Below are 55,698 nucleotides of genomic sequence, written 5' to 3'. Positions count from 1 at the left end.
CATCGGCTTCGGCGGTGGTGCTGGTCGAGGGCACTTCGCAGCAAACCGCCTTCGCCAACTTGGGCGCGGCCCTTAGCGAGCCGGACACCGCCCTGCGACTATTCGGCAAGCCGGAAGTCAATGGCCAGCGGCGCATGGGCGTGGCCCTGGCACGCGATGAGTCGATCGAAGCGGCCCGCGCCAAGGCCACCCGCGCGGCGCAGGCGGTTAAGGTCGAACTTTAAACGGCGCGGCTGCGAGCGTTAAGAAAAAAAGCACAGCCAGGCCGCTGTGCTTTTTTCTTGCAACCAAGGGCGGCTTTAGCCTATCGCCGCCAGGTTTTCATCCTTTGTTTCACGTAGGCACAGCACCGCCAGCAGGCTTAGCAGCGCCGCGGCGCTGACGTAACCGCCGACATAGCTGAGGCCGCCCATGGCCACCAGTTTCTGCGCGAAAAACGGTGCGGCCGAGGCACCCACGATACCGCCGAGGTTGTAAGCCGCCGAGGCCCCGGTGTAGCGCACGCGGGTCGGAAACAGTTCCGGCAACAGCGCCCCCATGGGGGCGAAGGTCGCCCCCATCAAAAACAGCTCGACGCACAGGAACAACGTAACGCCGACGCTTGAGCCTTGGCTGAGCAGCGGCTGCATGGCAAAACCTGAAAGCAATGCCAGCACCCCGCTGGTCACCAGCACCGGCTTGCGCCCATAGCGGTCGCTGAGCCAAGCGGAGACCGGCGTTGCCAGCGCCATGAACAACACTGCGAAGCACAGCATGCCGAGGAACCCTTCACGGCTATACCCCAGGGTAGAAACCCCGTAGCTCAGCGAGAACACCGTAGAGATATAGAACAAGGCGTAGCACACCACCATGGCCGCGGCGCCCAGCACCACCGGTAGGCTATGGCGCGCGAGCAACTCCACCACGGGCACCCTGGCTTTGTCGTCGCGGGCCATTGCCTGGGCGAATACCGGGGTTTCGGCCAGCTTCAAGCGTACATACAGGCCCAACACCACCAGCACGGCACTGAGCAGGAAGGGCAAGCGCCAGCCCCAGGCGCGAAATTGCTCATCCGACAAGCCCAGCGCCAGGCTCAAGAACAAGCCATTGGCCGCCAAAAAACCGATAGACGGGCCCAACTGCGGGAACATGCCGTACCAGGCGCGTTGGCCCGGTGGGGCGTTTTCGGTGGCCAGCAGCGCCGCGCCGCCCCATTCGCCGCCCAGCCCCAGGCCTTGGCCGAACCGCAGCACGCACAGCAGCACGGGTGCCCACAAGCCAATACTGGCATGCCCGGGCAACACCCCGATCAGCGTCGTGCACACCCCCATCAGCAGAAGCGACGCGACCAGCGTCGACTTACGGCCGATGCGGTCACCGAAATGGCCAAATAGGGCCGAGCCGATGGGCCGGGCGACGAAAGCGATACCAAAGGTGATGAACGCGGAGAGCATTTGCGCGGTGGCAGAGCCTTGGGGAAAGAACACCGGGCCAATCACCAGCGCGGCGGCGGTGGCGTATACATAAAAATCATAGAACTCGATCGCGGTGCCGATAAAACTGGCAGTCGCGATGCGGGCGGCCGAATTGGCAGGCTTGGCCTCGGCAATTGAGGCGTGCAGCGCTTGAGCGGTCATAGGGTGTTCCTGCAAGTCTGTGCGAATTGTTATTGGTCACAGCGTTGAACAGCAGGCCCCCGTGTGGGGCAAAGGCAGGCAGGCCCTGGATCGGGGCCTGCGCGCAAGGTGTTCCGGGCTGGCTGGCCGGGGGGTACGGGTGCGGGTAGCACCGGGCCCGGCGGGGCTGGGTAAGCGCGGGGATTATAGGAACGTGTTGCTAAAGATGTAAACGCGCCCGGCTGTGTTCAGGCGGGACGAGCATCGCCGCCACCGCCGCGGTAAGCCGGCCGGGGCTCGGGCCGCCATGCCCGCGCCGGGCGTTTATAGCGCCAACGGCACCGGCGCTTGCACCCAGATCAGTACCTTGGCCACACGGTTATCTTCGGTTTCGAGGATCTCCAAGCGGTAACGACCAAGCTTAAGGCACACGCTGCTCTCCGGGAGGCTTTCCAGTGCCTCGGTGATCAGGCCGTTAAGGGTACGCGGGCCGTCGCTGGGCAGGTGCCAGCTCAGCGCCTTGTTCAGCTCACGTATGGGGGCGGCGCCATCGATCACATAACGGCCATCGGCTTGCGGGTGGATATGCGGGTGGGCGGCTGCGCCCTGCTGTTCGAATTCCCCGACGATTTCCTCAAGAATGTCTTCCAGGGTGATCAGCCCTAGGACTTCGCCGTATTCGTCGACCACCATGCCCAGCCGGCGCTGTTCCTTATGGAAGTTCAGCAGTTGCATTTGCAGTGGGGTACCCTCGGGCACGAAATACGCATCGTAGCAGGCCGCCAGCAGGGCGTTTTCGGTCAGCCGCCGTTCCGGCAACAAGTGGCTGATCTGCCGCGTGTTGAGCACTTTTTCGACTTGGTTGATATCGCCCCGGTACAAGGGCAGGCGGGTGTGCCGGCTGGCGATCAATTGGTCCATGATCCGCTCCAAAGGCTCGTCCAGGTTAACCCCATCCACTTCGTTGCGCGGCACCAGGATGTCGTTGACGGTCATGCGATCGAGTGCATGAATGCCGGAAATCACTGAGCCACGTGCCTGCCGGGCTTCTTCTGAAATGTCGGGTTCCGACGGCTCGCCGGGCTCATCGGTAGCCGCCTGCGCCGTGTGCGTGGGCCCCGTGAAGGCCCGCAGGGTCAGGCGCACCAGGGCGCTGAACAGGCAGGCCAACGGGTACACCAACCGCAGGGGCAGGCGTAACAGGGCATTGGCCATGGAAATGAACGCTTGAGGGAATCGCCGGCCGAGTGCGCGCGCCAGGTATTCGGCCAGCACCAGTTGCACGGCGGCCACGGCCAAGCCGCCGGCCCAGGCGCCCTGTGGCCCCCACTGCGCGGCCGCCAGATACAGCCCAAGGCCGACCGCCACGGTGCGGCACAGGGTGTTGCACAGCACCAGGCTCGACACCGCAAATCGCGGTGCCAGCGGCAGCGGTTCGCCTGGGCGGGGCGCACGGGTGCGGCGCGGCAAATGATGGCGGGCGTGGTCGACGGCAGTGAACAGTGCCGACCAGAAGATTGCCAGGGCCAGTAGGCCGAGCGCGGAGCCCAGCGGCAAAGCAGTCATGGGGGCGCCTTCAGATATGCAGGATGTATTCGCGAACCAGCTTGCTGCCGAAGTATGCCAGCATCAGCAGGCAAAAACCGGCCAAGGTCCAGCGGATCGCCATGTGCCCACGCCAACCGAGGCGGTGGCGCCCCCATAGCAGCACCCCGAACACGACCCAAGCCACGCATGAAAGCAGCGTTTTATGCACCAGGTGTTGGGCGAACATGTTATCGAGAAACAGCCAGCCCGAGATCAGTGATGCCGAAAGCAGGATCCAGCCGGCCCAGAGAAAGCCGAACAGCAGGCTTTCCATGGTCTGCAGCGGCGGGAAAGCACGGATCAGCCCGGCGGGGTGCTTGTGCTTGAGCTGGTGGTTCTGCACCAGCAGCAGCAAGGCCTGCATCACCGCGATGGTGAACAGCCCATAGGCCAGGATCGACAGCAGGATATGCGCGAGTATCCCTGGCTCCTCGTCGATCTGCGGCACGGTGCCAGGCGGCGCGAACTGAGCGACCAGCACGGTGACGACACCCAACGGATAGAGCAGCACCAGCAGCACTTCCACCGGCAGGTTGGCGCAGGCCAGCAGCGTCAAGGCGATCACTGCCGCGGCGATCAGGCTTGCGGCGGTGAAAAAATCAAGGTTTAGCCCATGGGCGGTGAACAATTGGCTACCGAGGGCCGCCGCATGGGCGATGACTGCCGCCACACCCAGGCCACAGAGTAGGCGTTTGTCGACGCGGGCCCCGCGCGAAAGGCGCAGGCCCTGGATGAGCGTTGCCACCGCATAGAGCAGGGCGGCGACAAGGCTGGGGTACAGGCTGGTGGGCAAGGGGAGCATAGGTCCTGACGAGCGGCCATTAAAGGCGGGAGTGTGGCATATAAAGCCGATGCCACGAAAGACTGCATGCGGGGCCCCGTAACAGTACGTTATACTCGCGGCCATTTTCCGCTATCGGCTCGAAGCATTTGTGCAAGGCTGCCGGCCCTGCCGCGCCGCCTGCAAAGGATCCCGCATGTTTGAGAATCTTTCCGAGCGTCTGTCGCAGACGCTACGCCACGTTACCGGCAAGGCCAAGCTCAGCGAAGAGAACATAAAAGACACCCTGCGCGAAGTGCGCATGGCGCTGCTGGAAGCCGATGTCGCGCTGCCGGTGGTCAAGGATTTCGTCAACGCCATCAAGGAGCGGGCGGTCGGCACCGAAGTCTCGCGCAGCCTCACGCCCGGGCAGGCGTTCGTCAAGATCGTCCAGGCCGAGCTCGAATCGGTCATGGGCGCGGCCAACGAAGACCTTGCCCTGAATGTCGCACCGCCGGCGGTGGTGCTGATGGCAGGCTTGCAAGGGGCGGGTAAGACCACCACTGCCGCCAAGCTGGCGCGCTTTCTCAAAGAGCGCAAGAAAAAGAGCGTGATGCTGGTGTCGGCCGACGTTTACCGCCCGGCCGCCATCAAGCAGCTCGAAACCCTGGCCGGCGATGTGGGTGCGGTGTTCTTCCCCTCCGACATCTCGCAGCAGCCGGTGGCCATCGCGGAAGCTGCGATCCGCGAAGCCAAGCTCAAGTTCATCGATGTGGTCATCGTCGATACTGCCGGCCGCCTGCACATCGACGCTGCCATGATGGCCGAAATCCAGGCGCTGCATGCCGCGGTCAAACCCGTCGAGACACTGTTCGTGGTCGATGCCATGACCGGCCAGGATGCTGCCAATACCGCCAAGGCGTTTGGCGATGCATTGCCCTTGACCGGCGTGGTGTTGACCAAGGTCGACGGCGATGCCCGTGGCGGTGCGGCACTGTCGGTGCGGCACATCACCGGCAAGCCGATCAAGTTCATCGGTATGGGCGAGAAGAGCGAAGCGCTCGAGCCGTTCCACCCCGACCGCATCGCCTCGCGTATTCTCGGCATGGGCGACATGCTCAGCCTGATCGAGCAGGCCGAGCAGAAGATCGACAAAGACAAAGCCGAAAAACTCGCCAAGAAACTCAAAAAGGGCAAGGGCTTCGACCTCGAAGATTTTCGCGACCAACTGGTGCAAATGAAGAGCATGGGCGGCCTCGGCGGGCTCATGGACAAACTGCCCAGCATTGGTGGCGTGAACCTCTCGCAAATGGGCAACGCCCAGAATGCGGCGGAGAAACAGTTCAAACAGATGGAAGCGATCATCAATTCCATGACCCCGGCCGAGCGCCGCGACCCTGAGGTGATCAGCGGTTCGCGCAAGCGCCGTATCGCGCTGGGCTCCGGCACGCAGGTGCAGGATGTGGGGCGGGTGATCAAGCAGCACAAGCAAATGCAGAAGATGATGAAGAAATTTTCTACCAAGGGCGGCATGAGCAAGATGATGCGCGGCCTGGGTGGCATGCTGCCTGGCGGCGGCATGCCGAGGCTCTGAAACTCACCCACGGGTTTCGGCGGCCGACGGGGCGGTTCCCGGCCGGGTGCCGGCCCGTCGGCCATTTGGAAAAAGGCAATTGCAAAAGTCCGTGTATTCCCTGAGAATATGCGGCCTTTCGGGCACCCCTGTGCCCGCTGTGCCTTTAATTTGCAGCACCGACAACAGGAACGATGTTCACATGGTAACCATTCGTCTTGCACGTGGCGGCTCTAAAAAGCGCCCGTTCTACCACCTGACCGTGACCGACAGCCGCAATGCGCGCGACGGTCGCTTCAACGAACGTGTTGGCTTCTTCAACCCGGTCGCTACCGGTGGCGAAATTCGCCTGTCCGTCAACCAGGAGCGCGTAAGCTACTGGCTGGCCAATGGCGCCCAGCCGTCTGAGCGTGTTGCTCAGCTGCTGAAGGACGCTGCCAAGGCAACCGCCTGAGCAGTATGAACGCAACGCCAGCCCCTGCGGATGATCTGATCGTCATCGGCAAGATCGTTTCGGTACACGGCGTTCGTGGTGAGGTTAAGGTCTACTCCTTTACCGACCCGATTGACAACCTGCTGCACTACCCGCACTGGACGCTCAGGCATGAAGGTGACGTGAAACAGGTGGTTTTGATGCAGGGCCGTTTGCAGAACAAGGTCCTGGTCGCGAAGTTGAATGGTCTCGATGACCGCGAGCAAGCCCGCCTTCTCGCCGGTTACGAAATCTGCATCGCGCGCAGCCTGCTCCCGGCATTGACCCACGGCGATTACTACTGGTATCAGCTCGAAGGTCTGAAGGTCATCAACAGCCCCGGCGAATTGCTCGGGAAAGTCGATCACCTGCTGGAAACCGGTGCGAATGATGTAATGGTGGTCAAGCCCTGCGCGGGCAGCCTGGATGATCGCGAGCGGTTGTTGCCCTATACGGACGGCTGCGTGCTCGACATCGACTTGGCAGCCGGCGAAATGCGGGTGGAGTGGGATGCAGGCTTCTAGGCAATGGCTAACATGCGCGTAGAGGTCATCACACTGTTCCCTGAGATGTTCTCGGCCATCACCGAGCACGGCATTACCAGCCGCGCGGTCAAGCAGGGTTTGTTGCAACTGACCTGCTGGAACCCGCGAAGCTACACCACAGACCGGCACCACACCGTGGACGACCGGCCCTTTGGCGGTGGCCCCGGCATGGTGATGAAGGTCAAGCCCTTGGAAGATGCACTGGCCCAGGCCAGGCAGGCAGCCGGGGAAGCGGCGAAGGTGATCTACCTGTCCCCGCAAGGTCGCCCGCTCACGCAGGCGGCTGTGAAGGAACTGGCGAACGGGCAATCATTGATTCTCATCGCCGGGCGTTACGAAGGCATCGACGAGCGGTTCATTCAAGCGCATGTCGATGAAGAGTGGTCGATTGGCGATTATGTGCTGTCTGGCGGTGAGCTAGCGGCGATGGTTCTGGTCGATGCGGTTACCCGGTTGCTGCCCGGAGCTTTAGGGCATGCAGGCTCGGCGGAAGAAGATTCCTTCACCGACGGCTTGCTTGATTGCCCGCATTACACCCGGCCTGAGGTGTATGCGGAACGCCGTGTACCCGACGTGTTGCTTAGCGGCAACCATGCACATATCCGGCGTTGGCGTTTGATGCAGTCCCTTGGGCGGACGCACGAACGGCGGCCCGATCTTCTGGAAAGTCGCTCACTTTCTGGAGAAGAGCAGAAGCTGCTGGCGGAATATCTCCGCGAGCGGGACGATAGTTAACGTATCGATGGTAAACCTGGCGGTTTGCCTTAGGAGCACAGCATGACCAACAAAATCATTCTGCAACTCGAAGCCGAGCAGATGACCAAGGAAATCCCTCCTTTTGCCCCGGGCGACACCGTTGTCGTTCAGGTCAAGGTGAAAGAAGGCGAGCGTAGCCGCTTGCAGGCCTTCGAGGGTGTCGTTATCGGTAAGCGTAACCGTGGCGTCAATAGCGCATTCACCGTGCGCAAGATCTCCAATGGCGTGGGCGTAGAGCGTACCTTCCAAACGTACAGCCCAGCCATCGACAGCCTGGCCGTGAAACGTCGTGGTGACGTGCGCAAAGCCAAGCTGTACTACTTGCGTGACCTGTCTGGTAAAGCCGCGCGCATCAAGGAAAAACTGTCTTGATGGCGGCGCTACCGCGCTAAAAAAGCGGCCTTCGGGCTGCTTTTTTTTTGTTCAGCATTTAGCCAAAGCGTTCCCTGGCCCTTGCCAGCAGAACATTGAGCGTGGCGCCGTACCAGCGGCGCGGCTCAGCGCGTGTTGCGGCGCCGTTAACCATCGATTTATCGCGACCCCATGCATCTGCTGCTAGCCATGGCTCTCGCCTGAAGGTGGAGGTAGAGACGTTTGTCGTAAGGGTGTATAGACGCACTGGCTGGAACTCTATTAAAAAATTTTAATTTTGCCACTATTGACGAGTAACTCCGCTTTACTATTTCCACAGTTTTCTAAATTCCTGCAATACTTGCCGCTCGATTGAGCGGTTGTGGATTTTTCTCGCTGTGTTTTAATTGCTTTGGGCGCCCACCTGAAACTAAGTAATGCGAGGTGGATTTATGGATGAATTTAAAGTTTTAACAGAGCCTGGAGTATCTATACTTCCTGCAATGACTAAAATGACTGCGGGGCAATTTCTACAATCACCTTCGAAGCAATGTAAGCTAATGATGCAGCCTGATTGCAATCTTGTGCTTTTGGATGGCGTGACGGAAATATGGGTTGCCAATAGTAATCAGGCCTACAGTACGCATTATAGATTCAAGAAAAGATCGGGGCAGCCAGAGGCAACCATGGCTTACTATTTTAGAGTCAATCAGCCCTGCATGAAACAGGCCTGGGGTACTATCGGTTATTCGTCACTAGGGAATGATTATAACGCTGCAAAGCATAGAGCTTATCTGTCATTGCAAGATGATGGAAATATCGTGGTAATTGATAGGCAGCCACTATGGGCGCATAATAAGTCCCTTTGGACGTTTTCCTCGATACCCGTTGGTCAATTGTTCGATAGCGGTTTCCAAATGCGTCCTGGTCAGAGCTTTACTTCAGGTGGCGCGAGGCTCGAGTTTCGTGAGGGTGGGAACCTGATAGCCTTGAATTCCGCTGGCAGCGTTACCTGGTCCACGGAAACCGCTGGGAGGGGCGTAGATCGTGCAGTCATGCAGGATGATGGGAACTTTGTGGTTTACGCCGCCGATACCTCTGTATGGTCCACTAACGCTGCAGGACACATCGGGGCGTTTGCCCAGCTTCCTGTTGCGGAATATAAGGCGGTGTGGGCTAGGTTTGGCGTCGCACAAAAGAAGCGCCGGAAAAATAAGTTGTTCGGCCCGTTTGATATTCCGGTCCTGAAGGTCGTTGACTTTGTCAAAGGGCAGTAATGGTGGATGTTGGGGTTTGCACTGAGGGTAGTGCAAACTCCTATAAGACTAATCTATCGTCCGGCTTCCAAATTTTATCTGGTTGTATATGCTGTAGGGTAGTAGTGCCGTGTCAGCGGCTAGGGAAAGCCCAATGTCAAAGACTGTTAAATGTAAGCCTAGGTCAGGTCTTTTGGGGTTGTCATTGTCTGCATTTAGCATGCAAAAATTGTAGGTGATGCCACCATACATATAGGGTGTTGTGGTGCAATGGCTGTTTCGGGTTCTCATATCTTGCCTGAGATCATTCTGATCTTGAAGCGACCGGATCGTTCCGCAGCCGTTAAGTAAAAATATCGCGAAAATGAATACGTTTTTTTTTATTTTCATCATGGGGTCCTGTTTTTTATAAATTTTAGAGTCATCCTCTAGATCTGTATATTTATAAGTTTTTTCAGGGTTTTTCTTTATCTACTCACGGCTCTGCGCCCCCATCGCGCAGCTTAAGTGGTTACGTGATTAGCCTCTCAAGCTTCCCAGTATTGCCAAGAGAATCGGGTCGGTAGCGAAAGGGCGGATACCCGGCTAGCGATAGGCACCAGGCACCAGGCACCGGCGCTCAGTGTCCCATGCCTGCCTCAAAAGCCTGGTTTTTCGAGGAAGCTACCGCTAGGCTGGCCACCACTCTTCTACCCTATCGTTCCCATGCCCGCCCTCGACCACCCCCTGATCGACCAATTTCTCGACGCCCTCTGGTTGGAAAAAGGCCTGTCGGACAACAGCCGCAGCGCTTACCGCAGCGACTTGGCGCTGTTCAACGGTTGGTTGGCCGAGCGCAACGTTCTGCTGCCACAGGCTGGCCGTGAGGCGATTCTCGACCATCTGGCCTGGCGCCTAGAGCACGCCTACCAACCGCGTTCAACCGCGCGGTTCTTGTCGGGCGTGCGGGGGTTCTACCGTTACCTGCTGCGCGAGCAGCTGATTGCCGTAGACCCGACACTGCTGGTGGAGATGCCGCGCTTGGGTAAACCGTTGCCCAAGTCGTTGTCCGAGGCCGATGTTGAGGCGCTTTTGAGCGCGCCAGACACCGCCACCGCGCTGGGCATGCGCGACCGGGCAATGCTTGAGGTGCTGTACGCCTGCGGCTTGCGCGTGTCGGAGCTGGTGGGGCTGCGGCTGGATGAGATCAACCTGCGCCAGGGCGTGCTGCGGGTGATGGGCAAGGGCAATAAGGAACGCCTGGTGCCGATGGGGGAGGAGGCGATCACCTGGCTGGAGCGCTTTTTGCGCCAAGACCGTAGCGAACTGCTCGGCGGCCGCCCCAGCGATGTGGTGTTTCCCAGCCTGCGTGGCGAGCAGATGACCCGGCAAACCTTCTGGCACCGAATCAAGCACCATGCGGTGGTGGCCGGGATCGACAAAAGCCTGTCGCCGCACACCCTGCGCCATGCGTTCGCCACCCATTTGCTCAACCATGGCGCCGACCTGCGATCGGTGCAGATGCTGCTGGGGCACAGCGATTTGTCCACCACCCAGATCTACACCCACGTGGCCCGCGCTCGCCTGCAGGAGCTGCATGCGCGTCATCACCCGCGTGGTTGAGGCAGTCGGCTGGCAAGCCCTTATGTGGTAGGCTTGCACGGTTCGAATGCCCGGGGCCCTGCTGTGCCCGTAACCGGGCGATCTGCCCGCTGCTTTACGGAGTTCCCATGCGCGTGACCCGACTATTCGCCGCTGCCGCCCTGGCGCTGGCCAGCACCCTGGTACAGGCCGACGACGCCGAGCAGGCGATACGCAAAACCCTGACCAGCCTGCAACTGGATGTACCCGTCGACAGCATCGCCAGCAGCCCTTTGAATGGCCTGTACGAAGTTCGCCTGCAGGGCGGCCGGGTGCTGTACGCCAGTGCCGACGGCCAATACGTGATGCAGGGGTATCTTTACCAGCTCAAGGACGGCAAACCGGTGAACCTCACCGAGCAAACCGAGCGGGCGGGCGTCGCCAAGTTGATCGACGCCATTCCGCAGGCCGAGATGGTGGTGTTCCCGGCCAAGGGTGATGCCAAGTCGCACATCACCGTATTCACCGACACCACCTGCCCCTATTGCCAGAAGCTCCACGCCGAAGTGCCCAAGCTCAATGCCATGGGCATCGAAGTGCGCTACCTGGCGTTCCCGCGCCAAGGCCTGAACTCGCCCGGCGACCAGCAGTTGCAGGCGGTGTGGTGCTCCAAAGACCGCCCCGTGTCGCTGTCGAAGATGATCGAGGGCAAGAGTGTGGACGCGCCCCAATGCGATAACCCGGTGAGCAAGCAATTCGCCCTGGGCCAGCAGATTGGCGTGAACGGCACCCCGGCGATCATCCTGGAAAACGGCCAGATGGTCCCGGGTTACCAGCCGGCGGCGCAGGTGGCGAAGCTCGCCCTGGACGCCAAGGGCTAAACGATTCAAGCGCGCCGCCCGAGGGGGCGGTGGTATTCGCGGCCGGCATAGCAGCCGGCCGTTTCATGGGGAGTTCAGAGTGAAACCGGTCAAAGTAGGCATCTGTGGGTTGGGTACCGTCGGGGGCGGCACCTTCAATGTACTCAAGCGCAACGCCGAGGAGATTGCCCGCCGTGCCGGGCGCGGTATTGAGGTGGCCCAAGTCGCCTTGCGTTCGCCAAACCCGCAGTGCGAGATTACCGGTACCCCTACCACCGCCGACGTGTTCGAGGTGGCCAGCAACCCCGACATCGACATTGTCATAGAGCTGATCGGTGGCTACACCATCGCCCGCGAGCTGGTGCTCAAGGCCATCGACAACGGCAAGCACGTGGTCACCGCCAACAAGGCGCTGATCGCCGTGCACGGTAATGAAATCTTCGCTCGCGCCCGCGAGAAGGGCGTGATCGTCGCCTTCGAGGCGGCGGTGGCCGGCGGTATCCCGGTGATCAAGGCCATTCGCGAAGGCTTGTCGGCCAACCGTATCAATTGGGTGGCGGGCATCATCAACGGCACGGGCAACTTCATCCTCACCGAGATGCGCGAGAAGGGCCGCACCTTCCCCGACGTGCTGACCGAGGCGCAGGCGCTGGGCTATGCCGAAGCAGACCCCACCTTCGATGTCGAAGGTATCGATGCCGCGCACAAGCTGACTATCCTGGCCTCCATCGCCTTTGGCATACCCCTGCAATTCGACAAGGCCTACACCGAAGGCATCACCCAACTGACCACGGCCGACGTGAACTACGCCGAAGCCCTGGGCTATCGGATCAAGCACCTGGGTGTGGCGCGCTGCACCGAGGCCGGTATCGAGCTTCGCGTGCATCCTACGCTGATCCCGGCCGATCGCCTGATCGCCAACGTCAACGGCGTGATGAACGCGGTCATGGTCAACGGCGATGCGGTAGGCTCCACGTTGTACTACGGCGCCGGTGCCGGCATGGAGCCGACTGCCTCGGCGGTGGTCGCCGACCTGGTCGACGTGGTTCGCGCGATGACCAGCGACCCGGAAAACCGCGTGCCGCACCTGGCGTTCCAGCCTGATTCGTTGTCGGCGCACCCGATCCTGCCCATCGACGCATGCGAGAGCGCTTATTACCTGCGCATCCAGGCCAAAGATCACCCAGGGGTATTGGCCCAGGTGGCGACCATTCTTTCCGAGCGCGGCATCAACATCGAATCGATCATGCAGAAGGAAGCCGAGGAACACGACGGCCTGGTGCCGATGATCCTGCTCACCCACCGGGTGGTCGAGAAGCGCATCGACGATGCTATCGCCGCGCTGGAGGCCCTCGAAGGCGTGGCTGGCAAGGTCGTTCGGATTCGTGTCGAACATTTGGGTTAACACAAAGGTTGGGCTTTTCAACTTGCAGCTTGAGGCTGGTAGCTTGTGGCGGGCGCCGCGGCTCTAGCCCACGAAGGATTTAAACATGCGCTACATCAGTACCCGCGGCAAAGCCCCGGCCCTGAATTTCGAAGACGTGCTGCTCACCGGCCTTGCCAGCGACGGCGGCCTTTACGTGCCGGAAAACCTGCCGCACTTCACCGTGGAAGAGATCGCCTCATGGGCCGGCCTGCCGTACCACGAGCTGGCGTTCCGGGTAATGCGCCCATTTGTGAGCGGCAGCATCCCGGATGCCGATTTCAAACGCATACTGGCGCAAACCTACGCCACCTTTGCCCACCCAGCGGTGGCGCCGCTGCGCCAGCTAGAGGGCAACGAATGGGTGATGGAACTGTTCCATGGCCCCACCCTTGCGTTCAAAGACTTTGCCCTGCAACTGCTCGGGCGCCTGCTCGATTATGTGCTGGCCAAGCGCAACGAACGCGTGGTGATCATCGGTGCCACCAGTGGCGATACCGGTTCGGCGGCGATCGAGGGCTGCCGGCGTTGTGAAAACGTGGATATCTTCATCCTGCACCCGCACCAGCGGGTGTCGGAAGTGCAGCGCCGGCAAATGACGACGATCTTCGGCGAGAACATTCACAACATTGCCATCGAAGGCAACTTCGACGACTGCCAGGAAATGGTCAAGGCCAGCTTCGCCGACCAGGGTTTCCTAAAGGGTACCCGGCTGGTGGCGGTCAACTCGATCAACTGGGCACGGATCATGGCCCAGATCGTTTACTATTTCCATGCGGCGCTGCAACTGGGCGGCCCGGCCCGTTCGGTGGCGTTCTCGGTGCCCACCGGCAACTTCGGCGACATCTTCGCCGGCTATCTGGCGCGCAACATGGGCCTGCCGATCAGCCAGTTGGTGGTGGCCACCAACCGCAACGACATCCTGCACCGCTTCATGAGCGGTAACCAGTATGTGAAAGGCACACTGCACCCGACCCTGTCGCCGTCGATGGACATAATGGTGTCGTCGAACTTCGAGCGCTTGCTGTTCGACCTGCACGGTCGCAATGGCGAGGCTATCGCGCAGTTGATGGCGAGCTTCAAGCTCGGCGGCGGTTTCAGCGTTGAGCCAGACCGGTGGACCGAGGCTCGCACGCTATTCGACTCACTGGCGGTGGACGATGAGCAGACCTGCCAGGCCATCGCCGAGGTGTTCGCTGCCACCGGCGAAGTGCTCGACCCGCATACCGCGATTGGCGTCAAGGCCGCCCGTGAATGCCGGCGCAGCCTGGATACGCCGATGGTGGTGCTGGGTACTGCGCACCCGGTGAAATTCCCCGACGCGGTCGAACAGGCCGGCGTGGGCAAGGCCCTGGCCCTGCCGGCCCACCTCGAAGACCTGTTCCAGCGGCCGGAGCGTTGCACCGTGCTGCCGAACGACCTGGCTGCGGTGCAGGCGTTCGTGGCTGAGCACGGCAACCGCGGCAAGCCGCTTTAACGCTTGCGTTAAGGGTATCGGACTTTTCCCTGGGTATTTTCGGAAAAGTCCTATACCGCTGCTTTTGGCAAACCTCTAATGTGCCCGGCGTCTCGATGCCCACCGTTGGAGGTGTGCCATGCATTCGCTCGATGTTCTCGTTGTCGATCGCCAACCTGGCCAATTGCTTTCGTTGCACCAGGCGCTCAATGCCTGCGGGGTGTTCAAGGTGCGCGTGGCCGATACGGCCGGCCGTATCCGCGAAGCGTTACGCCAGCCCCGGCCGCTGGACATCGCCCTGCTCGACAGCCGCCTCGACCTTCCCCTGCTCGATGAACTGAGTGCCCGCCAACCGCGCTGCGCGCTGGTGCTGCGTGGAGAAGGGCCTGTCAGCGCGCTAGAACTACAAGCCCGCCAAGATGGCCTGTGGGTGCTGGGCCATTTGCCCTGGAACGCCCCCGTTCACCGGTTGCACGCGCTGCTGGGGCATTACCGCCAGTTGGCCCGGCCAGGCTGTGTGGCCTGACCCCTCGGGCTCCAACGTTTCACCTATGCCGAAAGGCCGCTTATCTCACCGGTGCCGTAGAACTTTTGCGCAAGCGCAACGGTCATTGGTAGGCAGTGATTCGTTTAATGGATAACGAGGGTGATCAATGGAAAACATCAGCCAAATGCTTACCGAAGCCCTGGCCCCTTATAGCGTCAGCCTGGTGCCTTCGGATCGCAGAGATCATGTGCTGCTTGCTGTCACCGACTCGTTGGGTTCTACCGTGCTTGCACGTGAATTTCATCTGATCCAACTCGCCGACACCCGTTCGCTGACCGACGTTGTCGATGGGTTGCACCGCGACCTGCTGATCGCTGAAGGGCGCCTGGAACCGTCGGTTATCGCAGCCCTACGCGGCGCTTCGGCCGCCAGTGCGATGCTCGCCGGGCTTCGCTGATACCCGCCGGAACCTTCTTCGGGCCGTGGGTTCGAAACCATTACGGACAGGAAACGGCATTGTGCTCCGGTGCCGTGTGCCTGCCCCGCAGGTCCCGAAGGTCGGGACACTGGTTAACCCCGTATGGCTTCCCCTCCGTGCGGGGTTTCTTTTGCCCGCCCGGTCAACCACCGGCATCGCTGCCAGCGGCCCGGTCTTCCACGGCGAAAAAACGCTTGGCGTCTTGCAGGTAGCCCTGGCGCATGCCCTCGTCGAGCCAGCGGGCATATAACGGCGGCAAGGTATTCTGGCGCAGGGGCCTGAGTTGGGCATTGATGGCCTGGACCGCCGTCGCGCCCTCGGGTGTTTTCGAGCAACCGATATGGGTGAACTTATAGTGGCTATCGCCCAGGACCGGCAAGAATCGCAGGGTGTTCAGGGCAATGCCCTGTTGCTGGGCGAGGTAGCGCACTTCTGTCCAATAGCCGAGAAACGCTTGCACGCGCCCCAAGTGTTCCATTTGCATGAGGTTGCTGGTGGCATCGTTGCCGTAATGCGGCACCAACGCCTGCGCTGGCGCCTGGGCCAGCATGGGGTCGATGACCTGGCCATAGCTGCGCCCAGGTACAATGCCTACCTGCATCGCCGACTTATCCAGCAGTGCCGGTAAGTTCACCGCGCCATTGACCATATAGGGCTGCAACAGCGGCAGGTCTTGCACCCTCACGATCAGGCCATTGCTCAATGTGGCGAACGCCCGTAGCGAGAACGTCACAAAGCGTGCGCGTTCGCCGCTCCATAGCAGCGTAGGGTCGCAATACAGCCCACGTTCCTTGAGCATCTGGGTGCTGCGCGCGCGGTTCACGCGCAAAAATATGTGGTGGTACTGCGGCATTTGCAGCGTCAGTTGCGCGAGCATTTGGTCTACCGCACCCTGGCCTTTTTGCGGGCCCTCGAAAATGGTCAGCGGTGGGAACTCCCGCATCAGCCAGGTTAAGGTTGGCTGTGCCTGGGCTGCCTGCCAGGGCAGCAGGGCAAGCACCAAGGCGCCGAGTGTGCCTAACAACCAAGAATTCATTGCATATAGTCGCCAGCTCCGATCATAGGCGGCCTAGAGTGGCCAATCATAAGCACCGGCAGGCACGCCTAAAGCCCACCTTGTACCACAGCGCCCCCGGTGCGACGCAAGCCGGCGCTTGCGGTAGACTGTGCGCCCCGTTCCAGCGACCAGAAGCGAACCATGGCCCAGCCGTCTACCCCGTATAAGTTCGAACTCAACCTGACCGACACCGACCGTGGGGTGTACCAAAGCCTGCGCACGACCATTGCCCGCCACCCGTCCGAAACCGAAGAACGCATGGCCGTGCGCCTGTTGGCTTATGCCTTGTGGTACAACGAGCAACTGGCCTTCGGCCGCGGGTTATCGGACGTAGACGAACCGGCGTTATGGGAAAAAAGCCTGGACGACCGTGTACTGCATTGGATCGAAGTGGGCCAACCCGACCTCGACCGCCTGACCTGGTGCTCGCGCCGTGCCGAGCGCACCAGCCTGTTGGCCTATGGCAGCTTGCGTGTATGGCAGGGCAAGGTAGCAGACGCCGCGCGCCACTTGAAAAACCTGCACATTGCCGCCGTGCCGCAAGAGGTATTGGCCGTATTGGCCAGCCACATGCCCCGAACCATCCAGTGGGATGTGATGATCAGCGATGGCGCGGTGTTCGTCACCGATGATCGTGGCCAGCACGAAGTTCAGCTGCAATGGTTGCTAGGTGAGCGTGGCTAAGGCATGGTGGCGCGTGTTTTCAATGCTGCTGACCATCGCCCATGCGTATCGAACCGCGCCCCACGCCTGCTCAATTGCCGTTTCTCGGTGACCTACCGCCCTTGCTGACCCGCTTGTATGCCGCGCGCGGCGTGACCTGCCAGCAAGACCTCGACAAACGCCTGGCGCGCTTGCTGCCCTACCAGCAACTCAAGGGCATCGATGCGGCCGTCGATTTGTTGGTGCAGGCTCTGGCCCAGGGCCAACGCATGTTGATCGTCGGCGACTTCGACGCCGATGGCGCCACCGCCAGCGCGGTGGCGGTGTTGGGCTTGCGCTTGCTCGGTGCCGCCCATGTCGATTACCTGGTGCCCAGCCGGTTCAAGTTCGGCTACGGCTTGACCCCGGAAATCGTCGAAGTGGCGGTGCAGCGCCAGCCACAGTTGTTGATCACCGTCGACAATGGCATTGCCAGCGTTGAAGGCGTGGCGGCGGCCAAAGCCGCTGGGCTGAAGGTACTGGTCACCGACCACCACCTGCCAGGCGAGGTGCTGCCGGCGGCCGATGCGATCGTGAACCCCAACCAGCCCGGTTGCACCTTCCCCAGCAAGGCTTTGGCCGGCGTAGGGGTGATCTTTTACGTGTTGATGGCCCTGCGTGCGCGCCTGCGCGACATGGGCCGGTTCAGCCAGGCCGCGCAGCCGAACATCGGCGAATTGCTCGACCTGGTAGCCTTGGGCAGCGTGGCCGACGTGGTGCCATTGGACGCCAATAACCGCATCCTGGTGCACCAGGGTTTGGAGCGCATCCGCGCCGGCCGTGCCCGCCCAGGCATCAAGGCGTTGCTCGACGTGGCGCGGCGCGATGCCGCGCGCATCAGCGCTACGGACCTTGGGTTCATTCTTGGCCCACGCCTCAATGCCGCCGGCCGGCTCGATGACATGAGCCTGGGCATCGAGTGCCTGCTTTGCGAAGACCCGGCCTTGGCGCGCGACATCGCTGCCGAACTCGACGGCCTGAACCAAGACCGCAAATCGATCGAACAGAGCATGCAGCGTGAAGCGCTGGCACAGCTTAAGGATTTGCCTGAGCATGGCCTGCCGTTCGGCCTGTGCCTGTTCGACCCCGAATGGCACCAAGGGGTGATCGGCATCTTGGCCTCACGGTTGAAGGAGCGCTATCACCGGCCTACCATCGCCTTTGCCGATGCCGGTGAGGGCACGCTCAAAGGCTCGGCCCGGTCGGTGCCGGGCCTGCACATCCGTGATGCGCTCAGCGCGGTAGCCGCCCGCCACCCTGGTTTGATAAGCAAGTACGGCGGCCACGCAATGGCCGCCGGCCTGACCTTGCCACAGGCGAACCTGGGCACCTTCCAGGCGGCCTTCGACGAAGAAGTGCGCCGGCACTTGGCGGCCGACGACCTGGCCGGGCGCTTATACAGTGACGGCGTGTTGGCGGTAGAAGAGTTTCACCTGGAAATGGCACGCGCACTGCGCCATGCCGGCCCTTGGGGCCAGCACTTTCCCGAGCCGATGTTCCACGGGGTGTTCCAGTTGGTTGACCAGCGCCTGGTCGGCGAGCGGCACCTTAAGGTCGCGCTCAAAAGCGAATGCGGGCGGGCGCGGCTCGACGGCATTTGCTTTGGCGTGGACCTCGCTATCTGGCCCAACGCCTCGGTGAAATGGGTAGACCTGGCCTATAAGCTCGACCTGAACGAATTCCGTGGCGTGGAAAGCGTGCAGTTGCTGATCGCGCACATTCAACCGCGCTGAAGGGGCGCTTTTGTGGTCTAGGCTTAGACGATGCTGTTTAACCTGCTACGAGGTGTCCCATGAGCTTGCTGCTAGAACCCTATACGTTGCGCCAACTGACACTTCGCAACCGCATTGTCGTTTCGCCGATGTGCCAGTATTCATGCGCCGACGGTTTCGCCAACGATTGGCACCTGGTGCACTTGGGCAGCCGCGCCGTGGGTGGGGCCGGGTTGGTGTTCAGCGAAGCCACCGCGGTGACGGCCGACGGGCGGATCACCGCTGAAGACCTGGGGCTATGGAAAGACGAGCAGATCGCCCCGTTACAACGCATCACCCGCTTCATCATTTCGCAGGGCGCGGTCCCGGCGATCCAATTGGCCCATGCCGGGCGCAAGGCCAGCACGTACCGGCCATGGCTGGGCAAGGTGGGTAGCTTGCCAGCACAAGAGGGTGGCTGGACACCCGTAGGCCCGTCGAAGATCGCCTTCGACCCTAAGCACACCACGCCCACGGAACTGACCGACGAACAGATCATGCTGGTGATCCAGGCGTTCGTCGATGCCGCCAAGCGTGCCCTGGCCGCTAATTTCAAGGTGGTCGAAGTGCACGCGGCCCACGGTTACCTACTGCATCAGTTTTTATCACCGCTGAGCAACCAGCGCAGTGACCGCTACGGTGGCAGCTTCGAGAACCGGACTCTGCTGGTGCGCCAAGTCACCAAGGCCGTACGGGACATATGGCCGCAGGAACTGCCGGTGTTCGTGCGGGTGTCGGCCACCGATTGGGTGGAAGACGGCTGGAACCCCGACGAAACGGTGGAGCTGGCGCGCCAACTGCGCGAGTTGGGCGCCGACCTGATCGACGTGTCGTCTGGCGGCACCGCGGCCAGTGCGGAAATACCCACCGGCCCAGGTTACCAGACACGTTTTGCCGAGCGCGTGCGCAAAGAAGCAGACATCGCCACCGGCACGGTGGGGATGATCACCGACCCGGCGCAGGCCGAGCACATTTTGCGCACCGGCCAGGCCGACTTGATTTTCCTGGCACGCGAACTGCTGCGCGACCCCTACTGGCCACTGCACGCCGACGACGAACTGGGTGGGCGCAAGGCAACCTGGCCGGCCCAATATCAGCGTGCCACCCACCGCGACCAGCCGGTTCATGAGTCGAACTTGAGGGATTAGTGGGTGCCTGCGGCGCTGCGAGCAACCTGTCGGTTCGCTTGCAGCGTGCCGCTTGGCAGGGCCTTAGCCCTTATTCATATACATATTTGCGCTTGCCTGGCGCTGGCGGGAAATACTGGTACAACCAGGTTTCCGACAGCGTGCGCGCCCCGGTGCGGATGAACCCCCGCAGGTTCACCGGCTCCACGCTATCGTTGGTGGGGTACCAGTCGAACAGTACGCGCACGCCCTTGATGTTCGGCAGTTGGATGATCTGGAAGTCCTGCACTTTGCCGTTGCTGGCGGTGATTACCGGCTCGATATCCGGGATCGTGGTCAGGTTGCCAGCCACCGCTTGTGTGGGCAGGTGCTCGATGCCGCCGCCGGCGAAGTCCACGGCAAAACGCCGCGCCCAAACCTCTGGATAATGCTCCCCCGGTGCCCACCCCTCACGGAAGCCGCCCATGCCGGTGCGGGTGGCGTGCACCCGCGCCAGCGGCGTGCTCACCGGGGGCAGTGGCGCCCAATAAAGCTTGTAGCCGAAGCCCAGGGTATCGCCGGCCTTGATCGGTTGCTTGGGCGTCCAGAACACCACGATGTTGTCCAGCGTCTCGCCGGTGGTGGGCATTTCCATCATGTCGACCGAGCCTTCACCCCAGGCGGTGGTGGGCTCCACCCACAAACTGGGGCGCTTGTCGTACTGGTCGATGGTGTCTTCGTAGGTTTCGAAGGCCCGGTCGGTCTGCACCAAGCCGAAGCCCTTGGGGTCTTTGTCTTCGAAGGCATTGAACTGGATGCGCAGCGGGTTGTTCAGTGGCCGGCACACCCATTCGCCGTTGCCACGCCACATCGCCAAGCGATCGGAATCGTGGATTTGCGGGTGGAGGGTGTCGCACATGCGCCGCTCGTTAGTGCCGCAACTGAACATGCTGGTCATCGGTGTGATGCCCAGTTGCTTGATCGCCGTGCGCGCATACACTTGCATCTGCACGTCCATGACCACTTGTTCGGCCTGGCAGTCGATGTCGAAGCGGTAGGCACCGGTGACGCTGGGCGATTCGAGCAGGGCATAGACTACGCAACGCGAACCGTTCGGGGTGCTGGGCGCTTCGAACCAGAAGCGGGTGAAGTCGGGGAACTCTTCCGGGCCGCCGGCATAGGTGTTGACCGCCAAGCCCCGCGCGGACAGCCCGTATTGGCGGTTCTTGTCGATGGCGCGGAAGTAGCTGGCGCCGACGAACGAAACGATGTCGTTACGGGCCAGTTCAGGCGCCTTGAACAGGCGAAAGCCTGCAAAGCCAAGGTCGGCCTTGCCCTTGAGTTGGGCTTCGTCCACGCCGCTGTCGCGATAGTTGAACAGTTCCGGGCGGAAGTGGATCTCGCGCGCCTGCTTACTTTTGCTATCGACGCTGTACATGCGCACGGGGGTTTTAAAGCCCATGCCTACATGGAAGAACTGCACGTCGATCTGCCGGCCCTTGTTCTCGTTCCAAAGCGAGTGCTCGGCATCGTAGCGAATAGCATTGAAATTCAAAGGCTCAAGGTTGGCCAACGTAGGTGGCAGCACTTGCTTGCGGTCGATATAGGCTTTGCCAGCGAGGTCTTTGGCAAGTTTTTTCAGCGTATCGAAATCAAAGAATTCGATGTCGCCATCGGCGGGCTCGGCGGCCAGCGCCTGGGCGGTGAAGAACGATGTGGAGGACAGACCGGTATAGGCCGCCAGGGCCATGGACGCTTTGAGCAGACTCCTGCGATGCATAGAGAAACCTGTTCCTGAAGGGTAGTAATCCCGGTTGCTTCCAGCAGCCAGAGGATTGTGCGAAGGTGCCCAGGCAAACCATCGACCGGGCGCAAAAGACCTTTACAGAGAGTTCACATGGCCTAATCGGTTCGCACAATACCCAAGAAAAATCACCGATGCATGCACAATGGTGGCAGTACGGCCGGTTTCCCGGCCTCTGTTGCGCGGTTCTTTTGTTTCAATGTTTGAACATGACATGGCGCACGCAGGTGTAATCCTCCAAGCCATAGATAGACATATCTTTGCCATAGCCAGAGTGCTTTTGCCCGCCATGCGGCATTTCGCTGACCAGCATGAAGTGCGTGTTCACCCAGGTGCAGCCGTATTGCAAACGTGCGCTGAGGCGGTGGGCACGGCCTACGTCGGCGGTCCATAAAGACGATGCCAAGCCGTAGTCGGAATCGTTGGCCCATTCGAGCACTTGGTCTTCGTCACTGAACGCGGTCACCGTCACCACCGGGCCGAAAATCTCACGGCGTACCGCTTCGTCGTCTTGCCGCACATCGGCCAACACCGTGGGCTCGAAGAAAAACCCGCCGCCGGCGATGGCCTTGCCGCCCGTGACCAGGCGGATGTGCGGTTGCGCCAGCGCACGTTCGACGAACGCCGCCACCCGGTCGCGGTGGGCAGCACTGACCAGTGGCCCCAGCTCGGTGCTGTCGTCGCCCTGCGGGCCATGCTTGAGGGTGGCCACGGCCGCGCCGAGCTTTTCCACGAAGCGCTCGTAAATCGCCTGGTGCGCGTAGATCCGGCACGCGGCGGTGCAGTCTTGGCCAGCGTTGTAGTAGCCGAACGTGCGAATGCCCTCTACTGCCGCGTCGATGTCGGCGTCGTCGAAGATGATCACCGGCGCTTTGCCGCCCAGCTCCATGTGCAGGCGCTTCACTTGCCCGGCGGTGCCGGCGATGATGCCGCTGCCGGTGGCGATGGAGCCCGTGAGCGAGACCATGCGGACCTTGGGGTGTTGCACCAGCGGCGTGCCCACCGTGGCGCCGCGGCCGAACACCAGGTTCAGTACCCCGGGCGGGAAAATGCCCTGGGCCAACTCGCCCAGGCGCAGGGCGGTCAGCGGGGTCAGCTCCGACGGCTTGAGCACCACGGTATTGCCGGCGGCCAAGGCTGGGGCGACCTTCCAGGCGAGCATCATCAGCGGGTAGTTCCACGGCGCGATAGACGCCACCACACCGACCGGATCGCGGCGAATCATCGAGGTATGCCCCGGCAGGTACTCACCGGCGGCCGAACCGCCCAGGCAGCGTGCGGCGCCGGCAAAAAAGCGGAACACGTCGGCGATCGCCGGCAATTCATCGTTCAGCGCCGCTTGTAAAGGCTTGCCGCAGTTGTCCGATTCGAGCTTGGCCAGCTCGGGGGCATGGGCATCTAGGGTGTCGGCCAGCTTGAGCAACGCCAGCGCGCGGTCTTTCGGGGCGGTTTGCGCCCAGCCTGGGAACGCGCTGTGCGCCGCACGCACGGCGGCATCTACCTGGGCTTCGCTGGCTTCGGCGATATCTACCAGGGTGTTACCGCTGGCCGGGTCCAACACGGCCTGCGAAGCGCCTTCGCCGGCCACCAGTTGGCCGTTGATCAGCATCGAGGTTTGCATGAAAAGGCTCCTTTACCGGGGGGTTATTTGTCGCTGCCGGCTACGCTGTCGCCGTCACGGGTGAGGTACCAGGCGCCCAGGATGGGCAGCATGGTTGCCAGCATCACCAGCAGCGCGACCACGTTGGTCACCGGCACATCGCGTGGCCGGCTGAGCTGGTTAAGCAACCAAATCGGCAGCGTTCGCTCATGCCCGGCGGTGAAGGTGGTCACGATGATTTCATCGAACGACAGCGCGAAGGCCAGCATGCCACCGGCCAGCAACGCCGAGCCGAGGTTGGGCAACATGATATAGCGGAAGGTTTGCCAACCGTCGGCGCCCAGGTCCAGCGAGGCTTCTATCTGGCTATGGGCGGTGCGGCGCAGGCGCCCGACCACGTTGTTGTAAACGATGACCACGCAAAAGGTGGCGTGGCCGATCACGATGGTGACCAACCCAGGCGCAATGCCCAGCGCCTTGAACGCCGAGAGCAAGGCTAGGCCGGTAACGATGCCGGGCAGGGCGATAGGCAGAATCAACAGCAGCGAAATTGCGCTTTTACCAAAAAACGTGCGGCGGTACAGGGCTAGCGATGCCAAGCTGCCCAGCACCAGCGCGATCAGCGTCGCCAGGGCGGCCACCTGCAGCGACAGCTTCACCGCCTCCAGCACGTCGGCACGGCCCAGGGCGATGCCCAGCCATTTGAGGGTAAACCCCCGTGGCGGGAAGCTGAAGGCGGCGTCTTCAGTGTTGAATGCATACACCACGATCAACAAGATCGGCGCATGCAGGAAAGCAAGGCCGCCCCAGGCCAACAGGCGCAAAGGCATGCCCGCGCGTTCAGAGTGCATCGAAGGCCCCCAGGCGTTTGACGATGGCAAGGTAAGCGGCGATCAACACGATCGGCACCAGGGTGAAGGCGGCGGCCATTGGTAGGTTGCCGATGGCCCCCTGCTGGGCGTAAACCATGCTGCCGATGAAATAACCGGGCGGGCCCACCAATTGGGGCACGATGAAGTCGCCCAGGGTCAGCGAGAAGGTAAAGATCGAACCGGCGGCGATACCTGGCACCGCCAGCGGCAATACTACGTGAACGAACGTCTGCCGCGGTGTGGCACCCAGGTCGGCCGAGGCTTGCAACAGCGACGGCGGCAAGCGTTCCAGCGCTGCCTGAATCGGCAGGATCATGAACGGCAGCCAAATGTACACGAACACCAAAAAACGCCCCAGGTGCGAGGTAGACAGCGTGCTGCCACCCAGCCAGGGCAGGCCCAGCAACCACAGCAACGCCGGTTCCAGGCCCAGGTGCGCGAGGAACCACTGCAGCACCCCGCCCTTGGCCAGCAGCAAGGTCCAGGAATAGGCCTTGACGATGTAGCTGGCCCACATCGGCAGCATCACGGCGATGTAGAAAAATGCTTTCATCCGCCCCCGCGTGTAGCGAGCCATGTACCAGGCGATGGGGAAGGCGAGCAAGGCGCTGGCGATCGACACGGCCACGGCCATGGCCAGGGTGCGCAGAATGATGTCGAGGTTCGCGGCATTGAACAGCGCCACCAGGTTGGCCAGGGTCAGCTCGGGCGTGACCGCCATGCTGAAGTCGTCGAAGGTATACAGCCCCTGCCACAACAAATTGGCCAGCGAACCCAGGTATACCGCGCCGAACCAGGCCAATGGCGGCAACAGCAGCAGCGCCAGGTACAGGCCCGGGCGCCGGTACAACAGGTTGGCCAGGCGCCGCCGCGGGCCCGGTGCGGTGCCGCCGGTGCGGTGTTCCAGGGCGAGGTTCATGGCAGCACCTGGGCGTCGTGTAAATAGGTCATCGCCGCCCGTGGCCAGCGCGCGGTAATCCGCTGGCCCGGCTGCCAGGCAGGGGCCTGGCCCTGCCGGTGGTCGTTGGCCTGGCTCACGGTCAACGGCTGGCCGTTGTCCAGGCGCAGCTCGATACGGGTGGCGCTGCCCTGGAACTGTACGTCGTGCACGAACGCACTCACCTGTACCTCGTCACTGGCCGCCTCACCCTGGGCGAAGCGGATGTGTTCGGGGCGGATCGAAAACGCCCGCGGCTGCCCGCACAGGCGCTGGGCCAACTCGCCGCGCAGCACATTGGAGGTGCCGACGAATTCGGCCACGAAGGCCGTTTGCGGTTTTAGGTAAAGCTCCCGCGGGCTGGCCACCTGCTCGATGCGCCCGTGGTTGAACACCGCCACCCGATCAGACATCGACAACGCTTCGGTTTGGTCGTGGGTCACGAATACGAATGTGATGCCCAATTGGCGTTGCAGCTTCTTCAGCTCGCTTTGCATCTGCTCGCGCAGTTTCAAGTCCAGCGCGCCCAAGGGTTCGTCGAGCAGCAGCACCCGCGGCCGGTTCACCAAGGCCCTGGCCAAGGCCACCCGCTGCCGCTGGCCGCCGGAAAGCTGCGCCGGCCGGCGTTCGCCAAATTCGCCCAGGGCCACCATCTGCAAGGCTTCCCGGGCCCGCGTGCGGCGCTCGGCGGCGGCCACGCCCTTGACCTTCAGGCCGTAGGCAACGTTGTCTTGCACGTTCATGTGCGGGAACAGGGCGTAGTCCTGGAACACCGTGTTCACGTCGCGCAGGTAGGGCGGCACGCCGGCGGCCTCTTCGCCATGCAGCCGGATCGAGCCGGCGCTGGGTTGCTCGAAGCCTGCGATCAAGCGCAGGCAGGTGGTTTTGCCCGACCCCGACGGGCCGAGCATCGAAAAGAATTCGCCATCGGGTATCGACAGCGACACGTTATCCACCGCCCGGGTATTGCCGAACAGGCGCGACACGCCGGTAAATTGCACGGCCTCGGTCATGGTGTTCCCCTTACCGGTCAATGCCCGCCCATGATGGCGATGTAATCCTGGGTCCAGCGGCTATAGGGCACGAACTTGCCGCCTTCGGCCTGCGGGGTTTTCCAGAAGGCGATTTTGTCGAACAGCTCGTAACCATTGGTGGCGCAGCCTTCGGCACCGAGCAGCTCGCTGGCCTGGCAGGCCGCCGGCACCGCGGGCAAGGAGCCGAACCAGGCGGCGACATCACCCTGTACCTTCGGTTGCAGTGACCAGTCCATCCAGGCATAGGCGCAGTTGGGGTGTTGAGCATCTGCATGCAGCATCGTCGTGTCAGCCCAGCCGGTGGCGCCTTCTTTCGGCACGGTGGACGCCACCGGCTGGTTGTCGGCTTTGAGCCCATTGACCATATAGCCCCACGAACTGCTGGCCACTACGCCCTCATTCTTCACGTCGCTCATCTGCACGGTGGCGTCATGCCAATAGCGGTGCACCAGCGGTTTTTGTTGGCGCAGCAGGCCGAGTACGGCTTGGTACTGGGCTTCGGTGAGTTGGTAGGGGTCCTGGATGCCCAGCGCCGGTTGGGTCGCCTTCAGGTACAAGGCCGCATCGGCGATGTAGATCGGGCCATCGTAGGCCTGTACCCGGCCCTTGTTCGGCTTGCCGTCGGGTAATTCTTGCGGCTGGAACACCACACCCCAACTGGTGGGTGGGGTCTTGAACACCTCGGTGTTGTACAGCAACACGTTCGGGCCCCATTGGTAGGGGGTGCCATATACCTGCTTGGCCACCACGAACCAGTCGCCCCCCGCCAAGCGCGGGTCGACGTTCTTCCAGTTGGGGATCAGCGCGGTATTGATCGGTTGCACCCGCTTGCCGGCAATCAACCGCAGCGAGGCATCGCCGGAGGCGGTGACCAGGTCGTAGCCGCCTTTTGCCATCAGGCTGACCATTTCGTCGGAGGTGGCGGCGGTCTTGACGTTAACCTTGCAGCCGGTCTGTTTTTCAAAGCCTGTGACCCAGTCGTAGCTCTTATCGCTCTCGCCGCGCTCGATGTAGCCCGGCCAGGCGATGATGTCGAGCTGGCCTTCGCCCTTGCCCAGTGCCTTAAGCGGCTCGGCGGCTTGGGCGCTGCCCACTACAGCGGTAAACATGGCCAAGCACAGCGCTGTGTTCTTCGCGAACATGGTGAACCCTCTTTTTCAAGTTATGGTCGGGGCAGGTAGCAAATGTTTGCGGCGGTGAGGCTATTGTTGTGGGGCGCTAAAACAGCGCCTGGCCGTGGTGCACCATGATGTGGCGGGCCACGCTGTAATCTTGAAGCGAATCGCTGGAGAGGTCCTTGCCATAACCGGAGCGCTTCAGGCCGCCGTGGGGCATTTCGCTGGCCAGCAAGAAATGGCTGTTGACCCAGGTGCAGCCGTATTGCAGGCGTGCCGCCACCTGCATGGCGCGGTCGAGGTTGCCGCTCCATACCGAAGAGGCCAGCCCATACTCCGAATCGTTGGCCCAACTCACCGCCTGGGCCAGGTCGTCGAACCGCGTAACGGTCACTACGGGGCCGAACACCTCGCGCTGAACGATTTCATCCTGCTGGCGGCAGCCGGCCAGCACCGTGGGTTGATAGTAAAAGCCAGGGCCGGAATGCACCGCCGCGCCCGTGACCCGTTCGATGTGCGGTTGGCCCAGGGCCCGTTCCACGAAACTGGCCACACGGTCGCGCTGGCGGGCGCTGATCAGCGGGCCAAGTTCATTGTCGGCGTCGCGCTTGTGGGCAAAGCGCAAACTGGCCACTGCCGTGCCCAAGGCGCTGACCAGCCGGTCGTGGATGCCCGACTGGGCATAAATGCGGCAGGCTGCGGTGCAGTCCTGCCCGGCATTGTAATAACCATAGGTGCGTATACCCTGCACCACTGCTTCCAAGTCGGCGTCGTCGCACACGATCACCGGGGCCTTGCCGCCGAGTTCGAGGTGGGTGCGCTTGAGCGTGCGGGCGGCGGCCTGGAGTATTTTTTGCCCCGTCACGATGTCGCCGGTCAGTGACACCATGCGCACCCGCGGGTCGCTGACCAACAGGTTACCCACCCCCTCGCCACCGCCGCTGACGATGTTCAGCACACCGGGCGGCACGTGTTCCGCCAGGCTGGGCGCCAGGGCCAATATCGATAGCGGGGTGTGTTCGGACGGCTTGAACACTACGGTATTGCCCGCCGCCAGGGCTGGAGCGATCTTCCAGGCGGCCATCATCAGCGGGTAGTTCCAGGGGGCGATCGAGGCTACCACCCCCACCGGGTCGCGGCGCACCCAACTGGTATAGCCGGGCAGGTACTCCCCAGCCAACTGGCCGGTTTGGCAACGCACGGCGCCAGCAAAGAAGCGAAATACGTCGGCGCAGGCCGGCAAGTCGTCCTGGCGCGCCAGGTGCAGGGGCTTACCACAGTTGAGCGCTTCAAGGCGGGCCAGGCTGTGGGCCTGTGCATCGATGCTATCGGCGATGGCCAACAGCACGCTGGCGCGCTGCTGCGGGGTGGTCCGGCTCCAGCCGTCGAAGGCCTGGTGCGCCGCGCCGATGGCGTGGCCCACTTGCTCGCTGCTGGCTTCGGCGATGCGGGCAATGGCCTCGCCAGTGGCCGGGTTCAAGATGGTTTCCAAGGCCCCCTGGCCTGCCACGGGCTGGCCGTCGATCAGCAGTTCGCTACACACGCACAGCGGCGTCTCATCCATGGCGCGGCTCCGGCGCTCGGTTGCTTGCTTGCAGCGTAGTGAGCGCCGCGGTGCTTAACAAACACTAAATACCGAAAGCTGCGTTCGATTAAATCGATAGCCGGCGTTGCGGTTGCTCCCGGGCCACGGTAAGGAATGGGTCCACCAGTGCCGGGCGGGCGCTGCCGCGGCGCCAGGCCAAGCCCACGTCGAGCGTTTGGTGTAGGTCTACCAGTGCGCGTGCTTCGATGATATCGCCTTCCAGCGACCAGGGCCGGTAGGTCATGTCCGGTTGCAGCGCCAGGCCAAGGCCGGCGGCGACCAGGCTGCGCACCGCTTCGGTGGAGGCGCTGCGCAGGGCAATGTGCGGATGCAACGCCGCCTGGCCCCAGATGCGCTGGGCGGTGCGGTCGATTTCATCGACATTGAGCTGGATCAGCGGTTCGCGGGCCACGTCGGCCAAGGTGATTTCGTCCAGCTCCAGCAGCCGATGCTGGGCCGGCAGCCAAAGCCTGTGGGGCGAATGGGTCAACACTTCGGTTTGCAGCGCGTGGCGGTCTTCAAGGTGCGACAGGATCAGCACGCCCACATCGATTTCACCACTGATCAGCAGGTGCTCGATGTACGGGCGCTCATCTTCCATCACCCGAATCACCACATTGGGGCAGGCCCGTTGGAAGCGCGTGAGTAAGTCGGCCAGGTAGTAGCCGGCCACCAAGCTGGTGACGCCGATGGTCAGTTGGCCGCTGATCTGCTCGGTACTGTGTTGTAGCGAGCGTTTCGCGTTGTCGACGGTGGCCAGGATCACATGGGCCTGTCGCAAGAACTGGTGGCCTTGGTGGGTCAGGGTCATGCCCTTGGCGTGGCGGTTGAACAGCGCCACGCCCAGGTTTTGTTCCAGTTGCTGCACCGCCGAGGTCAGCGCCGATTGCGAAATGAATGCGGCCTGTGCGGCGGCGGAGATCGACCCGGTTTCGGCTACCGCAATGAAGTGGCGAATTTGGCGTAGCGTCATCATGGCTCTGTAAGCCTTCGGGTTTATAGAACGCTGGTATCGTATATCGCTATCGTCGAATGCCGTGCAATATCCTGAAGCATTTATTTGCGGGTATTGGCGCCAGCAGCCTTTTAAAGTCGGGTAGTTCTCCATAGCAGGTACCTCCCAATGAATACCCAAGGTGTGCTCGACCAACTGTTGCGTGCCGGCCAGCAGGTGTTTGCCGGCGGGCAGGGCGGCGGGCTTTCAGCTTCCCAGGGCGCACTGGCCGGCGGTGCCCTCGGCGTGTTGCTAGGCAACAAAAAGGTGCGCCAGTACGGCGGCAAGGCGCTGGTATATGGCGGCGTGGCCGCCCTCGGCGTGCTGGCGTACAAGGCCTATGGCAATTGGCAGGCGCGCCAGCCCACCGCCCCGCGCGGTGAACCGCGCACCCTCGACCGCTTGCCCGCCGCGGAGGCTGAAGTGCACAGCCAAGCGGTCCTCAAGGCATTGGTGGCGGCCGCCAAGGCCGATGGCCATGTCGATGAGCAGGAGCGCGCCTTGATCGAAGGCGAGTTCAGCCGCCTGGTACCCGATGCCGATTTCGCCAGTTGGTTGCACACCGAATTGCAGCGGCCGCTAGACCCGGCTGAAGTCGCCCGCGCCGCGCAAACCGAAGAAATGGCCGCCGAGATGTACCTGGCCAGCGTGATGGTGGTCGACCACGCGCAGTTCATGGAGCGCGCCTACCTTGATGAACTGGCGCGGCAATTAAGCCTGGATATGGCATTGAAAGCGGAGTTGGAGGCGCAAGCAGCCCGCTGAAGCCCAGCGCCCGCCGTAGGTGCCTGGCGCGCGGCGCTGCTTTGCAACTGCGTACTGCCTGAAAACCTCTTCCTGGGAATGGCAAAGTGGTGCAAACGGCACTGGCGTAACCCCTTGAGATGAACGAAAGTACACGGCCACGGGCTTTCTCAGGCCTAGGCTATACTGGGCGGCTTTGGCCTTGGCGCACGCTTTCGAGGGGTAATTGTGAAGAACTGGACTCTCCACCATCGGATTCTGGCGAGTTTCGCTGTCGTTATTGCCATCATGCTGATGATGATCGTGGCGTCCTACACCCGGTTGGTAAAAATCGAGAGCACTGCCGAGGGCGTGCGTACCGACAGCATTCCGGGCATGTATATCAGCTCCATGATCCGCAGCGCATGGGTTGACAGTTATGTCTACACCCAGCAATTGATCGGCCTGAGCTACCAGCGCGAACTGCTCACCGCCGATGAAGACCAGTACAAAGGCTTCGCCGAACGCTTGGCAAGCCAACTGGATGCCTACCATAAAACCACCATTGACGCCCAAGACCAGGTTAACCTCGATGCCTTCGAGAAAACCCGCAGCGCCTATGAAGACGCTCTGAGCAAAACCCTCGAGGCGTACCGCCAGCGCAAATTCACCCAGGCCCAGGATCTGGCCCAGCAAACCCTGGCGCCGTTATGGGCCACCGGGCGCAAGCAGGTCAATGCCATTATCGAATACAACGGCAAGGCCGCCACCGACGCCACCAATGCCATTGCAACGTCCGTGGCGCAGGCCAAGCTGACCATGTGGGTGTCGCTGGCGGTTGCGATTATCGTTGCCGCGATCTGCGGGTTGCTGTTGCTGGGCAATATCATGGCGCCGATGCGCCAGTTGTTAATGGTTCTGGCCGCCATGCGCGGCGGTGACCTCAGCGTGCGGCTGAACCTGCGCCGTAATGATGAATTCGCCGCCGTCGAAACCGGCTTCAACGAGATGCTCACCGACCTTAACGCCTTGGTTAGCCAAGCGCAGCGCTCTTCGGTGCAAGTGACGACCTCGGTGACGGAAATTGCCGCTACTTCCAAGCAGCAACAGGCCACAGCCACCGAAACCGCGGCCACTACCACGGAAATCGGCGCTACCTCCCGTGAAATCGCCGCCACTTCGCGCGACTTGGTTCGCACCATGGGCGAGGTGGCGGGCGCTGCTGACCAGGCTTCGCTGCTGGCCGGAAACGGCCAACAAGGCGTTTCGCGCATGGAAGAAACCATGCATCAGGTGATGGGCGCGGCCGAGTTGGTGAACGCCAAGCTGGCGACCCTCAATGAAAAGGCCGGGAACATCAACCAGGTGGTGGTCACCATCGTGAAGGTGGCCGACCAAACCAACCTGCTATCGCTCAATGCGGCCATCGAGGCGGAAAAAGCCGGTGAATATGGCCGCGGCTTTGCGGTGGTGGCCACGCAAGTGCGCCGCCTGGCCGACCAAACCGCCGTGGCCACCTACGATATCGAACAGATGGTACGTGAGATGCAGTCTGCGGTGTCGGCCGGGGTGATGGGCATGGACAAATTCAGCGAAGAAGTGCGCCGTGGGATGTTCGAGGTGCAGCAGGTGGGCGAGCAGTTGAACCAGATCATTCACCAGGTGCAGGCGCTGGCACCGCGTGTACTCATGGTCAACGAGGGCATGCAGGCCCAGGCCACCGGTGCCGAGCAGATCAACCATGCCCTGGCCCAGCTCAGCGACGCCAGCAGCCAAACGGTCGAGTCGCTGCGCCAGGCGACGTTCGCCATCGATGAGCTCAGCCAGGTGGCCGCCGGCCTGCGTGGTGGCGTGGCGCGATTCAAGGTGTGATGAATACCGCCAAGGGTGTGAAGGCCGATACGCTCTTCCTGATTTTTTACATCGGGCAAGAGCGTTTCGCCCTGGCCGCTCGGGAAGTGGCCGAAGTGCTGCCGCGCATCGCCCTCAAGCCCGTGGCCCATGCCCCGGCTTGGGTGGCGGGGGTGTTCGCCCATCGTGGGCAAATGGTTCCGGTGCTCGACGTTAGCTGCTTGACCTTCGGCGAGCCTGCCCGGGCGCGCACCAGCACCCGCTTGGTGTTGGTCCACTACCCCGGCCAGCGTTTGTTGGGGCTGCTCCTCGAACAGGCCAGCGACACCTTGCGCCTGCCCGCCGAACAGTTCAGGGCGTTAGGCCTGGATAACCGCCGGGCCCCTTACCTGGGGCCCGTATACCCAGCAGAAGACGGTTTGATCCAATGGGTCAAGGTCGACGCCTTGCTTGAAGAGCCGGTGCGCCAATTGCTCTACGCCGGCCCGGCGCAGGGGGCGGAACATGGCTAAAGAACGGCGCTTTTTCGAGTTTCTTCACCAACGCATTGGCTTGGATGTGGCATCGGTAGGTGCGGCTTTGATCGAACGGGCGGTGCGCCAGCGCAGCGAACAGGTCGGTGCGGGCCACCTGGATGCCTATTGGGCGCTGCTACAACATTCGGTGCAGGAGCAACAGGCCCTGACCGAGGCCGTGATCGTGCCAGAAACCTGGTTCATGCGTTACCCGGAATCCTTCGCGGCAGTGGCTCGGATGGCCCGCCAGCTTAGCCAGGCACTGGCGGGCACCCGCGCGCTCAAGCTGCTCAGCTTGCCCTGCTCCACGGGTGAGGAACCATACTCGTTGGCGATGGCGTTACTCGATGCCGGCTTACCGCCGGCCAGTTTTCGCATCGACGGTGTAGACATCAGCCCCCACTCGGTGGCCAAGGCCGAGCGCGGCATCTATGGGCGTAACTCATTCCGCGGTAGCCCGTTGGCATTTCGTGAGCGCTACTTCGACCAGCACAGCGAGGGCTACCGCGTGCACGAACGGGTACGCCAGCCGGTGCGCCTGCAAGCCGGCAACGTGCTGGACCCGGCGCTGTTGGCCGGTGGAGGCACCTACGACTTCGTGTTTTGCCGCAACCTACTGATCTACTTCGACCCACCCACCCAACGCCGTGTGCTAGAAACCCTCAAGCGGTTTTTGCATGAAGAAGGCGTGTTGTTCATCGGCCCGGCTGAAGGCAGCCTGCTGGCGAGTTTGGGCATGCGGCCGATGCCTATTGCCCAGGCGTTCGCCTTCGTGCGCCAGGCGCCGCAAGCGGCCAGCCCCGTGACCGCGCCGGTGCGGCCGGCGTTGGCGCTGCCGCAGGTGCTAACGCCGCGCCCGGCCATGCCGCCACGCCCGCCGTTGGCAGTGCGCCCCACGGTGGTGGCGGACGGCGCCAATGAGCTGCTGGCGCGCATCGCTACCTTTGCCAACGAGGGCAACACGGCCGCCGCCCTGGGCGCCTGCGAACAGTTTTTGCGTGACCATCCGCCGCGGGCTCAAGTGTTTTACTGGTTGGGTTTGCTCAGCGACGTGAGCGGCAAACACGTCGAAGCCCAGGGCTACTACCGCAAGGCGCTCTACTTGGAACCGCAGCATGCCGAGGCGCTGGCGCACCTGGCCATGCTGTTGGCCGGGCAAGGCGACGTGGCGGCTGCCCGGCGGCTGCAAGAGCGCGCCGCGCGTGCGCGCGGCCAAGCCGCTGAACGCCAGAGGAGCGAACAGCGATGATGCCAGGCACCGAGCAGCACTACACCGGGTTGACCCAGCATGACGACGCCGCGTTGATCACCTGCTGGAAAACCATCGGGGTACGCGGCGATATGTCCTGCCCGAAGCTGCTGGAGTACATCCGCTGCTTGAACTGCCCGGTGTATGCTGCCGCCGCCACGCGCTTGCTCGACCGCTATGCGCTGGAGCGCGAAAGCCTGCCACCGCCGCCAGAGCCGGCGCCAGACTTGGCTACGACCCGTTCGGTGTTGGTTTTCCGATTGCAGGGTGAGTGGCTGGGCCTGGCTACCCGCTGCTTGGTCGAGATAGCCCCTATGCAGCCGGTGCATTCGCTACCGCATCAACGTTCGCGGGCCCTGCAAGGGGTGGCTAACGTGCGCGGTGCGTTGGTACCGTGCCTGTCGCTGGTCGAGCTGTTGGGGATCGATGCCGCGGCTAATGCCGCGGGCCCTGGGCGCGCCATGCCGCGTATGCTGATTCTCGCCGCGCCCGACAGCGGTGCAGTGGTGGTGCCGGTCGATGAAGTCGAGGGCATCCACCGCTTTGAAACCGCGCGCCTGGAGGCCGGCGCGCGGGCCGGCGGCACGCGTTTTACCTCGTCGGTGCTGGCCTACGGCGAACGCAGCCTGCAGGTATTGGATGAACAGTCGCTGTTGCACGCGGTGGCCAGGAGCCTGGCATGACCCCGGACCAGATGCGCGATGCCTCACTGTTGGAGTTGTTCAACCTCGAGGCCGAGGCGCAGACCACCGTGCTGAATACCGGCCTTCTGGAACTAGAGCGCAACCCCCGGGATGCGCAACAGCTTGAAGCCTGCATGCGCGCGGCCCATTCGCTTAAGGGGGCCGCCAGGATCGTAGGTGTAGACGCCGGGGTGCGGGTGGCCCACGTGATGGAAGATTGCCTGGTCAGCGCCCAGGAAAAACGTGTGTTGCTCACGGCTGAACACATCGACACCCTGCTGCAGGGCGCCGACCTGCTGGCGCGTATCGGTACGCCGGCCAGGGCGCCAAGTGAAGCCGATATCGAAGCATTCCTGGCGCAGATGGCCGCGCTACTCGACCCCCCCGCGGTGGCCGGCACGCTCAGCCACACGCCTGGCTTGCCGCGAGTAGCGGGGCTACCAGTACCGCCCCCGACGGCGCACACGGACCCCGCCAGCGCGCCGGCCGAGGAGCCTGCCACGGAACCTCCCGCCGACGTATTAGCCCAGGGCAGTAGCCTTGGCCTGCGCTCCGGTGAAACCGGCGAGCGGGTGTTGCGGGTAACTGCGCAGCGGCTCAACGGCTTGCTCGACCTGGCCAGCAAGGCGATGGTCGAAACCCAGCGTTTCAAACCTTACCTGGCCACGTTGCAGCGCCTTAAGCGCCTACAAGGGCAAAGCTTGCGCGCCCTCGACAACCTCAAAGGCCAACTCGACCTACACCCGCAAAGCGCCGAGGTCCATGAGGCGCTAGCCGTGGCCCAGAGCCTGTTGGCGCAGACCCAGCAGATGCTGCAACAGCAAACGGTCGAACTTGACGACTTTGCCTGGGAAGCCGGCCAGCGTGCTCAGTTGCTCTATGACACTGCCCTGGCATGCCGCATGCGCCCCTTCGCCGACGTACTCGGCGGCCAGGCGCGGATGGTGCGCGACTTGGGCCGCTCGCTGAACAAGCAAGTGCGCCTGGACGTGGAAGGCGACAAAACCCAGGTTGACCGCGATGTGCTGGAGAAGCTCGAAGCACCGCTGATGCACCTGCTGCGCAATGCCGTTGACCATGGCATTGAGGCGCCGCAGTTGCGGGCCTTGCTGGGTAAGCCGGCCGAGGGCAGGGTGCGCCTGCGTGCCAGCCACCGGGCGGGTATGTTGCTGCTGGAGTTGTCCGATGACGGCGCGGGGGTCGACCTGGAGCAACTTCGCCGGGCCATCGTGGCCAGGGGCCTATCGGCAGAAGACACCGCCGCACAACTCAGTGAACAAGAGTTGTTGGCGTTCCTGTTCCTCCCCGGTTTCAGCCTGCGCGACACCGTGACCGAGATATCTGGGCGCGGCGTGGGCCTGGACGCGGTGCATCACCTGGTACGCGAGCTACGCGGCAATATCGAACTGCGCCAGGTGACGGGGCAGGGCAGTCGGTTTGTGCTGGAGGTGCCGCTGACGTTGTCGGTGGTGCGCAGCCTGGTCGTCGAAGTGGGCGAAGAGGCCTATGCCTTCCCGTTGGCCCATATCGAGCATAGCCTCCACCTGGACCCGAGCCAGATTGTGCAAATCGAGGGCCGCCAGCACTTTTGGTACGAAGGCCACCCGGTTGGCTTGGTAGCGGCCAGCCAACTGCTGCAGCGCCCCGCCAGCAATGGGCCGCAAGCGCCTATCAAGGTGGTGGTGGTGCGTGAGCGCGACACGCTTTATGGCGTGGCGGTGGAGCGTTTCATCGGCGAGCGCGTGTTGGTGGTGATGCCGCTCGACCCGCGCTTGGGCAAGGTCCAGGATATTTCCGCCGGTGCCTTGCTCGACGATGGCTCCGTGGTGCTGATCATCGATGTCGAAGACATGCTGCGTTCGGTGGAAAACCTGTTGACCGCCGGCCGCCTGGAACGTATCGACCGGCGCGCCGGCCCGGCCATGGTGCACGTACGCAAACGGGTACTGGTGGTGGATGATTCACTGACCGTGCGCGAGTTACAGCGCAAGCTACTGGGTAACAAAGGTTATGAAGTCGCCGTGGCGGTCGATGGCATGGATGGCTGGAACGCGCTGCGCAGTGAAAGCTTCGACTTGTTGATTACCGACATCGACATGCCGCGCATGGACGGCATCGAATTGGTCACGCTGCTGCGCCGCGATAGCCGGTTGCAATCGTTACCGGTCATGGTGGTGTCTTATAAGGATCGCGAAGAAGACCGCCGCCGCGGCCTGGAGGCGGGGGCCGACTATTATTTGGCCAAGGCCAGCTTTCACGATGATGCATTGCTCGATGCGGTGCATGAGTTGATCGGAGGCCCGCAAGCATGAACATCGCCATCGTCAACGACATGCCCATGGCTGTAGAGGCATTGCGCCGCGCGTTGGCGTTCGAGCCGGAACACCGGGTGGCCTGGGTAGCCTACGATGGGGCAGAGGCCGTGCGGCTATGCCAAGCGCACACACCCGACTTGATTCTCATGGACCTGTTCATGCCGGTGATGGACGGCGTGGAGGCCACCCGGCAGATCATGGCCAACAGCCCCTGTGCGATCGTGATCGTGACCACCGACCAGAGGCAGAACGTGCACCGGGTGTTCGAAGCGATGGGCCACGGGGCCCTGGACGTGGTCGACACGCCGGCCTTGGGCGTGGGCGACGCCAAGGGCGCCGCCGCGCCGCTGCTGCGCAAGATTTTCAATATTGGCTGGCTGATCGGCCAGCGCGGCAGCGGTACCCGTGCGCCACCCGCACCGGTGCGCGGGGCTGCGGGGCCGCGGTTAGTGGCGATTGGTTCATCCGCCGGGGGGCCGGCTGCGCTGGAGGTGCTGCTCAAAGCGTTGCCGCAAGCGTTCGAGCCGGCCATCGTGGTGGTCCAGCACGTAGACCAAGTGTTTGCCCAAGGCATGGCCGATTGGCTGGCCAGCGCTTCGAAGCTACCGGTAAGGCTGGCGCAGCACGGTGAAACGCCTCAGGCGGGCACCGTATTGCTAGCGGGCACCAACCACCATATCCGCCTGTTGAAAACTATGACCTTGGCGTATACCGCAGAGCCGGTGAATGAAATCTATCGGCCGTCTATTGATGTATTCTTCGCCAGCGTAGCCCGTTTTTGGGAGGGCGAGGCGGTCGGCATGCTGCTGACCGGTATGGGGCGCGATGGCGCATCCGGCCTTAAGGCCCTGCGGCAACAGGGCCACCACACCATCGCCCAGGATCAGCAAACCAGCGCGGTCTACGGCATGCCGAAGGCGGCAGTGGCAATCGATGCAGCGGTCGAAGTTCTGCCGCTGGAGCGCATTGCTCCCCGATTGTTGGAAGTGTTCAGTTGATGAAACGCCTAGAATTCAGCCATGCCCGCATGACAGGCAGTGACCAGGTGACAGCGCATGTTTGACTTGCAGATCGACGATTTCAAATCCACCGACGAGAACAAGGCCATGGTGCTGTTGGTCGATGACCAAGCCATGATCGGGGAAGCCGTTCGCCGCTCGCTCGCCCAGGAGGTCAACATCGACTTCCATTTTTGTGCCGACCCTCGCGAGGCGGTTACCCAGGCAGTCCGTATCAAGCCGACGGTTATCTTGCAAGACCTGATCATGCCCGGGCTCGATGGCCTGACCTTGGTGCGTGAGTACCGCAACCACCCCAACACCCATGACATCCCGATCATCGTGCTTTCCACCAAGGAAGACGCCGTGATCAAGCGTGCGGCGTTCGCCGCTGGCGCCAACGATTACCTGGTCAAGCTGCCCGACACCATCGAGTTGGTGGCGCGTATCCGCTACCATTCGCGCTCTTACCTGACCTTGCTGCAACGCGACGAAGCCTACCGGGCGTTGCGGGTCAGCCAGCAGCAATTGCTCGACACCAATCTGGTGCTGCAGCGGCTGATGAATTCCGATGGCTTGACGGGCCTGTCGAACCGCCGCCATTTCGATGAATACCTGGAGTTGGAATGGCGCCGCGCGATACGTGACCAAAGCCAATTGTCGCTGTTGATGATCGACGTGGACTACTTCAAATCATACAACGACAACTTCGGCCACCTCGAAGGCGATGAGGCGCTGCGCCGGGTGGCCGAGGCCATTCGTGGTACCTCCACCCGCTCCAGCGACCTGCCCGCACGCTACGGTGGCGAAGAGTTCGCCCTGGTACTGCCCAATACCTCCCCAGGCGGCGCGCGGCTGGTGGCCGAGAAACTGCGCCAGACCATCGCCGGGCTGGGCATTACCCACAACGCCCCCGAGCCGGGTTCGCCACTGACCGTGAGCATCGGCCTGGCGACGCTCACGCCCACCCAGGGCAGCAACAGCCGGCTGCTGATCTCGGCCGCCGACAAAGGCCTGTACCAAGCCAAGAACAACGGCCGCAACCAAGTGGGCGTAGCGGGCTGAGGCGTTGGCCGGGGGTGAACGTGGGCAAAGCCGTGGTATACTCCCCGGCTTTTGATCCGCCCAGCTACGAGTGCCGCCGACCATGGAAATCAATCCCATCCTGAACAGCATCATGGACCTCTCCGAGCGCTCCCAGACCATCCGGGGGTATCTTTGACTACGATCACAAGCATGATCGGCTGGTCGAAGTAAACCGCGAACTCGAAGACCCAAACGTTTGGAACAACCCTGAATACGCCCAGAGCCTGGGCCGTGAGCGGGCGGCGCTGGCCGCCGTGGTCGAGACCCTCGACGAGATGACCACGGGCCTGGCCGACGCCAGCGAACTGCTGAAGATGGCCGCTGAAGAAAACGACGAAACCGCGGTGGCTGACGTCGCGGGCGAGGTCGAGCGGTTGCGCGGGATGCTCGAGAAACTCGAGTTCCGCCGCATGTTCGGCGGTGAAACGGACATGAACAACGCCTACTTGGATATCCAAGCCGGCTCTGGCGGCACCGAGGCGCAGGACTGGGCCAATATGTTGCTGCGCATGTACCTGCGCTGGGCCGACAAACGCGGCTTCGACGCGACCATCATGGAGCTGTCCGCAGGGGAAGTGGCCGGCATAAAGGGGGCGACGGTACACATCAAAGGTGATTACGCCTTCGGCTGGCTACGCACCGAGATCGGCGTGCACCGCCTGGTGCGTAAAAGCCCGTTCGACTCCGGTAACCGCCGGCACACCTCGTTCACCGCGGTGTTTGTCTCGCCCGAGATCGACGACAACATCGAGATCGAAATCAACCCGGCGGACCTGCGCATCGACACTTATCGCTCTTCCGGCGCCGGCGGCCAGCACGTAAACACCACCGATTCGGCGGTGCGCATCACCCACGTGCCGACCAACACCGTGGTCAGTTGCCAGAACGAACGCTCTCAGCATGCCAACAAAGACACAGCCATGAAAATGCTGCGGGCTAGGTTGTACGAGCAGGAAGTCCAAAAGCGCAATGCCGCCAGCCAAGCGCTGGAAGACACCAAGTCCGACATTGGCTGGGGCCACCAAATCCGCTCCTACGTGCTGGACCAGTCGCGGATCAAAGACCTGCGCACCGGCGTCGAACGCAGCGATTGCGACAAGGTGCTCGACGGCGACCTAGACGAGTACCTCGAAGCCAGCCTCAAGCAGGGCCTTTGAGCCGGCCACAAGCCCCTTCCCGGCCGCCGGGAAGGGCACCGAACCCGTGATGGAAATAGTGAAGACATGAGCGACCAACCCCTCGACCCGCAAGCGCTGCTACAGGAAGAAAACAAACTGATCGCCCAGCGCAAGGAAAAACTTGCCGCCGTGCGCGCCCAGGGCCAGGCCTTCCCCAACGACTTCCGCCGTGACAGCCTGTGCGACGAGTTGCAAAAGCAGTATGCCGGCAAAACCAAGGAAGAACTGCAAGCCCTCGACATTACCGTGAAGGTGGCCGGTCGCATCATGCTCAACCGTGGCGCATTCATGGTGCTGCAAGACACCTCCGGGCGCCTGCAGGTCTACGTGAACCGCAAAACCTTGAGCGAAGCCACCCTGGCCGCGATCAAGACCTGGGATTTGGGCGACATCATCGCTGTGGAGGGCACCTTGGCGCGCTCCGGCAAGGGTGACCTGTACGTCGACATGGCCCACGTGCGCCTGCTGACCAAAGCGCTGCGCCCATTGCCAGACAAACACCACGGCCTGACCGACACCGAAGTGCGTTACCGCCAGCGCTATGTAGACCTGATCGTGAACGAAGAAACCCGCCACACCTTCCGGGTGCGGTCGCAGGTGATCGGCCACATCCGCAGCTTCCTGGCCCAGCGCGGTTTCCTCGAAGTCGAAACCCCGATGCTGCAGACCATTCCCGGTGGCGCGGCGGCCAAGCCGTTCGAAACCCACCACAATGCGCTGGACCTGCCGATGTTTCTGCGCATCGCCCCTGAGCTGTACCTCAAGCGCCTGGTGGTCGGGGGCTTCGAAAAGGTTTTCGAAATCAATCGCAATTTCCGCAACGAAGGCGTTTCGACCCGGCACAACCCCGAGTTCACCATGCTCGAGTTCTACCAGGCCTACGCCGATTACCGCGACAACATGGACCTGACCGAGGCCCTGTTCCGCGAGTTGGCGCAGTTGGTGCTGGGCACTACCGACGTACCGTACCAAGGCAAGGTGTTTCACTTTGGTGAGCCATTCCAGCGCCTATCGGTATTCGACTCGGTCCTCAAGTACAACCCAGAGGTGACCCCCGCAGACCTGCACGACGTCGACAAAGCCCGGGCCTTGGCGAAAAAAGCCGGTGCCACGGTGAAAGGTTACGAAGGCTTGGGCAAGCTGCAAACGATGATCTTCGAAGAGCTGGTCGAGCATAAACTCGAGCAGCCTACCTTCATCACCGAGTACCCGTTCGAAGTGTCGCCGCTGGCGCGCCGCAACGATGACAACCCAAGCGTTACCGACCGCTTCGAGCTGTTCATCGGTGGCCGTGAAATCGCCAACGCATATTCCGAGCTCAACGATGCCGAAGACCAGGCCGAGCGCTTCATGGCCCAGGTCGCCGAGAAAGACGCCGGCGACGATGAAGCCATGCACTACGATGCAGACTTCGTGCGGGCATTGGAGTACGGCATGCCGCCCACAGCGGGCGAGGGGATTGGCATCGACCGCTTGGTGATGTTGCTCACCGACTCGCCGTCGATCCGCGATGTGATCCTGTTCCCCCATATGCGGCCCGAGGCGTAATCAGCGTAACGCCGAACGGCCCGGCCCGGCCTGGCGTGGCTCACCCGCGACACGCGCTCACCGTGGGCTGAACTTGCCGGGCCTGCCCCTGCCGAATGCTGTTTGGCCGCTTGAGCGCTGCTGCCTATGTTCGGCACCCACACCGTCGCTGCATTCTTCGACCAAGCCCGCCGGGCTTTGGCGCTGGTATGGCGGACCAATCGCTGGTTGTTTCTGGGCTTGGCCTTGGCCACTTTCGTGGCCGGCGTGCTGCCCGCGCTCGCGGCCTGGATCGGCCAGCGCATCGTCGATGCGGTATTGGCGGGTATGCAAGCCCATGCCGCGCAAGGCCATGCCCCCTTGTGGCCGGTGTTGCGCTACGTGTTGGCCGAAGCCGGGGTATTGGCCCTGCTGGCCGCGGCGCAGCGGGCGTTGTCCGTTCAGCAGGCGCTGCTGCGGGCGCAATTGGGGCAAAAGGTCAACCTGCTGATACTGGAAAAGGCCCAGACCCTCGCCTTGCTGCAATTCGAAGACTCCGAGTTCTATGACAAGCTGATACGGGTGCGCCGCGACGCCTCCACCCGGCCGTTGGGGTTGGTTACCAAATGTTTGGGGCTTACCCAAAACCTGATCTCGCTGGTGAGTTTCGGCGGGTTGCTGGTGCACTTTTCGCCTTGGGCCCTGGCGATCCTGGTGGTCGGGGCGCTGCCGGTGTTTTTTTCCGAGACGCATTTTTCCGGCGATGCCTTTCGCCTGTTCACCCGGCGCGCCCCCGAAACCCGGCAACAGAACTACATTGAAACCCTGCTTTCACAAGAAGCGCACATCAAGGAAGTGCGGCTATTCGGCATGGCGCCCTTGCTGTTGCAACGCTACCGCGAGAACTTCCGCCGCCTCTACGCCGAAGACAAACAGCTGACGCTGCGCCGTGACGGTTGGGGCTTCGCCTTGGGCCTACTGGGAACCGTGGGGTTTTACCTGGCCTACGCCTGGGTGGTGCTCGACACCGTCAATGGCAGCACCACCCTTGGCCAGATGACCATGTACTTGGTGCTGTTCAAGCAAGGCCAAGCGGCGGTCAGCTCGAGCCTCAGCGCCATTGGCGGCCTGTATGAGGACGGGCTGTACCTGACCCACCTGCATGAGTACCTGGCCCAATCGGTGCCGACCGAGGCGGGGCATTTGTTGGCCGGCATTACTCCGGGCGATGGGTTGCGTTTCGAGGGGGTCGGCTTCAGCTACCCCGGGGCCGCCACGCCGGCATTGGCCGATATCGACTTGCACCTGGCGCCGGGGCAGAGCCTGGCGCTGGTGGGCGAGAATGGCTCTGGCAAAACCACATTGATCAAGCTGCTCACGCGGCTGTACAGCCCTACCCAGGGGCGGATACTGCTGGACGGCAGCGACCTCCAAATATGGGACCGCGCGGTATTGCACCGGCGTATCGGGGTGATCTTCCAAGACTACTTGCGCTACCAAATGACCGCTGGGGAGAACATTGGCGTGGGCGACGTGCGGGCGTTCCACGATGTGCCCCGCTGGGAACAGGCTGCCGCACAAGGCATGGCCGCGCCCTTCATCGAAGCCCTGGAACAGGGCTACCAGACGCAACTGGGCAAATGGTTCAGCGGTGGGCGCGAACTTTCAGGTGGGCAGTGGCAGAAAATTGCACTTTCAAGGGCTTACATGCGCCGAGATGCGGACATACTGGTCCTTGATGAGCCGACTGCAGCATTGGATGCCAGCGCCGAGGCCGCCGTGTTCGAACGTTTTCGCGCCCATACCCGTGGGCGCATGAGCGTGCTGATCTCCCATCGGTTTTCCAGTGTGCGCGCGGCCGGGCACATCGTGGTGCTGGAGCATGGCCGCGTGCTAGAGCAGGGCACCCACGCCGAGCTGATGGCCCGGCAGGGCCGTTATGCCGCGCTGTTCGAACTGCAAGCCCAGGGTTATCGCGCGCCTTGAACTGCCCGCGGAAAATTAAACTAAACGGTGGCGGGCTGGCCGGGTCACTCATTAGGCAAGCCATAAACCCAAAGGAGATAGCCATGAGCCTTTTCAAAGACATTCTCGCCAAGCTAGGCCTAGGCCATAGCGACGCACCCACTACCACCACTACCACGCCTGCTTCGCCCAGCGGTACCACCACCCCAACAGGGGCGCCGCCGATCAACCCTACCGGTGGCGTGCCGCCCGTTACCAATACCGGCGCCCCTGGCACCGGCACACCGCCCCTTGGCACACCACCGGCCGGGGCGCCCATAGACATCAGCGCGAAACTCGATGGGTTGGCAAAACAGCAGGGTGAAACCCTGAACTGGCGCACTTCTATCGTTGATTTGCTTAAGGTACTGGGCATCGACAGCAGCCTGGAGCACCGTAAAGAGCTGGCCGTGGAGCTCGGTTACCCTAGCGACAAACTGGGTGACTCCGCCGAGGTGAACCAGTGGTTGCACAAAGCCGTGCTGCAAAAAATTTCCGCAAATGGCGGCACGGTACCCGCCGAGTTGCTCTAAGGTAGGCAGAAGCCACAAGGCATCGGGGGGGCAATATGCTGTGGAAAAAAGGCCGGCGCAGCGACAATGTCGTGGATGCCAGGGGTGAGGGCGGCGGTAGCGGCGGGGGTATTCGCCTTGGCGGTAAAGGCCTGAGCCTGGGCGCCGTGGTGTTGATCGTGGGCTTCGGCCTGCTTACCGGGCAAGACCCGCTGCAGTTGCTCGGTGAACTTACCGGCCAGACTCAGGCGCCGGCCAACGTAACCCCTAAACCCCCTCCCGGTGCGGACCAACAAGCCGACTTTGTGCGTGCCGTGTTGGGCGACACAGAAGACACCTGGCGCCAAGTGTTTCAAGAAAGCAGCCGCCAATATGAAGACCCGAGCCTGGTACTGTTCAACGGACGCGTCAATTCGGCATGCGGCTTGGCGTCGTCGGCCGTGGGCCCGTTCTATTGCCCTGGCGACCGGCAGGTGTACCTGGACATGGACTTTTTCCGAGAAATGCGCGAACGCTTCAATGCCTCGGGGGACTTTGCCGAAGCCTACGTGATCGCGCACGAGGTGGGTCATCACGTACAAACCTTGTTGGGAGTTTCCCGCCAGGTTGATGCCGCCCGGCAACGCGGCCAACGTGTAGAAGGCGCCGAGGGTTTATTGGTCCGCCAGGAGCTACAAGCCGATTGTTTTGCGGGGATCTGGGCCAACCGTGCGCAGCAACGCTTGAACTGGCTTGAGCCCGGCGACCTGGAAGCGGCGCTGACGGCCGCCAACGCCATCGGCGATGACCGCCTGCAGCAGCAGGGGCAGGGGCGCGTCGTCCCAGACTCCTTCACCCACGGTACCTCGGCGCAGCGGGTGAAGTGGTTCAAGGCCGGTTTCGCACAAGGCCGCCTGACGGATTGTGACACCTTTGGAGCAAGCAGCCTTTAGGTGCTTCTGCTTTCGTTCATGGCAGCCAATGCGGCGTAAAAAACGTCGTTGTACCCCGCCCTGTTTACCTGCGCAAGGCCGTAAGGCGCTTACGCCGTGCCCTTTTTCAGGCGAAATCGTTGGTCACTTCAGAACGCCTCTTGCTATCCGCCCGGCAGACGTTAGCGGGTCGGGCGCCTTCAGAGCAGTATCGGGAACCTTTTGAGTGAACGGGGAAACAGCAAGCCGCGCTAATCCACTATCACTGTTCAGATTCGAAGCAGCATAAAAGGCCGGCCGCAAAAACCACAATGCCCCGTATCTATTGATACGGGGCATTGTTCAAGCGGCTTTGATGCAGCGCTTAGGCTACAGCACCACCCTTAATGGGTGCGCGGCGCAACCGGTTGGTTGTCATTGGAGATAGTCACTTCAACGCGGCGGTTCTGGGCACGGCCCGAGGCGCTGCCGTTATCGGCGACTGGGTACTCTTTGCCATACCCCTGGGCGATGATGCGGTTAGGTTCTACCCCATATTTAACCAGCGCCGCGCGGACCGAATTGGCCCGGCGTTCAGACAACTGCTGGTTGTAGCCATCGCTGCCGGTGCTGTCGGTATAGCCTTCGACGATCACCTGGCGGTCAGGGTTGTCGCGCAGGAACTGCGCCAGTTGGGCAACATTACCGAAGCCCGAACTTTTAAGGTCCGCTTTATTCACATCGAATAGCACATCGCCGAAGGTCACCACGGTGCCGCGGTCGGTCTGCTTAGCGTTGAGGTTGTCTTGCAGCTTCTTGATCTGTGCGTCCCGTGCGGCAAGCTGTGCCTTGGCGCGTTCGGCGGCGGAGTTTTTCAGCTCATCCTCGGCGCTTTTCATGGCGATGGTTTCTTTGGCGTACTCTACGCGCTGGTTCGCCAAGTAGGCCAACTGGTCGACTTTCTCTTTGTCATCATCATCGCGATACGCCTTGTCGGCTTTATCCAGCCAATCTTGCGCGTCTTTAGTTTCCAGCGCCGCCAGGGTCGGTGCCTTGGGGTTGGTTTGTAGCGCCGTGAAGTTGGTGTGGGCCTGTTCCAGGTTCTGGTTCGGTGGCGTGGAGCAGGCAGCGAGGCCAATGCTGGCGGCGAGCAGGGCGGGGATCAGAACTTGATTGCGCATGTTGATTCTTCCTTATTCAATACGAGAGAAGCGAAGTGGCTCACTGCGCGTTGCGCATGCCTTCTTCACGCAGGTCTTGCACGCCCTGATGGGCATCCTGCACCGCTTTTTGGGCCTTTACCGCCTGGGCCTTGCGGGTTGCGACGCGGGCGTCCCATTCAGCCTGCTCGGCCAGGTAGCGCGCTTCGTCGTACTTCTCATCGTGCATGGCTATCTCGGCCTGCTTGAATTTGTCCTGTGCCGATTTGGTTTCCACTGGCGCAAACTCTACGCCGCCGTTACTTACGGCATCGTTCACCGCGGTTTGCGCCAGCGCGTATTGTTCCGTAGGCGGGTTGCCGGCGCAGCCGGCAAGAATGAAAGCACTGCCCAGGGCCAATACGGCTAACTTAAGGCCACGGACAGAGGTGGGGTGCTTGGCAGTTCTCATCGTCATGATCATGACTCCTCAAAGACTCCTGATAAATGGTCGTTCCATGACAGTCCACGGCCTTTGGGCAGGCCACGTTTCGCTGTTATGGCTAACCTCTGGGACTCAAGTGTTTTGTGATTAGTTCACAAAGCTATCCTCTAGAGCAAAACCCTCATAGCGCTAAAACTTCAGCCTCCCTGCAACCGGTGTAAGTGCTCGCGGGCCAACGCCAGGAAGCGCGGGGTGGGGCCGACGTCTTCATACAACGGGTCGCCCTGCTCATCGGTGGCGATCACTTTGCTGCCCTGTACATAGGGAAAGCTGCTTTCCAATTCTTCGAGCGCCGCACCGATCAGCTCGCCGAGCAACTCTTCGGTATGGTGCTTGGGATACATCTCGGCCAGCGCGGCCAGGCGCGCCGCCGCTTCTACATCCAGGTGGATGGCGTAGGCGGTTTTACTCAGCCGGCCAGTGGCGGTCTGTTCCCAGTGCTGGGCGAGCTCTCGGATTTTCATGGTGACCTCATCGGTGATGGGCGGGAGGTTGTCAGCTGGCCGCGGTAGCGGCACTCTGTTGTTCAGAGCGGTTTTTCCAGTGCTTGTTCAGCGCCAGGGCAGTTGGCAGGCCAGATCGAAGGATTGAAACGCGGAGAACACCCATGACGGCCATCGACGCGCGCTTGCGCGAGCGCGTTCACTTGCTGGGCGAATTGCTCGGCAATACCATCCGGGAGCAATACGGCCCGGGCTTTCTCGACAAGATCGAGCACATTCGCCACGGCGCCAAGGCTGACCGCCGCGACGCTGGCAGCGAACAACTGCCCAGCCGCCTGGGGCAATTGGCTGAAAACGAACTGTTGCCGGTGGCGCGGGCGTTCAGCCAGTTCCTGAATTTGGCCAACATTGCCGAGCAGTACCAGTTGATCCGCCGCCGGGAACCCGGCCAAGCCGCGCCCTTCGAAGACGGCGTGCTGGCTGAACTGCTCGGCCGCCTGCGCCAGGCGGGCCATAGCCAAGAGCACTTGGCCCGGCAACTGGCGCGGCTGCAGATTGAACTGGTGCTTACCGCCCACCCCACGGAGGTTGCGCGGCGTACCCTGATTCAGAAATACGATGCTATTGCCGCGCAACTGGCACTACTTGACCACCGTGACCTACAGCCCGAAGAGCGCCAGCCGTTGCACGGCCGCTTGCAACGGCTGATCGCCGAGGCCTGGCACACCGAAGAAATCCGTAGGGCCCGGCCCACGCCGGTAGATGAAGCCAAATGGGGCTTCGCGGTCATCGAGCATTCATTGTGGCAAGCGGTGCCCAACCACTTGCGCCGGGTTGACCAAGCGCTGTTCGAGGCCACCGGTTTTCGCCTGCCGTTGGAGGCGGCGCCGGTGCGCTTTGCCTCTTGGATGGGCGGCGACCGCGACGGTAACCCCAACGTGACCGCGGCGGTGACCCGCCAAGTATTGCTGCTGGCGCGTTGGATGGCGGCCGACCTGTTCCTGCGTGACGTCGACCAACTGGCCGCCGAGCTTTCCATGCAGCAGGCCAGCGAGGCACTGCGTGCGCAGGCCGGTGATACGCCAGAGCCTTACCGGGCCGTGCTCAAGGCCCTGCGTGAGCGACTGCGGGAAACTCGCCAATGGGCCCAAGCGTCATTGGCCCAGGCACACACACCGAGCGAAGCGGTGCTGCAGCACAACCGTGAACTGGTCGAGCCGCTGCAATTGTGTTTCCAATCTTTACATGACTGCGGCATGGGCGTGATCGCCAACGGGCCGCTGCTCGATACCTTACGCCGGGCGGCTACCTTCGGGCTGTTTCTGGTGCGCCTGGATATTCGCCAGGAGAGCGCCCGCCACACCGCGGCGCTCAGCGAAATCACCGAATACCTGGGCCTGGGCCGCTACGCCGACTGGGATGAAGAGGCACGCGTGGCGTTTTTGCTGCATGAGCTCAACAGCCGCCGGCCATTGCTGCCGGCTTATTTCAAGCCGGCGGCCGACACCGCCGAAGTGCTGGCTACCTGCCGCGAAGTCGCGGCCGCGCCCGCAGCGTCGTTGGGCTCGTATGTAATCTCTATGGCCGGTGCTGCTTCCGACGTACTGGCGGTGCAGTTGCTGCTCAAGGAAGCCGGCCTGCAACGGCCCATGCGCGTGGTGCCGCTGTTCGAAACCCTGGCAGACCTGGACAACGCCGGCCCGGTCATCGAGCGCCTGTTGCTGTTGCCGGGTTACCGGGCCCGGTTGCATGGCCCGCAGGAGGTGATGATCGGCTATTCCGACTCGGCCAAGGACGCCGGCACCACGGCGGCGGCCTGGGCGCAATACCGCGCCCAGGAGAGCCTGGTGCGCATTTGCGCCGCACAGGATGTGGAGCTGGTATTGTTCCATGGCCGCGGCGGCACCGTCGGCCGCGGTGGGGGGCCGGCCCATGCGGCGATTTTATCGCAACCCCCTGGCTCGGTAGCCGGGCGCTTTCGCACGACCGAACAAGGGGAAATGATTCGTTTCAAATTCGGCCTGCCCAGCATCGCCGAACAAAACCTCAACCTGTATTTAGCGGCGGTGCTGGAAGCGACCTTGCTGCCGCCGCCGATGCCCGAGCCGCAATGGCGCCAGGTGATGGATGAACTGGCGGCCGATGGTGTAGCCGCCTACCGCGCCGTGGTGCGCGAAAACCCAGCCTTCGTCGACTATTTTCGCCAGGCCACGCCTGAGCAGGAATTGGGCCGCCTGCCGCTGGGCAGCCGCCCGGCCAAGCGGCGCCAGGGTGGCATCGAAAGCCTGCGGGCCATCCCGTGGATTTTCGGCTGGACCCAAACCCGGCTGATGCTGCCGGCCTGGCTGGGTTGGGAAAACGCCCTGCACAAGGCCGCGGCCCGCGGCAAGGGTGATGTATTGCGCGCCATGCGCGAGCAATGGCCGTTCTTTCGTACCCGCATCGACATGCTCGAAATGGTCCTGGCCAAGGCGGACGCCGACATCGCCAAGCTGTATGATGCGCGTTTGGTTACCCCCGAACTGCAGCCGCTGGGCGAACAGTTGCGCGACCTATTGTCGCAGTGTACCGCTGCCGTGCTTAGCCTCACCGGGCGTGCTCGGTTGTTGGCGCATATGCCCGAAACCTTGGAGTTCTTCAACCTGCGCAACACCTACCTAGACCCCCTGCACCGCTTGCAAGCCGAGCTGCTGGCCCGTGCCAGAGGCGCCGAGGCGGGGCAGGGCGGGGCGGTAGAGCAGGCGCTGCTGGTGACGGTGGCCGGGATCGCGGCGGGGCTTCGCAACACCGGTTAAACCGGCCGCCGCACTGGGCAAAGAGCGAAACGGTACGCCACGTGCGCCGCACGGTCCCCCCCTGCGGTGCGGCCTGCGACTTTCGGTGGCTTGTCTGGCCCGTGCCCGCTGTGTATCTTGGGCAGCCTTTGGCGATTTTTCATCGATCGCCATGCCGGTTTTTTTTCGAACGCTCTCAGGGGGTTACGTACGCTTCCCCGGTGCATTCGTGTTTTTTCAAATAACAAAGTGAGGAGCACATCGATGCGCGTCATTCTGCTGGGAGCTCCCGGAGCCGGGAAAGGTACGCAGGCTAAATTCATTACCGAGAAATTCGGTATCCCGCAAATCTCCACCGGCGATATGTTGCGCGCTGCGGTCAAGGCCGGCACCGAGTTGGGCATTAAGGCCAAGGGTGTGATGGACAGCGGCGGCTTGGTATCCGATGACCTGATCATCGCCTTGGTCAAAGAGCGTATTGCCCAGCCTGATTGCGCCAATGGCTTCCTCTTCGATGGCTTCCCGCGCACCATTCCCCAGGCCGAAGCCATGGTGCAGGCTGGGGTAACACTTGACCATGTGCTGGAAATCCACGTGGCCGATGAGGACATCGTTCAGCGCATCGCAGGCCGCCGCGTGCACGAGGCTTCCGGCCGGGTTTACCACATTGTCTATAACCCGCCGAAGGTCGAGGGCAAAGACGACGTGACCGGCGACGACCTGGTTCAGCGCCAGGACGACACCGAAGCCACTGTGCGCAACCGCCTGGCGGTGTACCACGAGCAGACCGAACCGTTGGTGAAGTTCTACCAGGGGCTGCAAGCAGCCCAAGGCAAGCCCCAATATGCCCGCATCGAGGGCGTAGGGTCGGTGGCCGAGATCACCGCCAAGGTGTTGGCAGCACTCAGCTAAGCCAGCCGTGCCCGAGCAAAAGGCCCGCATACGGGCCTTCACGCGTTTATAATCGCCGCTTTTGACCGCGAGCATTTTTTGATGAGCACCTTGCTGGCCTTGGACACCGCCACCGAAGCCTGTTCCGTCGCCTTGCTGCAGGGCGGGCAGGTGACCAGCCACTTCGAGGTGATCCCCCGCCTTCACGCGCAAAAGCTGCTGCCGATGATCCAGCGCTTGGTCGCCGACGCCGGCATCGGCCTAGCGGCGGTCGATGCGATTGCCTTCGGCCGCGGCCCCGGTGCGTTTACTGGCGTGCGTATCGCCGTCGGTGTGGTGCAAGGCTTGGCCTTTGCCCTTGAGCGGCCGGTATTGCCGGTGTCGAACCTGGCTGCGCTGGCCCAGGGTGCCTGGCGCCAGCACGGCGCTTGCCAAGTGGCCGCGGCTATCGATGCGCGCATGGATGAAGTGTATTGGGGCTGCTACGCCGAGCAAGCCGGCGAAATGCGCCTGCTGGGCGTTGAGGCGGTGCTGCCACCGGCGGCGGTCAGCTTGCCCGGCGGCGGTGCATGGTTCGGTGCGGGCACCGGCTGGGCATACGCTGCGCGGTTGGCCGCCCAAGTACAGGCCCACGACGCCCACGCGTTACCACATGCGCTCGATGTGCTGGAACTGGCGCGTTTTGCCTGGGCCAGGGGCGAGGGGGTGGCGGCCGATCAGGCTTTACCGGTATACCTGCGCGATAACGTGGCCACGCCCAAGCGGGCCCCCGGCGTTTGAAACACCCTACTCAATGCCGGGCTTAGGCGCCGTTCGTCGTAAACCCATGGGCTGCGTGACTTTTTTGCTTCTATGGGAGGGGGCATATAAACCTTCTGTACTATTTGTGGTCCAGTGACTACCCGGCCCATTGCTTGGCCTGGGTGTGCCGCAGAATGGCCAGTTTCTTAACGAGTGTTGTGTATGCGTGTAGATGGATTTTCCTCGCACTCTTATCCGATCAAGCGCAAGCCACGCAAGGGCTTGGCGCACATCGACGACGACAGCGTCATCGAGGGGGTTGCCGGGGAGGTCGAGAGTGAACAGCCGGTGCAGCACCAGGCCAACAGCCGTAGCCAGGCTGTTGCCACGCTGCCTGCGCGCGCGCAACAGCAAGACCCCTTCCAACGCACCATGAGCACCCATGTAGCCGAAGCCTTGGCCAGCTACATGACCACGGCCAGCTTCGTCGAATGGGACGGTGAAGTGCTCGGGCTCGACGTGCACATCTGACGGTGCTGCCGTATTTCCTAGGCTGCCCCTCGTGGAGCGACCCCGCCTGGCGTGGGGATTTCTACCCGGAGGATGCCCGCCCAGCGGAGTGCTTGGCGCATTACGCCGGCATGTTCAACGCCGTCGAAGGCAACACCACCTTCTACGCACGGCCCGCCGAACACACCGTATTACGTTGGGCCGAGGTGATGCCGGCAGGGTTTCGTTTCGCCGCCAAGTTCCCCCGCGACATCAGCCACGAAGGTGACCTTCGCCAGCATCTGCCGCTCGTTGCGCAATTTATCGAGTTGCTCGCCCCGCTGGGGCCCCGCGTAGCACCCTACTGGCTGCAATTGCCGAAAACGTTCGGCCCTGGGCGGTTGGCCGAGTTGGCTGCGTTTCTCGATGCACTGCAGGTGCCGGTGGCCGTTGAAGTGCGCCACCTGGCGTTTTTTGCCAAGGGCGAAGAGGAGCGGGCGCTCAACCGCCTGTTACATAGCCGAGGGGTGGAGCGTATTTGCCTCGACCCGCGCGCGCTGTTCAGTTGTACCTCGCAAGCGCCCCGGGTGCTGCACGCCCAAGCCCAGAAGCCGCGCGTGCCACTGCGCCCGGCGGCGTTCAGCCAGGCCCCGCAGGTGCGCTTCATCGGCCACCCGCAGGTGTTGGCCAATGAGCCATTTCTGGAACCATGGGTGACGAAGGTGGCGCAGTGGATCGAAGAAGGCCGTACCCCTTATATGTTCCTGCATACTGCCGATAACCGCCATGCGCCGGCCTTGGCGCGGCATTTTCACCAACGCCTGATGCAGCGTTTGCCAGGGCTGCCGGCCTTAGCCGAACGGGAGCGCCACCCAGAAGGCGAACAGCTCGGGCTGCTGTGAAGCTTCCAGCGGGGGCTGCATGAAAAGCTTGACCTGTGTGCTGATACTGGTCGCTTCGTTGGGCGCGGCGTTCTGGCGCGGCTGGTTGCAGTGGCCGCCCCGCTGGAACCCATGGGCGCCCCTGGATGTGCGCGAGGCACCCAACCTGCTGGCGCGTTTCAAGCTGGCGCGGTTAGCTGAGAACCCTATGCTCTGCCGGCAAGCCCTGGCCAGCGCCGGCCTGCGCTTTACCGACCTGGCCGACAGCCAGGTAGGGCAATGCCCGTTGCACAATGTGGTACGTGTGCTACAGGCTGGGGTGCGCTTTAACCATCCTTTTCTGGCCACCTGCCCATTAGCCGTAGGGTTCGCCCTGTTCGAGCGCCATACGTTGCAACCGGCCGCCCAGGCAGTATTCGGCCAGCCGGTGGTGGCGGTGGAACACCTGGGCAGCTTTGCCTGCCGCAATGTGTACAACCGCCCGCAGGGCCGGCGCAGCGAACACGCTACCGCCAATGCGTTAGACATCACTGCACTGCGCCTTGCCGATGGCCGGCGCATCAGCGTGTTGCAAGGTTGGGCAGCAGGCGGTGCCGAGAGCGCTTTCCTGCGTCAGGTTCGTGACGGCGCATGCCAGGCGTTCAATGGGGTGTTAGGGCCGGACTACAACGCGGCCCACCGCGGCCATTTTCACCTAGACATGGGCCGTTGGGCGGCCTGCCGGTGAGCGTTGTAACAGGCTTTAAACAAGGGTAAAGGTTGTGTAAACCCTTGAAACTACGCGCACACTAGGCCGATACAGCGGTCAGAGGGAGTGCCGGCGAAGAAGTAGCCGCCGGGTCCCGTTCCGCGGTCCAGGAGGCCGCCATGTATAAACGACTCTTGAAGATTCTCTTGCTCAGCCTGCCCCTCGCCGGCTGTGTCTACGATGGCTATGACTACGGCAGCTCTGCGGGGTACACCGACACGGTGTATTACGGTGGCGGTTACCGCCCATACGCTGATACCTACTACAGCCCGGGGTACTACGTGCGCCCGGCGCCACGTTACTACGTAGCACCGCCACCGGTGTATTACCGCCCGCCACCGCCGGAGTGGGGGCAGGGCTGGGGTCCTGGCCCACGGCCCGGGTTCCGGCCGCCGCCTGGGCCACCCCCGCAATGGCACGGCGGGGGTGGCGGCCAGGGCCCGGGGCATGGACCAGGGCATGGGCCCGGCGGCCGCGGTGGGCCTGGTGGCCGCGGTGGCCCAGGCGGCCCCGGCGGGGCGGGGCGGCGCTGACGCGCAGGGTGCTTACGGGTAACAACCTAGGTCCGCCAAGGGGTGGCGGCCTTCCCATACCTTGCTGAAATGCGCCTGTACGACTGCTTCGGGGATGCTGCACGGGTCTGGCCAGTGCCAGTGTGGCGTGTGGTCCTTGTCGATCAGCCGGGCGCGGACCCCTTCTGGAAATTCGGGGTGCCGGCAGCAGTTAAGGCTCATGGCATAGTCAAGCCGTAGTACTTCAGCCAGGGACAACAGCCGCGTGCGCTGCTGTTGCTCCCAGCAAAGCCGCGCGCTCAGCGGGCAGCCTTTGGCCAATGTATCGGCCGCCTTGGCCAGCAACGGGTCGGGGTGCCCTTGCCAACGCAGAATGGTGTTGTAGGCCGCTGCTGCATCCACCACATCCAGGCTTTGGTCGATCAGCGGCCGCTGCGCCAGCCATTGCCCGGGCGGGCGATGGGGCCGGGCATCGTGCTCCAGTGCGCAGAGTAGGCTGTTCAACTGCTGGCGCTGTTGGGTCTGCCAGTTCAATTGCAGTAAACCGTCGATCAACGCATCCTGTTGGTCATCGGCCATGAAGCGGTCCGCCAGCCCCAATTCGAGGGCATCGCTGCCATTGACCTGGGCGCCGGTCATGGCCAGGAACAGCCCTAGCTTGCCAGGCAAGCGCGGCAAGAACCACCCGGCACCGACGTCGGGGTATAGGCCAATGCTGATTTCCGGCATGGCCAGCCGGCTACTGGGCGTGACGATGCGTACCCCGGCCCCTTGCAGCAAGCCCAACCCGCCGCCGAGCACATAGCCGTGGCCCCAACACAGCAGGGGTTTTTCGTAGGTGTGAAGGGCGTAGTCCAGGCGGTATTCGGCGGCAAAAAAACGCCCAGCCAGTGCTGGCACTTCGCCGGGCCGGCCACGGCAGGCCTGCACCAAACTCACCACGTCGCCGCCGGCGCAAAAGCTTTTGCTGCCGGCCCCGCGCAGCAATACGCAGGTGATTCGAGGGTTGTGCGCCCAGGTTTTGAGTTGCGCCAGCAAGCCCTCGATCATCGGTAAGGTCAGGGCGTTGAGGGTTTTTTCCGCATTGAGGGTGGCGATGCCCAGGCACGCGCCTGAAGCGCTGCTGAGTTCTTCGAATTGGAGGTTCATCGTTGGCTCATTTGAAAAGGGTCACTTGCAGTATGGATGAGCCCCGCCGATGCTCCAGCCGCTGCCGGCGGTTGCCGGTCGGATTATCCGCCCTGTTTAAGCCGTTCCCACCGGAACGGCTTAAACGCCCGCAGGCGGCTGGGTGGTCGCGCGGGCTAGGGCAAGTTCGTTAACATTCATCGCTGCCCATTCCAATGGCG

Annotated in this window: 53 protein-coding genes (1 of these 53 only partly in view); 36 read left to right on the top strand and 17 right to left on the bottom strand. The window is 62.5% G+C overall.

Annotation, left to right across the window (positions count from 1 at the left end):
• Nucleotides 1-224: the 3' portion of a formate-dependent phosphoribosylglycinamide formyltransferase gene (gene purT, locus HAQ05_RS22565; RefSeq protein ID WP_190424788.1), read on the top strand. The gene continues 958 nt to the left of window position 1, outside the view; only the last 224 of its 1,182 coding nucleotides appear in the window; its start codon lies off the left edge, out of view; the stop codon is at nt 222-224.
• Nucleotides 225-299: 75 nt separating this feature from the next.
• Here the strand turns inward: purT and HAQ05_RS22560 are convergent, their stop codons facing one another.
• The 3 genes from HAQ05_RS22560 to HAQ05_RS22550 form a co-directional block, all read right to left on the bottom strand.
• Nucleotides 300-1,616: an MFS transporter gene (locus HAQ05_RS22560; RefSeq protein ID WP_190424786.1), complete on the bottom strand. Its 1,317-nt coding sequence runs from the start codon at nt 1,614-1,616 to the stop codon at nt 300-302.
• A 303-nt stretch (nt 1,617-1,919) separates the two neighbouring features.
• Nucleotides 1,920-3,161, bottom strand: a complete 1,242-nt coding sequence (locus HAQ05_RS22555) for a transporter associated domain-containing protein (protein ID WP_190424784.1) — start codon at nt 3,159-3,161, stop codon at nt 1,920-1,922.
• A gap of 10 nt (nt 3,162-3,171) precedes the next feature.
• Nucleotides 3,172-3,984 carry a cytochrome C assembly family protein gene (locus HAQ05_RS22550; protein ID WP_190424782.1) on the bottom strand — a complete coding sequence of 271 codons (813 nt, stop codon included), beginning with the start codon at nt 3,982-3,984 and terminating at the stop codon, nt 3,172-3,174.
• A 175-nt stretch (nt 3,985-4,159) separates the two neighbouring features.
• On the opposite strand from HAQ05_RS22550, the gene ffh reads away from it, so the two are divergent.
• The 6 genes from ffh to HAQ05_RS22520 all read left to right on the top strand — a co-directional run bounded on the left by ffh (nt 4,160) and on the right by HAQ05_RS22520 (nt 8,916).
• Nucleotides 4,160-5,536, top strand: a complete 1,377-nt coding sequence (ffh, locus tag HAQ05_RS22545; protein WP_190424779.1) for a signal recognition particle protein — start codon at nt 4,160-4,162, stop codon at nt 5,534-5,536.
• 181 nt (nt 5,537-5,717) lie between these two features.
• On the top strand, nt 5,718-5,969 hold the full coding sequence (gene rpsP, locus HAQ05_RS22540) for a 30S ribosomal protein S16 (RefSeq protein WP_190424778.1): 252 nt from the start codon (nt 5,718-5,720) through the stop codon (nt 5,967-5,969).
• Between the two features lie 5 nt (nt 5,970-5,974).
• Nucleotides 5,975-6,511 carry a ribosome maturation factor RimM gene (gene rimM / locus HAQ05_RS22535; RefSeq protein WP_190424776.1) on the top strand — a complete coding sequence of 179 codons (537 nt, stop codon included), beginning with the start codon at nt 5,975-5,977 and terminating at the stop codon, nt 6,509-6,511.
• A gap of 3 nt (nt 6,512-6,514) precedes the next feature.
• The gene (gene trmD / locus HAQ05_RS22530) at nt 6,515-7,267 is read left to right on the top strand and encodes a tRNA (guanosine(37)-N1)-methyltransferase TrmD (RefSeq protein WP_190424774.1); all 753 of its coding nucleotides are present in this window, start codon (nt 6,515-6,517) and stop codon (nt 7,265-7,267) included.
• 42 nt (nt 7,268-7,309) lie between these two features.
• On the top strand, nt 7,310-7,660 hold the full coding sequence (rplS, locus tag HAQ05_RS22525; protein WP_190424772.1) for a 50S ribosomal protein L19: 351 nt from the start codon (nt 7,310-7,312) through the stop codon (nt 7,658-7,660).
• Nucleotides 7,661-8,091: 431 nt separating this feature from the next.
• Entirely contained in the window at nt 8,092-8,916 is an 825-nt protein-coding gene (locus HAQ05_RS22520; protein ID WP_190424770.1) for a hypothetical protein, read from the top strand.
• A gap of 48 nt (nt 8,917-8,964) precedes the next feature.
• Here the strand turns inward: HAQ05_RS22520 and HAQ05_RS29545 are convergent, their stop codons facing one another.
• Entirely contained in the window at nt 8,965-9,147 is a 183-nt protein-coding gene (locus HAQ05_RS29545) for a YceK/YidQ family lipoprotein (protein WP_420825792.1), read from the bottom strand.
• Between the two features lie 453 nt (nt 9,148-9,600).
• Between HAQ05_RS29545 and xerD the strand changes: the two genes are divergently transcribed.
• From xerD to HAQ05_RS22485, 6 genes are all read left to right on the top strand, one after another.
• Entirely contained in the window at nt 9,601-10,497 is an 897-nt protein-coding gene (xerD, locus tag HAQ05_RS22510; RefSeq protein ID WP_190424766.1) for a site-specific tyrosine recombinase XerD, read from the top strand.
• 107 nt (nt 10,498-10,604) lie between these two features.
• A complete protein-coding gene (dsbC, locus tag HAQ05_RS22505; RefSeq protein WP_190424764.1) occupies nt 10,605-11,336 on the top strand; it encodes a bifunctional protein-disulfide isomerase/oxidoreductase DsbC in 732 nt (243 codons plus the stop codon).
• Nucleotides 11,337-11,415: 79 nt separating this feature from the next.
• The gene (locus HAQ05_RS22500; protein WP_190424762.1) at nt 11,416-12,720 is read left to right on the top strand and encodes a homoserine dehydrogenase; all 1,305 of its coding nucleotides are present in this window, start codon (nt 11,416-11,418) and stop codon (nt 12,718-12,720) included.
• 85 nt (nt 12,721-12,805) lie between these two features.
• Entirely contained in the window at nt 12,806-14,215 is a 1,410-nt protein-coding gene (gene thrC, locus HAQ05_RS22495; RefSeq protein WP_190424760.1) for a threonine synthase, read from the top strand.
• Between the two features lie 118 nt (nt 14,216-14,333).
• Entirely contained in the window at nt 14,334-14,720 is a 387-nt protein-coding gene (locus HAQ05_RS22490; RefSeq protein ID WP_190424758.1) for a response regulator, read from the top strand.
• A 127-nt stretch (nt 14,721-14,847) separates the two neighbouring features.
• Nucleotides 14,848-15,138, top strand: coding sequence for a DUF3509 domain-containing protein (locus HAQ05_RS22485; RefSeq protein WP_190424756.1), 291 nt, complete (start codon nt 14,848-14,850; stop codon nt 15,136-15,138).
• A gap of 163 nt (nt 15,139-15,301) precedes the next feature.
• On the opposite strand, the gene HAQ05_RS22480 is transcribed toward HAQ05_RS22485, so the two are convergent.
• Nucleotides 15,302-16,195 (bottom strand): TIGR02285 family protein, encoded by an 894-nt coding sequence (locus tag HAQ05_RS22480; RefSeq protein ID WP_190424754.1) that lies wholly within the window; start codon nt 16,193-16,195, stop codon nt 15,302-15,304.
• Between the two features lie 162 nt (nt 16,196-16,357).
• Here HAQ05_RS22480 and HAQ05_RS22475 point away from each other — a divergent pair, with 162 nt between their 5' ends.
• The 3 genes from HAQ05_RS22475 to HAQ05_RS22465 are packed head-to-tail and all read left to right on the top strand — an operon-like array spanning nt 16,358 to nt 19,817.
• Entirely contained in the window at nt 16,358-16,900 is a 543-nt protein-coding gene (locus HAQ05_RS22475; protein WP_190424752.1) for a YaeQ family protein, read from the top strand.
• Nucleotides 16,901-16,941: 41 nt separating this feature from the next.
• A complete protein-coding gene (gene recJ, locus HAQ05_RS22470; RefSeq protein WP_190424750.1) occupies nt 16,942-18,651 on the top strand; it encodes a single-stranded-DNA-specific exonuclease RecJ in 1,710 nt (569 codons plus the stop codon).
• A 59-nt stretch (nt 18,652-18,710) separates the two neighbouring features.
• Entirely contained in the window at nt 18,711-19,817 is a 1,107-nt protein-coding gene (locus tag HAQ05_RS22465; RefSeq protein WP_190424748.1) for an NADH:flavin oxidoreductase/NADH oxidase, read from the top strand.
• Between the two features lie 70 nt (nt 19,818-19,887).
• Here HAQ05_RS22465 and HAQ05_RS22460 read toward each other — a convergent pair whose 3' ends face one another.
• The 8 genes from HAQ05_RS22460 to HAQ05_RS22425 form a co-directional block, all read right to left on the bottom strand.
• Nucleotides 19,888-21,555: an OpgD/OpgG family glucan biosynthesis protein gene (locus HAQ05_RS22460; RefSeq protein ID WP_190424746.1), complete on the bottom strand. Its 1,668-nt coding sequence runs from the start codon at nt 21,553-21,555 to the stop codon at nt 19,888-19,890.
• A gap of 220 nt (nt 21,556-21,775) precedes the next feature.
• Nucleotides 21,776-23,200 (bottom strand): gamma-aminobutyraldehyde dehydrogenase, encoded by a 1,425-nt coding sequence (locus tag HAQ05_RS22455; protein WP_190424744.1) that lies wholly within the window; start codon nt 23,198-23,200, stop codon nt 21,776-21,778.
• A gap of 23 nt (nt 23,201-23,223) precedes the next feature.
• Nucleotides 23,224-24,030, bottom strand: a complete 807-nt coding sequence (locus HAQ05_RS22450) for an ABC transporter permease (RefSeq protein ID WP_190424742.1) — start codon at nt 24,028-24,030, stop codon at nt 23,224-23,226.
• Complete coding sequence (locus tag HAQ05_RS22445) at nt 24,020-24,970, bottom strand: ABC transporter permease (protein WP_190424740.1); 951 nt, start codon at nt 24,968-24,970, stop codon at nt 24,020-24,022. Before HAQ05_RS22445 ends, HAQ05_RS22450 begins: the two co-directional genes overlap by 11 nt.
• Nucleotides 24,967-26,001 (bottom strand): ABC transporter ATP-binding protein, encoded by a 1,035-nt coding sequence (locus tag HAQ05_RS22440; RefSeq protein ID WP_190424738.1) that lies wholly within the window; start codon nt 25,999-26,001, stop codon nt 24,967-24,969. The genes HAQ05_RS22445 and HAQ05_RS22440 overlap by 4 nt, the downstream gene beginning before the upstream one ends.
• A 17-nt stretch (nt 26,002-26,018) precedes the next feature.
• Complete coding sequence (gene ydcS / locus HAQ05_RS22435) at nt 26,019-27,164, bottom strand: putative ABC transporter substrate-binding protein YdcS (RefSeq protein ID WP_190424736.1); 1,146 nt, start codon at nt 27,162-27,164, stop codon at nt 26,019-26,021.
• Nucleotides 27,165-27,240: 76 nt separating this feature from the next.
• Entirely contained in the window at nt 27,241-28,701 is a 1,461-nt protein-coding gene (locus tag HAQ05_RS22430) for a gamma-aminobutyraldehyde dehydrogenase (RefSeq protein ID WP_190424734.1), read from the bottom strand.
• A gap of 88 nt (nt 28,702-28,789) precedes the next feature.
• Nucleotides 28,790-29,698, bottom strand: a complete 909-nt coding sequence (locus tag HAQ05_RS22425; protein ID WP_190424732.1) for a LysR substrate-binding domain-containing protein — start codon at nt 29,696-29,698, stop codon at nt 28,790-28,792.
• Nucleotides 29,699-29,845: 147 nt separating this feature from the next.
• Between HAQ05_RS22425 and HAQ05_RS22420 the strand changes: the two genes are divergently transcribed.
• The 13 genes from HAQ05_RS22420 to ypfJ all read left to right on the top strand — a co-directional run bounded on the left by HAQ05_RS22420 (nt 29,846) and on the right by ypfJ (nt 45,268).
• Nucleotides 29,846-30,481: a tellurite resistance TerB family protein gene (locus tag HAQ05_RS22420; RefSeq protein ID WP_190424730.1), complete on the top strand. Its 636-nt coding sequence runs from the start codon at nt 29,846-29,848 to the stop codon at nt 30,479-30,481.
• 207 nt (nt 30,482-30,688) lie between these two features.
• Nucleotides 30,689-32,311 carry a methyl-accepting chemotaxis protein gene (locus tag HAQ05_RS22415; RefSeq protein ID WP_190424728.1) on the top strand — a complete coding sequence of 541 codons (1,623 nt, stop codon included), beginning with the start codon at nt 30,689-30,691 and terminating at the stop codon, nt 32,309-32,311.
• Complete coding sequence (locus HAQ05_RS22410) at nt 32,311-32,802, top strand: chemotaxis protein CheW (protein WP_190424727.1); 492 nt, start codon at nt 32,311-32,313, stop codon at nt 32,800-32,802. The genes HAQ05_RS22415 and HAQ05_RS22410 overlap by 1 nt, the downstream gene beginning before the upstream one ends.
• Complete coding sequence (locus HAQ05_RS22405; RefSeq protein WP_190424725.1) at nt 32,795-34,054, top strand: CheR family methyltransferase; 1,260 nt, start codon at nt 32,795-32,797, stop codon at nt 34,052-34,054. The genes HAQ05_RS22410 and HAQ05_RS22405 overlap by 8 nt, the downstream gene beginning before the upstream one ends.
• A complete protein-coding gene (locus HAQ05_RS22400; protein WP_190424723.1) occupies nt 34,051-34,737 on the top strand; it encodes a chemotaxis protein CheW in 687 nt (228 codons plus the stop codon). Before HAQ05_RS22405 ends, HAQ05_RS22400 begins: the two co-directional genes overlap by 4 nt.
• Nucleotides 34,734-37,049, top strand: coding sequence for a hybrid sensor histidine kinase/response regulator (locus tag HAQ05_RS22395; RefSeq protein WP_190424721.1), 2,316 nt, complete (start codon nt 34,734-34,736; stop codon nt 37,047-37,049). Before HAQ05_RS22400 ends, HAQ05_RS22395 begins: the two co-directional genes overlap by 4 nt.
• Nucleotides 37,046-38,050, top strand: coding sequence for a chemotaxis response regulator protein-glutamate methylesterase (cheB, locus tag HAQ05_RS22390; RefSeq protein WP_190424718.1), 1,005 nt, complete (start codon nt 37,046-37,048; stop codon nt 38,048-38,050). Before HAQ05_RS22395 ends, cheB begins: the two co-directional genes overlap by 4 nt.
• A 57-nt stretch (nt 38,051-38,107) precedes the next feature.
• Nucleotides 38,108-39,115, top strand: a complete 1,008-nt coding sequence (locus tag HAQ05_RS22385) for a response regulator (protein WP_190424717.1) — start codon at nt 38,108-38,110, stop codon at nt 39,113-39,115.
• Nucleotides 39,116-39,197: 82 nt separating this feature from the next.
• Nucleotides 39,198-40,293 (top strand): peptide chain release factor 2 gene (gene prfB / locus HAQ05_RS22380; RefSeq protein WP_190424715.1). Its coding sequence is split into 2 segments (ribosomal slippage): nt 39,198-39,269 and nt 39,271-40,293, totalling 1,095 coding nucleotides; the frame shifts between segments, so codons are not numbered across the junction.
• A 66-nt stretch (nt 40,294-40,359) separates the two neighbouring features.
• Entirely contained in the window at nt 40,360-41,862 is a 1,503-nt protein-coding gene (gene lysS / locus HAQ05_RS22375; RefSeq protein WP_190424713.1) for a lysine--tRNA ligase, read from the top strand.
• 126 nt (nt 41,863-41,988) lie between these two features.
• A complete protein-coding gene (locus HAQ05_RS22370; RefSeq protein ID WP_190424712.1) occupies nt 41,989-43,806 on the top strand; it encodes an ABC transporter ATP-binding protein in 1,818 nt (605 codons plus the stop codon).
• Between the two features lie 83 nt (nt 43,807-43,889).
• Entirely contained in the window at nt 43,890-44,357 is a 468-nt protein-coding gene (locus HAQ05_RS22365) for a DUF3597 domain-containing protein (RefSeq protein ID WP_190424710.1), read from the top strand.
• Nucleotides 44,358-44,392: 35 nt separating this feature from the next.
• Entirely contained in the window at nt 44,393-45,268 is an 876-nt protein-coding gene (gene ypfJ / locus HAQ05_RS22360) for a KPN_02809 family neutral zinc metallopeptidase (RefSeq protein WP_190424708.1), read from the top strand.
• Between the two features lie 362 nt (nt 45,269-45,630).
• On the opposite strand, the gene lptF is transcribed toward ypfJ, so the two are convergent.
• From lptF to HAQ05_RS22345, 3 genes are all read right to left on the bottom strand, one after another.
• Nucleotides 45,631-46,407, bottom strand: a complete 777-nt coding sequence (gene lptF / locus HAQ05_RS22355; protein ID WP_190424706.1) for a lipotoxin F family OmpA-related lipoprotein LptF — start codon at nt 46,405-46,407, stop codon at nt 45,631-45,633.
• 40 nt (nt 46,408-46,447) lie between these two features.
• Entirely contained in the window at nt 46,448-46,849 is a 402-nt protein-coding gene (locus tag HAQ05_RS22350; protein ID WP_420825791.1) for a DUF4398 domain-containing protein, read from the bottom strand.
• Nucleotides 46,850-47,007: 158 nt separating this feature from the next.
• A complete protein-coding gene (locus HAQ05_RS22345; RefSeq protein ID WP_190424702.1) occupies nt 47,008-47,334 on the bottom strand; it encodes a pilin assembly protein in 327 nt (108 codons plus the stop codon).
• A 143-nt stretch (nt 47,335-47,477) separates the two neighbouring features.
• On the opposite strand from HAQ05_RS22345, the gene ppc reads away from it, so the two are divergent.
• The 7 genes from ppc (at nt 47,478) to HAQ05_RS22310 (ending at nt 54,370) form a co-directional block, all read left to right on the top strand.
• On the top strand, nt 47,478-50,108 hold the full coding sequence (ppc, locus tag HAQ05_RS22340; RefSeq protein WP_190424700.1) for a phosphoenolpyruvate carboxylase: 2,631 nt from the start codon (nt 47,478-47,480) through the stop codon (nt 50,106-50,108).
• A gap of 243 nt (nt 50,109-50,351) precedes the next feature.
• Nucleotides 50,352-50,999: an adenylate kinase gene (adk, locus tag HAQ05_RS22335; protein WP_190424698.1), complete on the top strand. Its 648-nt coding sequence runs from the start codon at nt 50,352-50,354 to the stop codon at nt 50,997-50,999.
• 81 nt (nt 51,000-51,080) lie between these two features.
• Complete coding sequence (gene tsaB / locus HAQ05_RS22330) at nt 51,081-51,758, top strand: tRNA (adenosine(37)-N6)-threonylcarbamoyltransferase complex dimerization subunit type 1 TsaB (RefSeq protein ID WP_190424696.1); 678 nt, start codon at nt 51,081-51,083, stop codon at nt 51,756-51,758.
• Between the two features lie 183 nt (nt 51,759-51,941).
• On the top strand, nt 51,942-52,250 hold the full coding sequence (locus tag HAQ05_RS22325; protein WP_190424694.1) for a hypothetical protein: 309 nt from the start codon (nt 51,942-51,944) through the stop codon (nt 52,248-52,250).
• Complete coding sequence (locus tag HAQ05_RS22320; protein ID WP_190424802.1) at nt 52,247-53,110, top strand: DUF72 domain-containing protein; 864 nt, start codon at nt 52,247-52,249, stop codon at nt 53,108-53,110. Before HAQ05_RS22325 ends, HAQ05_RS22320 begins: the two co-directional genes overlap by 4 nt.
• Nucleotides 53,111-53,129: 19 nt before the next feature.
• Entirely contained in the window at nt 53,130-53,816 is a 687-nt protein-coding gene (locus HAQ05_RS22315) for an extensin-like domain-containing protein (RefSeq protein ID WP_190424692.1), read from the top strand.
• Between the two features lie 140 nt (nt 53,817-53,956).
• Nucleotides 53,957-54,370, top strand: a complete 414-nt coding sequence (locus HAQ05_RS22310; RefSeq protein WP_190424690.1) for a hypothetical protein — start codon at nt 53,957-53,959, stop codon at nt 54,368-54,370.
• 12 nt (nt 54,371-54,382) lie between these two features.
• On the opposite strand, the gene HAQ05_RS22305 is transcribed toward HAQ05_RS22310, so the two are convergent.
• A complete protein-coding gene (locus HAQ05_RS22305) occupies nt 54,383-55,498 on the bottom strand; it encodes an enoyl-CoA hydratase/isomerase family protein (RefSeq protein WP_190424688.1) in 1,116 nt (371 codons plus the stop codon).
• Between the last annotated feature and the right edge of the window lie 200 nt (nt 55,499-55,698).

Origin of the sequence: Pseudomonas typographi (assembly GCF_014694385.1) — a bacterium.
Classification (GTDB): domain Bacteria; phylum Pseudomonadota; class Gammaproteobacteria; order Pseudomonadales; family Pseudomonadaceae; genus Aquipseudomonas; species Aquipseudomonas typographi.
This window is presented reverse-complemented; position numbering and strand designations above follow the sequence as displayed.

Coding starts and splice junctions, on each gene's coding strand:
- HAQ05_RS22560 (WP_190424786.1), bottom strand. CDS start 1,616: ATGACCGCTCAAGCGCTGCACGCCTCAATTGCCGAGGCCAAGCCTGCC.
- HAQ05_RS22555 (WP_190424784.1), bottom strand. CDS start 3,161: ATGACTGCTTTGCCGCTGGGCTCCGCGCTCGGCCTACTGGCCCTGGCA.
- HAQ05_RS22550 (WP_190424782.1), bottom strand. CDS start 3,984: ATGCTCCCCTTGCCCACCAGCCTGTACCCCAGCCTTGTCGCCGCCCTG.
- ffh (WP_190424779.1), top strand. CDS start 4,160: ATGTTTGAGAATCTTTCCGAGCGTCTGTCGCAGACGCTACGCCACGTT.
- rpsP (WP_190424778.1), top strand. CDS start 5,718: ATGGTAACCATTCGTCTTGCACGTGGCGGCTCTAAAAAGCGCCCGTTC.
- rimM (WP_190424776.1), top strand. CDS start 5,975: ATGAACGCAACGCCAGCCCCTGCGGATGATCTGATCGTCATCGGCAAG.
- trmD (WP_190424774.1), top strand. CDS start 6,515: ATGGCTAACATGCGCGTAGAGGTCATCACACTGTTCCCTGAGATGTTC.
- rplS (WP_190424772.1), top strand. CDS start 7,310: ATGACCAACAAAATCATTCTGCAACTCGAAGCCGAGCAGATGACCAAG.
- HAQ05_RS22520 (WP_190424770.1), top strand. CDS start 8,092: ATGGATGAATTTAAAGTTTTAACAGAGCCTGGAGTATCTATACTTCCT.
- HAQ05_RS29545 (WP_420825792.1), bottom strand. CDS start 9,147: ATGTATGGTGGCATCACCTACAATTTTTGCATGCTAAATGCAGACAAT.
- xerD (WP_190424766.1), top strand. CDS start 9,601: ATGCCCGCCCTCGACCACCCCCTGATCGACCAATTTCTCGACGCCCTC.
- dsbC (WP_190424764.1), top strand. CDS start 10,605: ATGCGCGTGACCCGACTATTCGCCGCTGCCGCCCTGGCGCTGGCCAGC.
- thrC (WP_190424760.1), top strand. CDS start 12,806: ATGCGCTACATCAGTACCCGCGGCAAAGCCCCGGCCCTGAATTTCGAA.
- HAQ05_RS22490 (WP_190424758.1), top strand. CDS start 14,334: ATGCATTCGCTCGATGTTCTCGTTGTCGATCGCCAACCTGGCCAATTG.
- HAQ05_RS22485 (WP_190424756.1), top strand. CDS start 14,848: ATGGAAAACATCAGCCAAATGCTTACCGAAGCCCTGGCCCCTTATAGC.
- HAQ05_RS22480 (WP_190424754.1), bottom strand. CDS start 16,195: ATGAATTCTTGGTTGTTAGGCACACTCGGCGCCTTGGTGCTTGCCCTG.
- HAQ05_RS22475 (WP_190424752.1), top strand. CDS start 16,358: ATGGCCCAGCCGTCTACCCCGTATAAGTTCGAACTCAACCTGACCGAC.
- recJ (WP_190424750.1), top strand. CDS start 16,942: ATGCGTATCGAACCGCGCCCCACGCCTGCTCAATTGCCGTTTCTCGGT.
- HAQ05_RS22465 (WP_190424748.1), top strand. CDS start 18,711: ATGAGCTTGCTGCTAGAACCCTATACGTTGCGCCAACTGACACTTCGC.
- HAQ05_RS22460 (WP_190424746.1), bottom strand. CDS start 21,555: ATGCATCGCAGGAGTCTGCTCAAAGCGTCCATGGCCCTGGCGGCCTAT.
- HAQ05_RS22455 (WP_190424744.1), bottom strand. CDS start 23,200: ATGCAAACCTCGATGCTGATCAACGGCCAACTGGTGGCCGGCGAAGGC.
- HAQ05_RS22450 (WP_190424742.1), bottom strand. CDS start 24,030: ATGCACTCTGAACGCGCGGGCATGCCTTTGCGCCTGTTGGCCTGGGGC.
- HAQ05_RS22445 (WP_190424740.1), bottom strand. CDS start 24,970: ATGAACCTCGCCCTGGAACACCGCACCGGCGGCACCGCACCGGGCCCG.
- HAQ05_RS22440 (WP_190424738.1), bottom strand. CDS start 26,001: ATGACCGAGGCCGTGCAATTTACCGGCGTGTCGCGCCTGTTCGGCAAT.
- ydcS (WP_190424736.1), bottom strand. CDS start 27,164: ATGTTCGCGAAGAACACAGCGCTGTGCTTGGCCATGTTTACCGCTGTA.
- HAQ05_RS22430 (WP_190424734.1), bottom strand. CDS start 28,701: ATGGATGAGACGCCGCTGTGCGTGTGTAGCGAACTGCTGATCGACGGC.
- HAQ05_RS22425 (WP_190424732.1), bottom strand. CDS start 29,698: ATGATGACGCTACGCCAAATTCGCCACTTCATTGCGGTAGCCGAAACC.
- HAQ05_RS22420 (WP_190424730.1), top strand. CDS start 29,846: ATGAATACCCAAGGTGTGCTCGACCAACTGTTGCGTGCCGGCCAGCAG.
- HAQ05_RS22410 (WP_190424727.1), top strand. CDS start 32,311: ATGAATACCGCCAAGGGTGTGAAGGCCGATACGCTCTTCCTGATTTTT.
- HAQ05_RS22405 (WP_190424725.1), top strand. CDS start 32,795: ATGGCTAAAGAACGGCGCTTTTTCGAGTTTCTTCACCAACGCATTGGC.
- HAQ05_RS22400 (WP_190424723.1), top strand. CDS start 34,051: ATGATGCCAGGCACCGAGCAGCACTACACCGGGTTGACCCAGCATGAC.
- HAQ05_RS22395 (WP_190424721.1), top strand. CDS start 34,734: ATGACCCCGGACCAGATGCGCGATGCCTCACTGTTGGAGTTGTTCAAC.
- cheB (WP_190424718.1), top strand. CDS start 37,046: ATGAACATCGCCATCGTCAACGACATGCCCATGGCTGTAGAGGCATTG.
- HAQ05_RS22385 (WP_190424717.1), top strand. CDS start 38,108: ATGTTTGACTTGCAGATCGACGATTTCAAATCCACCGACGAGAACAAG.
- lysS (WP_190424713.1), top strand. CDS start 40,360: ATGAGCGACCAACCCCTCGACCCGCAAGCGCTGCTACAGGAAGAAAAC.
- HAQ05_RS22370 (WP_190424712.1), top strand. CDS start 41,989: ATGTTCGGCACCCACACCGTCGCTGCATTCTTCGACCAAGCCCGCCGG.
- HAQ05_RS22365 (WP_190424710.1), top strand. CDS start 43,890: ATGAGCCTTTTCAAAGACATTCTCGCCAAGCTAGGCCTAGGCCATAGC.
- ypfJ (WP_190424708.1), top strand. CDS start 44,393: ATGCTGTGGAAAAAAGGCCGGCGCAGCGACAATGTCGTGGATGCCAGG.
- lptF (WP_190424706.1), bottom strand. CDS start 46,407: ATGCGCAATCAAGTTCTGATCCCCGCCCTGCTCGCCGCCAGCATTGGC.
- HAQ05_RS22350 (WP_420825791.1), bottom strand. CDS start 46,849: ATGATCATGACGATGAGAACTGCCAAGCACCCCACCTCTGTCCGTGGC.
- HAQ05_RS22345 (WP_190424702.1), bottom strand. CDS start 47,334: ATGAAAATCCGAGAGCTCGCCCAGCACTGGGAACAGACCGCCACTGGC.
- ppc (WP_190424700.1), top strand. CDS start 47,478: ATGACGGCCATCGACGCGCGCTTGCGCGAGCGCGTTCACTTGCTGGGC.
- adk (WP_190424698.1), top strand. CDS start 50,352: ATGCGCGTCATTCTGCTGGGAGCTCCCGGAGCCGGGAAAGGTACGCAG.
- tsaB (WP_190424696.1), top strand. CDS start 51,081: ATGAGCACCTTGCTGGCCTTGGACACCGCCACCGAAGCCTGTTCCGTC.
- HAQ05_RS22325 (WP_190424694.1), top strand. CDS start 51,942: ATGCGTGTAGATGGATTTTCCTCGCACTCTTATCCGATCAAGCGCAAG.
- HAQ05_RS22315 (WP_190424692.1), top strand. CDS start 53,130: ATGAAAAGCTTGACCTGTGTGCTGATACTGGTCGCTTCGTTGGGCGCG.
- HAQ05_RS22310 (WP_190424690.1), top strand. CDS start 53,957: ATGTATAAACGACTCTTGAAGATTCTCTTGCTCAGCCTGCCCCTCGCC.
- HAQ05_RS22305 (WP_190424688.1), bottom strand. CDS start 55,498: ATGAACCTCCAATTCGAAGAACTCAGCAGCGCTTCAGGCGCGTGCCTG.